The sequence below is a fragment of the Dyadobacter sp. HNCC25DJ185 genome, from assembly GCF_056895195.1.
In genome coordinates, this window is record NZ_JBXHAR010000008.1 from 346,028 (window position 1) to 403,698 (window position 57,671).

General features: G+C 45.4%; 51 protein-coding genes (1 of these 51 cut by a window edge). 27 read left to right on the top strand and 24 right to left on the bottom strand.

What is annotated here, in order from left to right; translation table 11 throughout:
• The first annotated feature begins 458 nt into the window (after positions 1 to 458).
• Positions 459 to 1,193 (top strand): LytR/AlgR family response regulator transcription factor, encoded by a 735-nt coding sequence (locus AC1XUF_RS23515; protein ID WP_483344296.1) that lies wholly within the window; start codon positions 459 to 461, stop codon positions 1,191 to 1,193.
• 413 nt (positions 1,194 to 1,606) lie between these two features.
• On the opposite strand, the gene AC1XUF_RS23520 is transcribed toward AC1XUF_RS23515, so the two are convergent.
• The 5 genes from AC1XUF_RS23520 to greA all read right to left on the bottom strand — a co-directional run bounded on the left by AC1XUF_RS23520 (position 1,607) and on the right by greA (position 6,154).
• Positions 1,607 to 2,860 carry an exo-beta-N-acetylmuramidase NamZ family protein gene (locus AC1XUF_RS23520; protein ID WP_483344297.1) on the bottom strand — a complete coding sequence of 418 codons (1,254 nt, stop codon included), beginning with the start codon at positions 2,858 to 2,860 and terminating at the stop codon, positions 1,607 to 1,609.
• 99 nt (positions 2,861 to 2,959) lie between these two features.
• Positions 2,960 to 4,012 carry a PA0069 family radical SAM protein gene (locus AC1XUF_RS23525; RefSeq protein ID WP_483344298.1) on the bottom strand — a complete coding sequence of 351 codons (1,053 nt, stop codon included), beginning with the start codon at positions 4,010 to 4,012 and terminating at the stop codon, positions 2,960 to 2,962.
• An 82-nt stretch (positions 4,013 to 4,094) separates the two neighbouring features.
• A complete protein-coding gene (locus AC1XUF_RS23530) occupies positions 4,095 to 5,165 on the bottom strand; it encodes a M42 family metallopeptidase (protein ID WP_483344299.1) in 1,071 nt (356 codons plus the stop codon).
• A 57-nt stretch (positions 5,166 to 5,222) separates the two neighbouring features.
• Positions 5,223 to 5,552, bottom strand: a complete 330-nt coding sequence (locus AC1XUF_RS23535; RefSeq protein WP_483344300.1) for a hypothetical protein — start codon at positions 5,550 to 5,552, stop codon at positions 5,223 to 5,225.
• A gap of 119 nt (positions 5,553 to 5,671) precedes the next feature.
• Positions 5,672 to 6,154 carry a transcription elongation factor GreA gene (gene greA / locus AC1XUF_RS23540; RefSeq protein ID WP_483344301.1) on the bottom strand — a complete coding sequence of 161 codons (483 nt, stop codon included), beginning with the start codon at positions 6,152 to 6,154 and terminating at the stop codon, positions 5,672 to 5,674.
• Between the two features lie 229 nt (positions 6,155 to 6,383).
• Here greA and fmt point away from each other — a divergent pair, with 229 nt between their 5' ends.
• Genes fmt through AC1XUF_RS23555 form a run of 3 tightly spaced genes read left to right on the top strand, consistent with a single transcriptional unit; the run spans position 6,384 to position 8,964 of the window.
• Positions 6,384 to 7,304 (top strand): methionyl-tRNA formyltransferase, encoded by a 921-nt coding sequence (fmt, locus tag AC1XUF_RS23545; RefSeq protein WP_483344302.1) that lies wholly within the window; start codon positions 6,384 to 6,386, stop codon positions 7,302 to 7,304.
• A gap of 24 nt (positions 7,305 to 7,328) precedes the next feature.
• The gene (locus AC1XUF_RS23550; protein ID WP_483344303.1) at positions 7,329 to 7,829 is read left to right on the top strand and encodes a dihydrofolate reductase; all 501 of its coding nucleotides are present in this window, start codon (positions 7,329 to 7,331) and stop codon (positions 7,827 to 7,829) included.
• 43 nt (positions 7,830 to 7,872) lie between these two features.
• Positions 7,873 to 8,964 carry an alpha/beta hydrolase gene (locus tag AC1XUF_RS23555; RefSeq protein WP_483344304.1) on the top strand — a complete coding sequence of 364 codons (1,092 nt, stop codon included), beginning with the start codon at positions 7,873 to 7,875 and terminating at the stop codon, positions 8,962 to 8,964.
• 353 nt (positions 8,965 to 9,317) lie between these two features.
• Here the strand turns inward: AC1XUF_RS23555 and hslU are convergent, their stop codons facing one another.
• Positions 9,318 to 10,709 carry an ATP-dependent protease ATPase subunit HslU gene (hslU, locus tag AC1XUF_RS23560; RefSeq protein ID WP_483344305.1) on the bottom strand — a complete coding sequence of 464 codons (1,392 nt, stop codon included), beginning with the start codon at positions 10,707 to 10,709 and terminating at the stop codon, positions 9,318 to 9,320.
• 220 nt (positions 10,710 to 10,929) lie between these two features.
• Between hslU and AC1XUF_RS23565 the strand changes: the two genes are divergently transcribed.
• From AC1XUF_RS23565 to AC1XUF_RS23585, 5 genes are all read left to right on the top strand, one after another.
• The gene (locus AC1XUF_RS23565) at positions 10,930 to 13,212 is read left to right on the top strand and encodes a GH92 family glycosyl hydrolase (RefSeq protein WP_483344306.1); all 2,283 of its coding nucleotides are present in this window, start codon (positions 10,930 to 10,932) and stop codon (positions 13,210 to 13,212) included.
• 100 nt (positions 13,213 to 13,312) lie between these two features.
• The gene (locus AC1XUF_RS23570; RefSeq protein ID WP_483344307.1) at positions 13,313 to 14,308 is read left to right on the top strand and encodes an aldo/keto reductase; all 996 of its coding nucleotides are present in this window, start codon (positions 13,313 to 13,315) and stop codon (positions 14,306 to 14,308) included.
• 43 nt (positions 14,309 to 14,351) lie between these two features.
• Positions 14,352 to 15,518, top strand: coding sequence for a PQQ-dependent sugar dehydrogenase (locus AC1XUF_RS23575; protein WP_483344308.1), 1,167 nt, complete (start codon positions 14,352 to 14,354; stop codon positions 15,516 to 15,518).
• Positions 15,519 to 15,593: 75 nt separating this feature from the next.
• Positions 15,594 to 16,001 (top strand): c-type cytochrome, encoded by a 408-nt coding sequence (locus AC1XUF_RS23580; RefSeq protein WP_483344309.1) that lies wholly within the window; start codon positions 15,594 to 15,596, stop codon positions 15,999 to 16,001.
• Positions 16,002 to 16,195: 194 nt separating this feature from the next.
• The gene (locus AC1XUF_RS23585) at positions 16,196 to 18,592 is read left to right on the top strand and encodes a TonB-dependent siderophore receptor (RefSeq protein ID WP_483344310.1); all 2,397 of its coding nucleotides are present in this window, start codon (positions 16,196 to 16,198) and stop codon (positions 18,590 to 18,592) included.
• A 48-nt stretch (positions 18,593 to 18,640) separates the two neighbouring features.
• On the opposite strand, the gene AC1XUF_RS23590 is transcribed toward AC1XUF_RS23585, so the two are convergent.
• The gene (locus tag AC1XUF_RS23590) at positions 18,641 to 20,101 is read right to left on the bottom strand and encodes a gluconokinase (RefSeq protein ID WP_483344311.1); all 1,461 of its coding nucleotides are present in this window, start codon (positions 20,099 to 20,101) and stop codon (positions 18,641 to 18,643) included.
• A 103-nt stretch (positions 20,102 to 20,204) separates the two neighbouring features.
• On the bottom strand, positions 20,205 to 20,573 hold the full coding sequence (locus tag AC1XUF_RS23595; protein WP_483344312.1) for a hypothetical protein: 369 nt from the start codon (positions 20,571 to 20,573) through the stop codon (positions 20,205 to 20,207).
• Positions 20,574 to 20,956: 383 nt separating this feature from the next.
• Here AC1XUF_RS23595 and AC1XUF_RS23600 point away from each other — a divergent pair, with 383 nt between their 5' ends.
• The gene (locus AC1XUF_RS23600) at positions 20,957 to 21,145 is read left to right on the top strand and encodes a hypothetical protein (protein ID WP_483344313.1); all 189 of its coding nucleotides are present in this window, start codon (positions 20,957 to 20,959) and stop codon (positions 21,143 to 21,145) included.
• Positions 21,146 to 21,184: 39 nt separating this feature from the next.
• Here the strand turns inward: AC1XUF_RS23600 and AC1XUF_RS23605 are convergent, their stop codons facing one another.
• Positions 21,185 to 22,414: a metallophosphoesterase family protein gene (locus AC1XUF_RS23605; protein ID WP_483344314.1), complete on the bottom strand. Its 1,230-nt coding sequence runs from the start codon at positions 22,412 to 22,414 to the stop codon at positions 21,185 to 21,187.
• A gap of 163 nt (positions 22,415 to 22,577) precedes the next feature.
• On the opposite strand from AC1XUF_RS23605, the gene AC1XUF_RS23610 reads away from it, so the two are divergent.
• Both AC1XUF_RS23610 and pgeF read left to right on the top strand, forming a co-directional pair.
• Positions 22,578 to 23,093, top strand: a complete 516-nt coding sequence (locus tag AC1XUF_RS23610) for a DinB family protein (protein ID WP_483344315.1) — start codon at positions 22,578 to 22,580, stop codon at positions 23,091 to 23,093.
• Positions 23,094 to 23,163: 70 nt separating this feature from the next.
• Positions 23,164 to 23,937: a peptidoglycan editing factor PgeF gene (pgeF, locus tag AC1XUF_RS23615; RefSeq protein WP_483344316.1), complete on the top strand. Its 774-nt coding sequence runs from the start codon at positions 23,164 to 23,166 to the stop codon at positions 23,935 to 23,937.
• Positions 23,938 to 23,993: 56 nt separating this feature from the next.
• On the opposite strand, the gene AC1XUF_RS23620 is transcribed toward pgeF, so the two are convergent.
• From AC1XUF_RS23620 to AC1XUF_RS23630, 3 genes are all read right to left on the bottom strand, one after another.
• A complete protein-coding gene (locus tag AC1XUF_RS23620) occupies positions 23,994 to 24,422 on the bottom strand; it encodes a histone H1/H5 family protein, HCT subfamily (protein ID WP_483344317.1) in 429 nt (142 codons plus the stop codon).
• A 135-nt stretch (positions 24,423 to 24,557) separates the two neighbouring features.
• Positions 24,558 to 25,094: an RNA methyltransferase gene (locus AC1XUF_RS23625; RefSeq protein ID WP_483344318.1), complete on the bottom strand. Its 537-nt coding sequence runs from the start codon at positions 25,092 to 25,094 to the stop codon at positions 24,558 to 24,560.
• Positions 25,095 to 25,162: 68 nt separating this feature from the next.
• Positions 25,163 to 25,783 carry a response regulator transcription factor gene (locus AC1XUF_RS23630; protein WP_483344319.1) on the bottom strand — a complete coding sequence of 207 codons (621 nt, stop codon included), beginning with the start codon at positions 25,781 to 25,783 and terminating at the stop codon, positions 25,163 to 25,165.
• A gap of 635 nt (positions 25,784 to 26,418) precedes the next feature.
• On the opposite strand from AC1XUF_RS23630, the gene AC1XUF_RS23635 reads away from it, so the two are divergent.
• A complete protein-coding gene (locus tag AC1XUF_RS23635) occupies positions 26,419 to 27,042 on the top strand; it encodes a GNAT family N-acetyltransferase (RefSeq protein WP_483344320.1) in 624 nt (207 codons plus the stop codon).
• 2 nt (positions 27,043 to 27,044) lie between these two features.
• Here AC1XUF_RS23635 and AC1XUF_RS23640 read toward each other — a convergent pair whose 3' ends face one another.
• On the bottom strand, positions 27,045 to 27,689 hold the full coding sequence (locus AC1XUF_RS23640; protein WP_483344321.1) for an FkbM family methyltransferase: 645 nt from the start codon (positions 27,687 to 27,689) through the stop codon (positions 27,045 to 27,047).
• A 20-nt stretch (positions 27,690 to 27,709) separates the two neighbouring features.
• On the bottom strand, positions 27,710 to 28,828 hold the full coding sequence (gene wecB / locus AC1XUF_RS23645; RefSeq protein WP_483344322.1) for a non-hydrolyzing UDP-N-acetylglucosamine 2-epimerase: 1,119 nt from the start codon (positions 28,826 to 28,828) through the stop codon (positions 27,710 to 27,712).
• 125 nt (positions 28,829 to 28,953) lie between these two features.
• On the opposite strand from wecB, the gene AC1XUF_RS23650 reads away from it, so the two are divergent.
• The 4 genes from AC1XUF_RS23650 (at position 28,954) to AC1XUF_RS23665 (ending at position 32,929) form a co-directional block, all read left to right on the top strand.
• Positions 28,954 to 30,477: a lipopolysaccharide biosynthesis protein gene (locus AC1XUF_RS23650; RefSeq protein WP_483344323.1), complete on the top strand. Its 1,524-nt coding sequence runs from the start codon at positions 28,954 to 28,956 to the stop codon at positions 30,475 to 30,477.
• A 111-nt stretch (positions 30,478 to 30,588) separates the two neighbouring features.
• Positions 30,589 to 31,203: a class I SAM-dependent methyltransferase gene (locus tag AC1XUF_RS23655; protein WP_483344324.1), complete on the top strand. Its 615-nt coding sequence runs from the start codon at positions 30,589 to 30,591 to the stop codon at positions 31,201 to 31,203.
• A 1-nt stretch (position 31,204) separates the two neighbouring features.
• Positions 31,205 to 32,107 carry a glycosyltransferase gene (locus AC1XUF_RS23660; RefSeq protein WP_483344325.1) on the top strand — a complete coding sequence of 301 codons (903 nt, stop codon included), beginning with the start codon at positions 31,205 to 31,207 and terminating at the stop codon, positions 32,105 to 32,107.
• Positions 32,108 to 32,122: 15 nt separating this feature from the next.
• Positions 32,123 to 32,929 carry an FkbM family methyltransferase gene (locus AC1XUF_RS23665; protein WP_483344399.1) on the top strand — a complete coding sequence of 269 codons (807 nt, stop codon included), beginning with the start codon at positions 32,123 to 32,125 and terminating at the stop codon, positions 32,927 to 32,929.
• 3 nt (positions 32,930 to 32,932) lie between these two features.
• Here the strand turns inward: AC1XUF_RS23665 and AC1XUF_RS23670 are convergent, their stop codons facing one another.
• Positions 32,933 to 34,198: a nucleotide sugar dehydrogenase gene (locus AC1XUF_RS23670; protein WP_483344326.1), complete on the bottom strand. Its 1,266-nt coding sequence runs from the start codon at positions 34,196 to 34,198 to the stop codon at positions 32,933 to 32,935.
• A gap of 133 nt (positions 34,199 to 34,331) precedes the next feature.
• Here AC1XUF_RS23670 and AC1XUF_RS23675 point away from each other — a divergent pair, with 133 nt between their 5' ends.
• On the top strand, positions 34,332 to 34,814 hold the full coding sequence (locus tag AC1XUF_RS23675) for an ORF6N domain-containing protein (protein WP_483344327.1): 483 nt from the start codon (positions 34,332 to 34,334) through the stop codon (positions 34,812 to 34,814).
• 18 nt (positions 34,815 to 34,832) lie between these two features.
• Here the strand turns inward: AC1XUF_RS23675 and AC1XUF_RS23680 are convergent, their stop codons facing one another.
• A complete protein-coding gene (locus AC1XUF_RS23680; RefSeq protein ID WP_483344328.1) occupies positions 34,833 to 35,741 on the bottom strand; it encodes a class I SAM-dependent methyltransferase in 909 nt (302 codons plus the stop codon).
• A gap of 130 nt (positions 35,742 to 35,871) precedes the next feature.
• Here AC1XUF_RS23680 and AC1XUF_RS23685 point away from each other — a divergent pair, with 130 nt between their 5' ends.
• The 4 genes from AC1XUF_RS23685 (at position 35,872) to AC1XUF_RS23700 (ending at position 42,602) form a co-directional block, all read left to right on the top strand.
• The gene (locus AC1XUF_RS23685) at positions 35,872 to 37,119 is read left to right on the top strand and encodes a glycosyltransferase family 4 protein (RefSeq protein WP_483344329.1); all 1,248 of its coding nucleotides are present in this window, start codon (positions 35,872 to 35,874) and stop codon (positions 37,117 to 37,119) included.
• Positions 37,112 to 37,891 carry a glycosyltransferase family 2 protein gene (locus tag AC1XUF_RS23690; protein ID WP_483344330.1) on the top strand — a complete coding sequence of 260 codons (780 nt, stop codon included), beginning with the start codon at positions 37,112 to 37,114 and terminating at the stop codon, positions 37,889 to 37,891. The genes AC1XUF_RS23685 and AC1XUF_RS23690 overlap by 8 nt, the downstream gene beginning before the upstream one ends.
• Before the next feature lie 214 nt (positions 37,892 to 38,105).
• Positions 38,106 to 41,207: a SusC/RagA family TonB-linked outer membrane protein gene (locus AC1XUF_RS23695; RefSeq protein ID WP_483344331.1), complete on the top strand. Its 3,102-nt coding sequence runs from the start codon at positions 38,106 to 38,108 to the stop codon at positions 41,205 to 41,207.
• 18 nt (positions 41,208 to 41,225) lie between these two features.
• A complete protein-coding gene (locus AC1XUF_RS23700; protein WP_483344332.1) occupies positions 41,226 to 42,602 on the top strand; it encodes a RagB/SusD family nutrient uptake outer membrane protein in 1,377 nt (458 codons plus the stop codon).
• Positions 42,603 to 42,696: 94 nt separating this feature from the next.
• On the opposite strand, the gene AC1XUF_RS23705 is transcribed toward AC1XUF_RS23700, so the two are convergent.
• From AC1XUF_RS23705 to AC1XUF_RS23725, 5 genes are all read right to left on the bottom strand, one after another.
• Positions 42,697 to 44,007 (bottom strand): DUF4302 domain-containing protein, encoded by a 1,311-nt coding sequence (locus AC1XUF_RS23705; RefSeq protein ID WP_483344333.1) that lies wholly within the window; start codon positions 44,005 to 44,007, stop codon positions 42,697 to 42,699.
• A gap of 9 nt (positions 44,008 to 44,016) precedes the next feature.
• Complete coding sequence (locus AC1XUF_RS23710) at positions 44,017 to 44,928, bottom strand: zinc-binding metallopeptidase (protein WP_483344334.1); 912 nt, start codon at positions 44,926 to 44,928, stop codon at positions 44,017 to 44,019.
• A 34-nt stretch (positions 44,929 to 44,962) separates the two neighbouring features.
• Positions 44,963 to 46,435: a RagB/SusD family nutrient uptake outer membrane protein gene (locus tag AC1XUF_RS23715; protein ID WP_483344335.1), complete on the bottom strand. Its 1,473-nt coding sequence runs from the start codon at positions 46,433 to 46,435 to the stop codon at positions 44,963 to 44,965.
• Between the two features lie 47 nt (positions 46,436 to 46,482).
• Positions 46,483 to 49,827: a SusC/RagA family TonB-linked outer membrane protein gene (locus AC1XUF_RS23720; protein WP_483344336.1), complete on the bottom strand. Its 3,345-nt coding sequence runs from the start codon at positions 49,825 to 49,827 to the stop codon at positions 46,483 to 46,485.
• A gap of 304 nt (positions 49,828 to 50,131) precedes the next feature.
• Positions 50,132 to 50,710 carry a precorrin-2 dehydrogenase/sirohydrochlorin ferrochelatase family protein gene (locus AC1XUF_RS23725; protein WP_483344337.1) on the bottom strand — a complete coding sequence of 193 codons (579 nt, stop codon included), beginning with the start codon at positions 50,708 to 50,710 and terminating at the stop codon, positions 50,132 to 50,134.
• Positions 50,711 to 50,822: 112 nt separating this feature from the next.
• Between AC1XUF_RS23725 and abc-f the strand changes: the two genes are divergently transcribed.
• On the top strand, positions 50,823 to 52,769 hold the full coding sequence (abc-f, locus tag AC1XUF_RS23730) for a ribosomal protection-like ABC-F family protein (protein ID WP_483344338.1): 1,947 nt from the start codon (positions 50,823 to 50,825) through the stop codon (positions 52,767 to 52,769).
• Between the two features lie 49 nt (positions 52,770 to 52,818).
• Here the strand turns inward: abc-f and AC1XUF_RS23735 are convergent, their stop codons facing one another.
• The gene (locus AC1XUF_RS23735) at positions 52,819 to 53,406 is read right to left on the bottom strand and encodes a Uma2 family endonuclease (protein WP_483344339.1); all 588 of its coding nucleotides are present in this window, start codon (positions 53,404 to 53,406) and stop codon (positions 52,819 to 52,821) included.
• Positions 53,407 to 53,503: 97 nt separating this feature from the next.
• Between AC1XUF_RS23735 and AC1XUF_RS23740 the strand changes: the two genes are divergently transcribed.
• Both AC1XUF_RS23740 and AC1XUF_RS23745 read left to right on the top strand, forming a co-directional pair.
• Positions 53,504 to 54,784 (top strand): type IX secretion system plug protein, encoded by a 1,281-nt coding sequence (locus AC1XUF_RS23740; RefSeq protein WP_483344400.1) that lies wholly within the window; start codon positions 53,504 to 53,506, stop codon positions 54,782 to 54,784.
• 10 nt (positions 54,785 to 54,794) lie between these two features.
• Positions 54,795 to 55,193, top strand: coding sequence for a hypothetical protein (locus tag AC1XUF_RS23745; protein ID WP_483344340.1), 399 nt, complete (start codon positions 54,795 to 54,797; stop codon positions 55,191 to 55,193).
• 63 nt (positions 55,194 to 55,256) lie between these two features.
• Here AC1XUF_RS23745 and ychF read toward each other — a convergent pair whose 3' ends face one another.
• Both ychF and AC1XUF_RS23755 read right to left on the bottom strand, forming a co-directional pair.
• Positions 55,257 to 56,357, bottom strand: coding sequence for a redox-regulated ATPase YchF (ychF, locus tag AC1XUF_RS23750; RefSeq protein ID WP_483344341.1), 1,101 nt, complete (start codon positions 56,355 to 56,357; stop codon positions 55,257 to 55,259).
• A 163-nt stretch (positions 56,358 to 56,520) separates the two neighbouring features.
• Positions 56,521 to 56,868 (bottom strand): DUF3276 family protein, encoded by a 348-nt coding sequence (locus tag AC1XUF_RS23755; protein ID WP_483344342.1) that lies wholly within the window; start codon positions 56,866 to 56,868, stop codon positions 56,521 to 56,523.
• A 238-nt stretch (positions 56,869 to 57,106) separates the two neighbouring features.
• On the opposite strand from AC1XUF_RS23755, the gene AC1XUF_RS23760 reads away from it, so the two are divergent.
• Both AC1XUF_RS23760 and AC1XUF_RS23765 read left to right on the top strand, forming a co-directional pair.
• The gene (locus tag AC1XUF_RS23760) at positions 57,107 to 57,556 is read left to right on the top strand and encodes a septal ring lytic transglycosylase RlpA family protein (protein WP_483344343.1); all 450 of its coding nucleotides are present in this window, start codon (positions 57,107 to 57,109) and stop codon (positions 57,554 to 57,556) included.
• A 15-nt stretch (positions 57,557 to 57,571) separates the two neighbouring features.
• A protein-coding gene (locus AC1XUF_RS23765) for a DUF58 domain-containing protein (RefSeq protein ID WP_483344344.1) crosses the window boundary here: on the top strand, positions 57,572 to 57,671 show its beginning. Its footprint extends 815 nt past the window's final position; only the first 100 of its 915 coding nucleotides appear in the window; its start codon is at positions 57,572 to 57,574; the stop codon falls past the right edge of the window.

Here is a 57,671-nt window from a genome sequence, read left to right on the forward strand (position 1 = left end):
ATTAATTTATTGCGACAGATATACGTCGGTAGGATGAAACCAGATCGTATCTCAGAAAATTAATTTTGATGTTGTTGAAGTTTAAAAATATATAATTTTTTAGAAAAATAATTATATTTAATTCAACCACTTAGCGACGGGCTATGAAACAAGACTGGCTCCGGGAACTGGCGCCGATAGAAAAGTGAAAGTCACCGTTAAAAAAGTGGCTTACCTACTCATTTTATAGAATAATCTCTATAAAAATCACAACTGGTTGTGTTAGAAGATATTTTCAGTTTATTTTTATGCCTTTCTTGTCACGAATGGTTACTAATAATCCGTCATGGGTATTTCGTTGATGTAATTAGTTCGTATATTATCATGCATTTACTTACATGAGCGCACACTGGCTTCAAATAGTCGTAAATCCTAACTCAGACCGTGCTCAACATCCAAGTTGTGCAATAATTTAAAAAATGAATATTCTAATAGTTGAGGACGATTTTATCATTGCAAAACACTTACAATTCCTGCTCAATGGCTTTGGCTACGAAGCCCACGATATTGCTACGGACTATCCTTCGGCCATAGAGCTGTTGGCCAATAAAGTTTTTCACCTTGCTGTACTGGACATTAACCTCAATGGTTACCAAACAGGGATAGACCTGGCGGACCATATCCGCGAAAATCTGGGTATCCCTTTTCTCTTTTTGTCGGCTCATGATGATATTGCCGTAGTTAATGCCGCTTTACAATCGGCTCCCCACGCATTTTTGCAAAAACCATTTCAGAAAATCACGGTGTATACGGCTGTTAAACTGGCCCTGAAAAATTATCGTCTCGCGGCGCTGGCGGGAGAAACTGATGCACCCGAGAAAGAAGACAGTACGGTGATCAAGGATGCGTTGTTTATTAAAGAGAAACATATGTTCACCAAGATCATGCTGGCGGATATTCTTTACATCCGAAGTGACGACAATTATCTTGAATTACATACCATCAAAAAGAAATACACAATCAGGGAGACGCTGAAAAACATGATCCAGCAACTACCCGTTAACTTCTTCTTCAGGGTACACAAATCCTTCATTATCAACCTGAATGCAATTACAGCGATTGACTATGTCCATGTGATGATCAATGACATAGAGATCCCAATTACCAATGACAACCGGAACGAGCTCCTCAGCCGTGTCAAAACTTTTTCCTGAGAAATTCTCTCCCTTCGCATTTTTGCTGTCACCCCGGTAGACCCCGATCTTCACCCCCGGAAAGTTGGATTTCACCCCATTCATTTGCATGGACCAGAGGGTCGAATTAATTTAACACCACGTTACACTCCTCCTCTATTATTGACAGCCAAACTCATGGCCTGGGTTTCATAAAAAAAATTTTGGGCTGAGGCATCCATTTGATATAAAAATTCGTACTTGGTATTGTATGGGCATTTGCAGAAAATTTGGCATTATGCACACATTATTAGAGTGTACAAACCTAAACTAAATCAGTTTTATCAGTATTAAATTAAATATCGTTGAGAATAATTAAACATCCCTGGGAAGTTATTCCAGGGATGTTTCGTTTTCGGTGGATTCGGTTCAGATAACCTGTCGACAAGGAAGTATCAGGGATAAAGCAAGTATTTCTTCCTGGACTTTTTAAAATCCGATAACCCCGGCTCCCAACTTTTTCTGATCTCCTCTTCCGAAGCACCTGCTATGATTTGATTCTTCAGGTTTTCGGTACCTACGAGCTTATCGAAGTTCCCCATTTGCTTACTTTGGGTCATGTCAAAAAAACGTTCCTTCTCAGGATATGCCTTGAACATCTCTATCAGCCATCCCAAATTAAGTTTTGCTGTTTTTCGGATGTGTCTGATGTCATATTTTCTCAAATCGAGCCCATAACATTCTGTATCCATGTGTAAAGGCGTTTCGCTCATCCCTTTTATACTTTTGGGGGTAAAAGAGAAATCGTATTTCCCTTGCAGCTTGGGCGCACCGAGCACAGTGAAAGGCATATAGGTACCTCGTCCCTGGCTAATGATGGTTCCCTCGAACATGCAGATATGCGGATAAAGCATCACCGCCTGCTGCGTGTTCAGATTGGGTGATGGCATAACGGGCAGGGTGTAGGAAAGGTCATGAGAGTAGTTGGCTATCTTAATGATTTTAAGCTTGCATTGCATTTTATTCGGCAGCCAGCCTTCACCATTGATCATCTGCGCAAATTCGGCGATTGTAAGCCCATGGGCAATGGGAATACGGTACATGCCTATCCCGGAATGCAGATGGTCTTCCAGTACAGGTCCGTCGACCAAAAAGCCATTGGGGTTAGGCCTGTCGAGAATGAGCATTTCCTTATCGCTTTCAGCGCACGACTCCATCACATGCCCAAGTGTATTGATGTAAGTATAAAACCTGGCGCCAACATCCTGAATGTCGAAAAGGATCAGGTCCAGACCAGCCATTTGTTCCTTGGTGGGGCGTTTCAATTTTCCGTAAAGTGAAATGGCCGGGATCCCGGTTTTGGGATCAACGCTGTCGCTTACTTTATCACCATTACTTGCAGTCCCACGGAAACCGTGCTCAGGTCCAAAGATCGTTACGATATTTACGCCAAGCGCTACCAGGCTGTCCACAATCGGGGTGGTGCCAATGATCGAGGTTTGGTTCACCACGATACCAATTTTCTTGCCTTTTAAATAATTGATATACTCCGAGACCTGGTCTGCTCCTGTGACGGGCTTGGGTACCGAAATCCTATTGATCGAATCATTTCCTGCTATTACCGGGCTTTTTTGGGAGGAAGATTTGACGCAGTTTGAAAGCAAACAAACAGCAATGATCAGGCAAACGGTGTTGCGGAGTAGTTTCATATGGTTTAGTATGTTTAGGCTAAAATAAGGGTTTAAAGCCACGGAAACACGAAAAAGCACTAATATTCGTGTCCATTGGTGTATTTGTGACACAAAAAATCAGAAAAGCTTCATCTGCCCCCCACGCATAAACTGCGAAGTATCCAACTGAGGCCATTCGAGGTCTTTGAAATATTTCCGGCAAGCCATATCGTGAAGCTGGCGAATGTGTTCTGCAAAATGACCCTCGCCTACCATTCTCAACCCAAAGCGCGAATCGTTAACCTGCCCGCCGTGGCATTCCTTGATCTGGTTCAAAACTTTCGCTGCACGGTCCGGGAAATGATGGCTGATCCATTCGTCGAAAAGAACGGATATTGCCCCGTTGAGCCTGACGACCGTATAATGGGCCCAAAGTGCCCCATGCTCGGCTGCGGCTTGTACAAGAGCAGGAATTTCATGATCATTCAATCCCGGGATGATCGGTGCCGTCATCACACCAGTAGGAACTCCGGCTTCAGTAAGTGCCTTCACGACCTGCAAGCGGCGCTTTCCGGTTACAGTCCTGGGCTCCAATGCAGCACGCAGGTCTTCGTTTAATGAGGTGATAGATACCGCCCCATGCACCAGGTTAAGTTTGGCCAGTTTTTCGAGTACGTCTAAATCACGAAGTACCAGGGCATTTTTAGTCAAAACACTAACCGGATTGCGGTATTTCAGACAGATCTCGAGGAGTTGGCGGGTTAATCTGTATTTCTTCTCGCCAGGCTGATAACAATCTGTATTTCCGGAGAAATGGATAACCGAAGGCTCCCACTTTTTGGAGTTGAATAGTTTTTCCAGCAACTGCGGTGCATTCTTTTTGACCATGATCTTCGTTTCAAAATCAAGGCCCGCTGAAAAACCCCAATACTCATGGGAGTTACGCGCGTAACAGTAAATGCAGCCATGCTCGCATCCGCGGTACGGATTGATTGAGTGAAAATTCGGCAGGTCAGGGCTGTCTGAAACGCTCAGGAGTGTTTTGGATTGCTCTTCAATAAATTGGGTCTTGGGATTAACCTCTGGCTCCTCCCATTGCTGCCAGTCTTCCGAAGTATACTCTAGTTCATGCTTCGTAAATTTGTTATGGGGATTGATGGCGGCGCCACGTCCCCTTGCCCTGTTGTCCATTGATTTTCCATTTTTCTGTTGATGAAGACTTATTTGCTTGTCACCGCCGAACGGAACATCCGCCCAGCGGTGACAAGGAGTTTTATTTGATATACCGGAAATCTTCGTTGCCTTTCAGGGAAAGCAACACGTCATACATAAGCTGGATGACATTCTTCACATCTTCCTTATGCACCATCTCGACGGTGGTATGCATATATTTAAGCGGCAGGGAAATCAATGCCGATGCAATACCTTCTGTTGAATAAGCAAACGAATCCGTGTCTGTACCGGTGGAACGACTTACTGCCTGCCGTTGGAAAGGAATTTTTTTCTCCTCCGCAACCCGGATCAGCATATCCCTCACATTGTTTTGTACTGCGGGCCCGTAGCAGATAACCGGCCCGTTACCGCTTCGCAGGTCGCCCTGTTCTTTCTTATTGTACATAGGAGATTGCGTATCGTGGGTAACGTCCGTACAGATCGCCAGATCTGGTTTCAACCGGCGCGAAATCATTTCGGCACCACGCAATCCTATTTCTTCCTGTACCGCATTTACGACATATAATGTGAATGGCAGACTCACATTGTTTTCGTGCAGCATACGAGCTACTTCCGCGATCATGTACCCGCCCATCCGGTTGTCCAGGGCGCGTCCGAGGTAATATTTTTCATTCAGCTCGTCCAGGCCGTCGGCGAATGTGGCTACAGTCCCAACGTGGATACCCATTTCGGAAACTTCCTCTTTCTTCGAAGCACCCACATCAATAAACAGCTCATGAACTTTGGGAACCTGGTCTTTGGCGACATCACGAACATGGATAGCGGGCCAGCCGAAGACGCCTTTGACAACTCCCTTTGCGGTATGCAGGTTTACCCGCATAGAAGGAGCAATAGCCGCATCCGAGCCTCCGTTCCTGCGAACGTGGATATAACCGTCATCCGAAATGTAGTTTACAAACCAGGATATCTCATCCGAATGCGCTTCGATCACTACCTTGTAATCCTGACCAGGCCCGATCACCCCTACTACGGTGCCATAAGTGTCGACAATATGCTCTTCGATATAAGGCTTGATGTAGTCCAGCCATATTTGCTGTCCGGCGGATTCAAATCCTGTCGGAGAAGCGTTGTTTAAGTACTTGTAAAGAAACTCTTTGCTCTGATCTGACATACTGATTGTTTAATTGACTCTAAAAAGTTGCACTGAAATAAATGCTCAAAAATGGAATTATCTTTTTAAATACTTCCAAAACGCCCAAAAGCCACGACGTCCAAGGTATTCCAGATTGTCTTGATTTTGATAGGCTTCCCTTTCAAAAGAAATATGAAGATATGCTAAATAATGTTTCCGGTATTGGACAAATCGGATTAAATATTCGATGAAATACCAGATATAAAAGACGACAATACCCATCTCTAACTGCTGCCTGAGATGGATTTGTTCATGGTTGATCACGAACGGGCCGGCCGATTTGCGCCTCAGAAAAATGAAAGGGAAAAGCGCGATACCTTCCACCCAAAGAAATGATATGCTGAATATGAATCCTTTGAATTTCATCTGGTCCTTCCCGATCGGTCGCTGGCTATGGAACTTTTAATTCTATGTTAAAATAAAAATGTTGGATTGCGAAATGAAAATCATCCCGCAATCCAACATGAATCTCTGGCAAGCAGAGCCTATTCCAGGAACCTGCTGATATCCAGCACTTCGAATTCCATCATTCCTGCTGGAACCTTGATCTCTGTTGTTTCTCCTACTTTTTTTCCCAATAAACCTTTACCGATCGGCGAGCCTACCGAGATTTTACCGGTTTTCAAATCCGCCTCTTCCTCCGACACCAATGTATAGGTGACTTCCATTCCATTTTTACGGTTTTTGATCTTTACTTTGGACAGAACTGAAACCTGGGAATTGTCGATCGAAGACTCGTCAATAACGCGGGCTGTAGAGAGTATCTCTTCGAGTTTAGCGATTTTCATTTCGTGCATTCCTTGTGCATCTTTCGCCGCATCATATTCTGCATTTTCACTCAAATCCCCTTTATCCCGCGCTTCGGCAATCTGACGTGCAATTTCCGTGCGGCCTTTGGTTTTCATATCATTCAGCTCATTCTTCAGCTTATTTAATCCTTCTTCCGTATAGTATGAAATCTTAGCCATAACCTCATTTAGTTTATAAATCCTTTAAATTTTGAAATTCCAGATAAAAAAAAAGAACGGCTCTAAGACCGCTCTACAAGAGTAAGACTACTCGTAGTAGAAGGCTAGAAGACCTTGTCTTTTCGGTTGCTATGTGACTTTATATGCACCATAATTTTCTTTTAAGAACGACAAAAATAACAATATTTGTGAATGGTTACACCATTTTTATCCAAAAGCGGCAGGTAGTATGTCAAAACCTTTGAGAATCATTTTTATGGGTACACCCGAATTTGCTGTCCCAAGTTTGCAAAGTCTGGTAGAAAACAATTCTAATGTAGTAGCCGTCATTACCGTACCTGACAAGCCCTCCGGGCGGGGGCAGAAACAGACAGCCTCTCCCGTCAAAATATATGCAGAATCAGTGGGAATCCCCGTTTTACAGCCCGAAAAGTTGAAAAATCCTTCGTTTCTGGAAGTGTTAAAATCATATGAAGCGGATTTACAGGTGGTGGTTGCTTTCAGGATGCTGCCAGAGGTGGTATGGAGTATGCCAGGGAAAGGTACATTCAATTTACACAGTTCATTACTACCCCAGTACCGCGGTGCCGCGCCTATTAACTGGGCAGTTATCAACGGGGAAACCGAAACCGGGGTAACCACCTTTTTTATTGAAAAAGATATTGATACCGGGAAAATCATTTTCCAGGAAAAAGAACCGATCTATCCCGACGATGATGCCGGCTCTTTATACGAAAGACTCATGCAGAGAGGCGCAGGGCTGGTTGTGAAAACCGTGAAAGCAATTGAGGAAGGGAACTACCCTCAAGAGCCGCAGCAGGAGCCGGATGAATTGAAGTCCGCGCCAAAGATTTTTCGGGAAACTTGCGAAATTGAATGGGATAAGCCTGCTGAACAGATCCATAACTTTGTCCGGGGGCTGTCCCCCTATCCGGCGGCCTGGACGACTTTAAACAAACTTTCCTGCAAAATTTTCAAAACAAGCCGGGTCGAATCTGATGCGACAGCCAGTCCGGGAGAATTCAAAACAGATGGCAGGAGCTATCTCCATTTTAAAACATCGGACGGCTGGCTTTCCATTGATGCGTTACAACTGGAAGGTAAAAAGCGAATGAATACAGGCGATTTTTTAAGAGGTTATAAATTGTAATCATATAGGGTTACCAGCATGGCAATGTTCATATCTATCATAGTAGCGGTGTCGCAAAATGGAGCCATTGGAAAGAACAATCAACTTTTATGGAGGTTGCCCGACGATCTGAAACGCTTTAAACAGCTAACCCTGAACCATTCTATGATCATGGGAAGGAAGACCTTCGAGTCGATCGGCAAGCCTCTTCCAGGCCGGACGTCCATTGTGATTACCCGAAATCCTGGATTCTCCGTGGAGGGTGTGATTGTTGCGCATTCTCTGGAAGAAGCGTTGCGTGCAGCCAGGGAAACGGGTACTGAAGAGGCGTTTGTCATTGGCGGGGGAGAAATTTACAAACAAGCACTGCCACTTTCAGACCGGCTTTATATCACGAAAGTGGAAACCGCCATCGACGGGGATACCTATTTTCAGATCGAAGATCCCGATTTGTGGATTGAAACGGAACGTTCTGTTCATGAAGCAGATGAGAAGCACAAGTTCAAATTTGAATTTGTAAATTACGCTAAAAAGAAAGATTTATGAGTACTTTTGTCACCCCGTAACCCTCAGTGACCTTAACATAAGAATGCAAGTATCAGTTGAAACCCTTACCATTGAATTAAGTACCCTTGCATTTGATAAACGCCCGGTATACATTACTGGCAATTTCTGCAAATGGCTGCCCGATTTGGAAGAATACCGGATGACAATGGTCAGCCCGGGGAATTATATATTCCAGTTTCCAGAGGATATGGCCTTGCCAGTGCCATTGGAATACAAATATACCCGCGGCGGCTGGGACCAGGTGGAGCTGGACCGTTTCGGCAAGCCTTACGGCAACCGGGTTGCCCTAAAATCAGAGGGTGTGATTAAAGATGTTGTCGCCCGCTGGCAAATTGACGCTTCTGCCAAAACGGACTTTTCGCCGATTGTCGAGCTCATTTCTGAGGCTTTCGAAATTCCGCAATTTCATAAAGTACGGCGTATCCAGGTGCTTTTGCCTCACGACTATTACGAAAGGCCGGATCTCAGTTTTCCTGTTCTGTACATGACCGACGCCCAGAATCTGTTTGGCGAGGGCTCGGAATACGGCAATTGGAATATAGATAAAAGCCTGACCAAATTGGGGAAAGACAACAAATCCGGAGTCATCGTAGTCGCAATTGACCATGGTGGTGAGGACCGTATCCTGGAATTTTCTCCTTACAACAACCCAAAGCTTGGAAAAGGACAGGGTGAGTTGTTCCTGAGGTTTATTACACAAACGCTGAAACCCCATATCGACGCCAAATACAGGACCAAGCCGGAAAGGCTAAATACAGGAATTGGCGGGAGCTCCGTAGGGGGACTGCTAAGCTTGTACGCCGCATTGATGTTCCCCCAGGTTTTTGGCAGGCTTATGATCTTCTCACCTTCGCTCTGGATTTCTCAACGTGTATATTTCGACGTTATCCATTTCTTCGAGCCCTTCGAAACACGGATTTACTTATACGCAGGAGGCAAAGAAGGCGCCAATATGCTCCCTAACTTTAAAAAACTCCAAGAAACCCTTGAAACACAAGCATTTGGATATAACCGGGTCCAAATCAAATCCTCGATCGACCCGAAAGGCCAGCACGAAGAAAAGCAATGGGCCAAAGAGTTCCCTATTGCGTTGAGGTGGCTGTTTTTTGAATAGCAGGGATTGAAAAAATGAAAATTTCTTGAAGCTGATAAAAGCAGAAACTTATGGAAAAAGTTTTTGCTGAATTCGATAACAACCTTGCCAATGCCTGAGAGGCGGCTGCAGAAAAAGAAACGAGCGCCAATACCTTCATAAGCGCCCGGCTTAGCAGAAATTCCGTGCGTTTGAAGGCTTTTGATAAGGCTGTTTCTTCGGTATCATTGCCCTGTCCGAATCGGTACGCAAAGAGTACACCGAAGTGTTGTACAGCAAAACCCGGACAGATATTTAAATGAAAAGTTGGCAGGTAGGGGCTAAGATCGTCCGTCTTTTTTCATGACAAACATGTTCCCTTACCCGCCGACCTTTTAAAGAATATACTGGCTCAAATCCCGATTTTTGACCAGATGCGCCAGTTTTTCAATCACCATTTCTGCTGTCACGACCAAGTGTGAATCCGGGCCGATTACGTCCGGAATATCGAACATGAAATCGTTCAATAACAAACTCATGACGGTCTGCAAGCGGCGGGCTCCTATGTTTTCGACCTCGCTATTTACTTCGAAAGCAATTTTTGCAATCTCCTTGATCGCTCCGTCTTCAAACTCAAGTTCAACCCCTTCCGCAGCCATCATGGCCTCGTACTGCTTGGTCAATGCATTTTTAGGCGCTTTCAGAATTTGATAAAAGTCGCTTTCCGTAAGACTGTTCAGTTCCACCCGGATTGGAAAACGCCCCTGTAATTCGGGGATAAGGTCCGACGGCTTCGAAACGTGGAACGCACCTGCGGCCACGAAAAGAATATGGTCGGTATTAATAACCCCGTGCTTGGTATTGACGGCACTGCCTTCTACGATCGGAAGTAAATCCCTCTGCACACCTTCACGGCTGACATCCGGTCCGCCGCCTCCGCCCGACCGGCTGGACGCAACTTTATCAATCTCGTCGATAAATATGATCCCCAGGTTTTCCGCTTTTTTGATTGCCTCCATTTTCACCTCATCCATATCAATCAGCTTGGAAGCTTCCTCGTCAAGCAGGATTCTCCGGGCTTCTTCCACGGTAACTTTTCTTTTCTTGCCACGTCTCGGCATCATATTCCCAATCATCTCCTGGATATTCATCATGGAAACGTCGTCCACCGACCCTCCGATCATACCCACGCTGGGCGCCTGATTTTGCTGGACTTCAATTTCGATTTTACGGTTATCCAGTTCACCATTTCTGATTTTTTCACGGAAACGTTCCCTGGTCCTCTGGTTCAGTTCGCCGTCGTCCTCGGGCATTGCGTCGGATCCATTGTCCGTTTTTACTTTTAATCCGCTGCCGTGTACAGGCGGAATCAATGCATCCAGGATAATGTCCTCAACAGCCTGCTCGGCTTTCAGCTTCACCTCTTCTTTTTTCTGTGTACGGACCAACCCTACCGCCTGTTCCACCAGGTCGCGTACCATGCTTTCGACGTCGCGTCCAACGTAACCGACTTCGGTAAACTTCGACGCTTCCACTTTCACAAAAGGCGCGTCGGCTATCTTAGCCAGACGTCTGGCGATCTCCGTTTTACCTACGCCGGTTGCGCCTATCATTAATATATTATTGGGAATAATTTCTTTTTGAATGTCAGCCGGACTATTCATTCGCCTCCACCTGTTCCTTAAGGCAATAGCAACATTACGTTTTGCGTCATTTTGTCCGATGATGTACTGATCAAGTTCGAAAACAATTTGGCGGGGGGTCAGGCGATCTAAGTGTTCGGTCATATGATTTATGTCAATAGGTAACTTACAGTAAAATTTATATGAGTGGGTAACTGGAAATTAAAATGCCATTTTAAGCCAGTAAAGAACTATGCCGGTACAAAATGTCAGGTTGGTAACGCCGTTGTAAAACTTTTAACGGTTTGGTTTTTGTTATCTGGCCTTGCATTACATTTGTTCTCTTGTCACAATGTATTATCCTATTTAAGATTTGTTCCTAACAATGAAAAAAAGCCTTTACTGCCTTTTAGTTCTGCTCATACAATCTCCGTTGCTTTTTGGACAGGCCCAGGGTCAGTCTAACCTGGTAGATCTCGTGAATCCTCTGATGGGAACACAATCTAAGTTCAGCCTTTCTGCCGGAAACACTTATCCCGCCATTGCCATGCCTTGGGGAATGAATTTCTGGATGCCTCAAACAGGCAAAATGGGTGACGGATGGAGTTATATGTACGACGCAGAAAAAATCCGGGGTTTTAAGCAGACACACCAGCCCAGTCCCTGGATCAACGATTACGGACAGTTCTCGATCCTGCCCATCACCGGTAAATTGAAGATAGACGAAGAAAGCAGGGCCAGTTGGTTCTCGCATAAAGCTGAAACCGCGAAACCACATTATTATAAGGTATACCTGGCCGACTATGACGTTACCACCGAAATTACCCCAACCGAACGTGCGGCTCAATTCCGCTTCACATTCCCGCAAGCCGACAGCTCATTTGTACTAGTCGATGCTTTCGACCGCGGGTCTTACGTAAAAGTCATTCCTTCCGAACGCAAGATTATTGGCTATACTACCAAAAACAGCGGCGGCGTTCCTTCTAATTTCAAAAACTACTTTGTCCTTGTTTTCGACAAAGCCTTTACCTTTTCTTCTGCTTTCCATGGTAAGACACTCGCCAAAGATACCCTGGAGCTGAAAGCTTCCCATGCAGGTGCAGTGGTTGGTTTCAAGACCAAAAAAGGCGAGCAGGTAGGGCTAAAAGTTGCTTCTTCATTCATCAGCCCCGAACAAGCTGAGCTGAACCTGCAACGTGAACTAGGTACGGACACGTTTGATGCTACCAAAGAAAAAGGTCAAAAGGCCTGGAACCATGAGCTTTCCCGGATTCAGATAGAAGGCGACAACATTGATCAGATCCGCACTTTCTATTCCTGCCTTTATCGCGTACTGCTTTTCCCAAGGAAGTTTTATGAAATGGATAAGGCCAATAAAATTGTTCATTACAGTCCTTACAATGGCGAAGTGAAGCCAGGGTATATGTTTACCGACAATGGGTTCTGGGACACTTTCCGTGCCGTTTTCCCATTCTTCACCCTGATGTACCCTACGCTCAATGCACATATCATGGAAGGTCTTGCCAATGCCTACGACGAAAGTGGATACCTGCCGGAATGGGCCAGCCCTGGCCACCGCGATTGTATGATTGGTTCGAACTCCGCTTCTCTGATTGCAGATTCATATGTAAAAGGAATCAGGGGCTATGATATCAACAAACTTTACGAAGCGGTGATCAAAAACACCGAAAATGCCGGACCGGTAAGTTCAGTAGGCCGTTTCGGGCATGAATATTATAATGACCTGGGTTATGTACCGTATGACGTGAAAGTCAATGAAAATGCGGCCCGGACCTTGGAGTACGCTTATGCCGATTTTTGCATTTCCCAGTTGGGTAAAGAGCTCAAAAAGCCGCAGAAAGAAATTGACCTGTATCTAAAAAGAAGCCAGAACTATAAGAATGTCTTTGACCCGGAAACCAAATGGATGCGCGGCAAAAATAAGGACGGGCAATTCCAGAAACCATTCAATCCGTTCAAATGGGGCGACGCGTTCACAGAAGGTAACAGCATCCACTATACCTGGTCGGTGTTCCAGGATGTAAAAGGACTGATTGGCCTGATGGGTGGCCGGGAAGCTTTTGTTCAGAAGCTGGATACCGTGTTCACATTACCCCCGATCTTTGACGACAGCTACTATGGTTTCCCGATTCACGAAATACGCGAGATGCAAATCATGAACATGGGCAACTACGCGCACGGGAACCAGCCCATTCAGCATATGATTTACCTCTACAATTACGCCGGTGCCCCTGATAAAGCACAATACTGGGCGAGACAGGTGATGCACAGACTCTATCAGCCAACTCCCGACGGCTATTGCGGCGATGAAGACAACGGACAGACTTCCGCCTGGTATGTATTTTCTTCGCTTGGGTTTTACCCTGTTACCCCCGGCACCACCCAATATGTAATCGGTTCTCCATTGTTCAAAAAAGCGACTTTAACGCTTGAAAATGGCAAGAAATTCACGATCCAGGCCCCAGGAAGCAGTGATGCCAATTTGTACATCCAGGGAGCAACGCTCAATGGAAAGGCATACTCGAAGACCTATTTGGAACATGGTGATATCCAGAAAGGTGGCTCCGTACAATTCACCCTGGGGAACAAACCTTCCAAAACCTGGGGTGTCAAGCCCGAAGAGGCTCCTTTTTCGTTGACTAAATAGCTGTTAGGAAATTGAGAAGTCGAAAACAAGATTAGATTGATTGGAAATTGATAAAAAAGGCCGGCAGCAAAAAGCCTAAAGCCATTAGCAAACACTGAAAATGAAATACCGCAAAATAGGAAACTCAGACCTTGAACTATCCGTCATCACTTTTGGCGCCTGGGCAGCAGGTGGCTGGATGTGGGGAGGTACCGAAAGAAGCGAAGCCGTTAAGGCGATCCGTGAATCGTTCCACGCAGGTGTTACTTCCATTGACACCGCACCCGTTTATGGACAAGGATTAAGTGAGGAAATCGTCGGGGAAGCGATCAAAGACCTGCCACGCGGCCAAGTGCAGATCCTGACCAAGTACGGAATGCGCTGGGACCTGGCCAAAGGTGATTTTGCAATGCACAGCAAAAACAACGACGGACAGGAAATCGACATTTACAAATACGCCGCCAAAGACTCCATTATCAAAGAATGCGAAGACAGTCTGGCCCGCCTTGGGACTGATTACATTGACCTTTATCAGATTCACTGGCACGACAAAACGACACCGATTGAAGAAACGATGGAGGCCGTAGCCATGCTGATCAAACAAGGGAAAGTACGTTATGCCGGAGTGTGTAATTACGACGCCGATTTAATGCGCGAGGCTGCTAAGTACATTGATCTGGTATCCGACCAGGTTCCTTACAGTATGGTAAAGCGCGATATCGAAGCCGAACTGGTTCCTTACTGCATCGAAAACAACAAATCAATCCTTGCATACAGCCCAATGGAACGCGGACTGCTGACTGGCAAAATGAAACCAGGTTATCAGTTCAGTGCCGACGATCACCGGACTTCATTGTATTTCTTCAAAGATGAAAACCTTGCCAGGGTAGATCATTTTCTAGACCAGATCAAACCGCTCGCCGACCAGAAAAACGCGACCATTGGCCAATTGGTTTTGAAATGGACGATAGAACAACCCGGAATAACGATTGCCCTCGCCGGTGCCAGGGATGCAGAACAAGCATTACAAAATGCCGCAGCCGCCAACCTGGAGCTAAGCCAGGCTGAAATCGATTCGGTCACAGAACACTTGGATCAATTGGAACTAGTGAAATAATTTAGCATTCTAACACTTTACAAATCAAGCTTTATTCACCTTTATGAATCAAAACATTCCTTTACTCAAAAAGTACCTCCCTGTTGCATTGGGAGGCTTGTTGCTGACTGCGTCGATCGGATTGATGAGCAACAGCAATATCAGGCCGGAAGCATTTTCCGAGGCCAACCTGAAAGTAGATACGGTTGCGACCGGGCTAACCATGCCCTGGGCATCGGCTCTGCTGCCCAATGGCGACATGCTGGTGACCGAACGCGGCGGAAAGCTTCGTTTGGTTAAGAACGGAAAATTGGATCCGCAGGAAATTTCGGGTATACCACCCGTGTATTACAAAGGACAAGGTGGCTTGCTGGATATTAACCTGCATCCTGACTATAAAAATAACGGCTGGATCTATATCAGTTACTCGTCACCGAAAGCACCGGGCGAAGAAGGCGATGATGACGGGGCGAACACAGGGTTGATGCGCGCCAAGCTGAAAGATCATGCTTTGGTTGAAATTCAACAGTTATTTAAAGCCCTTCCCAATGTAAAGGCCAATGTGCACTTTGGCGGACGCATTGTCTTTGATAAAAAAGGATATGTTTTCCTTTCTCTTGGAGAGCGGGGGCAAAAAGAAAATTCTCAAAATCTGGGCCGCGACCAGGGCAAAGTGGTGAGATTGCATGAAGACGGAAAAATCCCTACCGACAACCCATTTGTAAAAACAGAAGGCGCCCGACCCGAGATCTGGACTTACGGTCACCGCAATCCCCAGGGACTGGTGATCAACCCTGCCACAGGCGTAATCTGGGAACATGAGCACGGCCCGCAAGGAGGTGATGAGTTAAATATCATTGAAAAAGGAAAAAATTACGGCTGGCCCCTGATCACCTTTGGGATTGATTATGACAACAGTATTATTTCAAAAGACACTGCGCGTGCAGGAATGGAGCAGCCGGTGGTTTACTGGAAACCTTCCATTGCGCCATGCGGAATTACATTTCTTTCCAATGATAAATACAAGGATTGGAAAGGCGATCTTCTGGTAGGTTCATTGAAATTCATGTATATACAGCACCTGACCGTAAAAGGAAACAAAATAACCAAGCGTGAAATCATTTTCGACAAACTAGGGCGTGTCCGCGATGTGCGCATGGCCTGGGATGGAAATGTGTATGTTGTTCTGGAGAATTCAGGCAAAGTGGTCCGCATCAGCCCAAAGAGCTAAATGACAGGAAGCTCCCGTTCGCGTCGCCGTTTCGCAGGCCTCATGCGGTTTTTTGCAAACCAATAAATTAATAGAATGAAATCTCTAACAGCCCTAATTGCAGCACTCATCTTTTGCTCAGCCATTTTTCCAAAACAGGAGGACGATCTTGCCAAAAGCATTGAAAGGGGAAAAATGGTTTACTCCGAAAACTGCATTACCTGTCATATGGGTACCGGCGAAGGCGTAACCGCTACTTTTCCGCCTTTGGCAAAAGCCGATTATCTGAAAACCACGGAAAATGCGATCAAGGCCGTAAAATTTGGTTTAATTGGTAAGATCAAAGTGAATGGTGTTGATTACGATAATATGATGCCCAATCCCGGTTTAGGAAATGATGAAATTGCCGACGTGATCAATTATATCAGCAATTCGTGGGGTAACTCTTCTGAAAAGAAGATCGTCACGGCAAAAATGGTAGAAGAAGTTAAAGATAAAAAATAGCATCACCTCTCCTTTCAAAGCCGCCTGGTCAAAAGATCGGGCGGCTTTTTTGTTTCGTAGGGCTTATTCTGAGATATGGGCAGGCTCTTCGATATCATTATTATTTTAAATAAATCTAAATAAAAACTTGTATACAAAACACGGCGCGGCGATATTTGCTCGTCGAATAACTATTTAGACCAATTTCAAATAAAATGACAAAAATTTATATTTTCATCCTATTTCTGCTGTCGATAACGGTTGGCCTGGCACAAAACGGGAGGATCACAGGACAAATCTTAAGCTCGGACGGCCAGCCAGCAGAGCAGGTATCGATTGGTATCAAAGGAAGTTCCAAAGGGGCGGTGTCAGATACCCAGGGAAAGTTCGTCATTGAACGTGTAAAGGCAGGAACCCATACTCTCCTCGTAAGCTTTGTCGGCGCGGAGATACAAGAGAAAGCTGTAGATGTGATCGCAGGTGAAACCACAAACGTTTCGGTGACCTTGTCGGAGAGCACCAATCAGTTGCAGGAAGTGATTGTAAAAGGAGGAAACCTTTATAAGAGCGACCAGCTTTCTTCCAGCTTGAAACTGATGACCCCTATTCTGGAAACACCTCAAAATGTGCAGGTTGTGACATCAAAAGTGCTTAGCGATCAGCAGGTGATCAGCATGAGCGACGGGCTGATACGCAATGTAAGCGGTGCCACACGCCTCGAACACTGGGGTGATATGTATGCAAATATCAGCATGCGCGGTTCACAAATCCAGGCATTCAGGAACGGTTTCAATGTAGTAAACTCCTATTGGGGACCGTTGACAGAGGATATGAGTTTTGTAGACCATATCGAGTTTGTGAAAGGCCCCGCCGGTTTTATGCTCGCCAATGGTGATCCGAGCGGACTTTATAATGTAGTTACCAAAAAGCCGACCGGCGAAACAAAAGGCGAAGCTTCGTTCACAATGGGCAGCTTTGATTTTTACCGCACAGCCCTTGATCTCGACGGGAAACTGACCAAAGACGGCAAGTTCCTCTACCGCCTGAACCTGGCCGGACAGAACAAAGGATCTTTCCGCCCATTTGAATACAACAACCGGTACAGCGTGGCACCTGTGATCACTTATCAGATCGATGAAAAGACAAAACTAACAGCTGAATACACGCTGCAATACGCCAAAATGTCGGATGTGGGCTCATTTTATGTATTTTCACCAGACGGTTATGCCACATTGCCCAGGGACTTCACGTCCATGCCCCCGGGACTTTCTCCTACCAAGATCAAAGACAACAGTCTTTTCCTGAACTTGCAACACCAGCTTAATAAAGACTGGAAACTGACTGCACAGCTAGCCTATCTGAATTACAAGATGGCGGGAAGCAGCATGTGGCCCTGGTTAATTAATGCCGACGGGACCATGCAGCGTGGCGTGGGCTTATGGGACGCGAAGAGTGAGATGACGCTCGGTCAGGTATTTGTAAATGGCAAGGTCACTACCGGAGGCGTGGTTCACCGGCTGCTGGGAGGTATCGATGTAGGAACTAAGGAATACTACGCCGACTGGTCGCAGTCGCACGCGCTTGATACATTGGGTGGCCTTTTTAATCCCAAAAACCCTTTCTACGGAACGCCTAATAATGGCTACCCCGTTTTTGACCGCTCACTGAACCTCGAAGCCCGAGCTGTTGCAGCCGGAGGTTTGATGGACCAGAGATATACAGGTCTTTACCTGCAGGACGAACTCGGATTTTTGGATAACAAGATCAGGTTAACGATCGCCGGACGCTTCACGCATTTAAGTCAGGCACAATGGGGCGCAGCAGCCGACAAGGCAGACCATTTCACACCTCGTCTCGGGCTCAGCATTTCCATTGATAAAAACACATCCGTCTACGCTTTGTACGACCAGGCATTCCTGCCTCAATCGGGCCGCCTGAGCAGTGGCAAAAAAGTACAGCCTGTTACCGGTAACAATACCGAATTTGGGTTCAAAAGAGATTGGGCAGAGGGCCGGTGGAATACTACACTTGCATTTTACCGCATTCTTAAAAACAACGAGCTTACAGGTGACCCAAGCCGCCCCAACTCCGGCTTTAGTGTGGAATTAGGCCAGAAAAGGGCACAGGGAATCGAGTTCGATGTGCGCGGCACCATTTTGCCGGGGCTGAATCTGACGGCAAATTATGCTTATACGAAATCCGAAGTGACTAAAGTGACCGAGGGTGTGATTGTGGCGAAAGTAGGCGACCCGGTTCCTGGATTTGCGAAACATACTGCCAACGGATGGCTTAGCTATAAAATCCAGAATGGCGCGCTAAAAGGCGCAGGAATTTCAGGAGGATTTACCTATCTGGGCGACCGAGCGACCTCAACGTGGAGCGACACAGACGACACTTACAACCTGCCTGATTATTTCAAGCTGGACGGAGGTTTGTTCTGGGAAAAAGATAAAATCCGTCTGACGCTGAATGTGTTCAATGTTCTGGACAAATACCTGTATAGTGGTGGAACCTACGGTTTTAGTACCGCTGACAGAGATCCTATTACTTCCTATTACTGGCAGGCAGAAGCACCAAGAAATTACAGACTGAGCATTGCATATAAATTCTAGGAGGCGCATATCGCAGAGATCCCGGCTTAAAAAACCGGGATTTTTTGTTTACACAGCATGAGCCATCATAATTTTGGCGCCTTTGATAAATTTCTCAGAAAGGGCATTGTAAGTATCGTGTATAGAATCATGGGGATCAAATTCCTGACCAACCGTTGTAAATGATTCGAGCTCCGAGAAATGCTTGACCAATCCCAAAGCTTTCAAACCCATCATCGCCGCACCTACTGCACCCGTTTCAACAGTCTCGTTGAGCCTGACTTTCTTGCCAAAAATATCAGACAGCATTTGAACCCACACCGGACTTCTCGCAAATCCGCCATTTGCGTAAATCGTGTCAATATTCTGCATCTCCATCAGTATTTTTCCAATGCTATATAGGTTGAGCAAAATACCTTCCATGACTGACCGGGCAAAGTGCGGACGTGTGTGACGAATGTCAAGTCCTGAAAATCCTCCGCGCACCGTAGAGCTCCATAGAGGGGCACGCTCTCCGAGCAGGTAAGGATAAAACAACAGTCCATCTGATCCTGGCTCTATTTTAGAAGCCTGTTTGAAAACATCATCGTATGCTTCGTTTGGAAAAAAGGCATTGATAAGCCATTCAAAAATAACGGCCCCGTTATTGGATGGACCGCCCACAATGTATGTACTCTCGTCCAGCAAATAGCAGAATGTCTGCATGAACGGATCTGAATAAGCTTTGTCGGAACAAATCCGTACTGCTGCGCTGGTGCCTATTGTAACCGCCATGGAGCCTGTACGGATTGCACCGCTGCCGAGGTTAGCCAGACAACCGTCGCTGGCGCCCATAATCAGAGCAGTCCCTTCGCTCAACCCGGCAGGGTTTCCCGCTGGTAACTTTTCGATATGATAGGGAGATACCGCTTCGGATAACTTTCCGACTTTCAGGCCAAGCTTAGTGAGTGTGTAAGTATCCCATTTCAGCTCCCTGATATTGAACATGCCTGTTGCAGACGCAATGGAATAATCCACAAGGAATTTTCCCGTCAGGCGGTAGATCACATACTCTTTGATCCCGACGAAACGGTCGGCCTTCTGATAAATATCCTGCTGGTTTTCTTTAAGCCATAATAGCTTGCAAACCGGCGTCATAGCGTGAATAGGCGTACCGTTGTTGTTATAAATTTTCTTACCTACCCTGGAAGCGCGTAATTTAATAGCAATGTCAGAGCTCCTATTGTCGGCCCAGATGATGAGGCTTGTGAGATGTTTCCCGTTTTGATCCAGTGCCAGAACACCATGCATGGCAGCACTAAAACTGACTCCGAGCAGCTTGTCTTTATCTTTTACAAATTCGGCAACCTTGATCAGCGTCGTACAAGCTGCCTGAAATATTTCCTCAGGATCCTGTTCACTCCAATCAGGCTGAGGATGTTGCATTTCATAACCCTCACTATGCGATGTCAGGATTTCTCCTGAAACTGAATCGAAGGCAACGGACTTGACATTTGTTGTGCCGATATCACAGCCAATTATATAAGGCATTGGAAACAGTTTTAGTAGCAGCGAAATATACCGACCAGATCAGCCGGACCGCAGAATTTTACTAAAACAAATGTATGGATTTTGCCAGAACGAACAAGTGACGTTACAATGCAGTCGCCACTCTTGAAGTCTTGGTAGATATCACAAATGATTGGCTGAAAGTTTGATCGCCGTCTGTCAATTCAAACGTGTATCTGCCGTCCATCATAGGAGAAAGATCGAAGTACTTATGGTACTTTTTGTAAACCAGCTTTTTTTCCACAAAAATCGTATTCTGCTGCTCATCCCGTATCCTGACCAGCAGTCGGTCCGTTTTCGGGTATTTGTAGCTGATTTCAAATTGCATCGGCTTCACCTCCATGACATAAAAGTCCGCGAAATAATCACTATGATCAGGTTTCTCGACGGTTTGTGCATTTGCACCAGCGATGGAAATAAAAAGTAGAAAAAGAATAGTGGATAACATTTTCATGATGTTGAATTTAGGATATACAAATAGGAATGTTCGATACGCACCTCTAAAAAATTATATTCTGCATTTCGAGTAAATAAAAATAGATTAACTCGAAAGTAATGTCAATATCAAAATATAGTACTGACTAAAAGATATTTAAATAATAATTCCAAATCTTCGAATGGTGACACGATTATATTTAACACCATGCACATTGTTCCAAAAGTACAATTTGTGTTTTTCCAGGACAGAATTGGGAATAAAAGCACAGGTGACACCTGATGGTACGCACGTTCCCATTGAAGGCGAAAACAGGCTAAAAAAAGGAGGCTGATATCGAAAACTTAAATGGTAATGATTATTTTAGCAGAATAATCGATTATGATTTAATCATTTCAAAAATGTCTGAAACATCACATAGCGAGTCTGCCGGATTGTCAAGCGCGGTTTACATCGCAGCATTCCTGATCCTGTTTATTATTTTGGCCGTATTCGGGGATTTGTTCACACTTATCCTGGGAACGATTGGCCTTGTAGTGACCTTCGCAGCGTTTTATAAAGACGGTGGCCATAGCGGCGATCATCACTAAGTTTTTGCACAGCCGCAGGTGAAGTGGCAACGATATGATTTACCGAACGGCCAGCTCTGGAACAGCGTGAATGACTTTCCAATCGAGCTGGCCGTTCTCTTTATGCATTGTCCAGGTCTCTTCAAAAATTACTGAATCCTCGATATCACGATATTCGGCAGTAAGCACTTCATCGTTAATGATCAGACGGACAAAGCCATTATAGCCCAAAGGATGGTTTTTTAAAACATTCCGTATACGCCGATCGTAGTAACCGATTTTTTCAAGCTCCCATGGATCCGGCAGTTGAATTTCAACAGGCAGCCCGCCGTGCCCGATACATCGGCCAAATGCGACCGGCCCTTTTTTGTTCTTAACCTTATTATAGATCACAAGCCTGTGATCGTGCCCCCAGAACCAGACCACCGGCCTGCTGGCATCGCCCATTAACTCCTGGATTTGTTCCCCTGGCCTGACAAATTCCTCTCGGAAGGCCGACAGATACGGATGATGACTCAAAAACACCAGCCCGCGTTTGTCGTCCGGATCGCCCAGCTTTACCACATCCCTCAACCAGGCCACCTGCTCATCCCTGAGATGGCAATCGGGCGGAGAAAGTATCTCAAAAAATGGCTTCCCAACCGACGTATAACCCGTATCTAATCCAATGATCCGCCAGTAGCTATTTTCGAGGCAGAAAAAACCTGCTTGCTGGGTTTTCTTCACTTTCCCATCCAGCACATACATCGCAGGAAGCAGGTGCTGGAAAAATGCGGCCCCATTGGAATACATTTCGTGGTTACCCGAAAGCGCCAGGCTCCCGGAAGCGCCATAGTACCAGGAGGCATGTGGAGCCGTAAAGTTCGCTTCGACCTCCTGCGGAGTTCCAACAAAGTAGATATCTCCCAAATGGATCGTGTAATCAGGGGAATATTTCGATACCAGGTTAGCCACCGCATCCGACTCGGCGGTGTCGCTTGCCCAGTCCGACAGCAACGCAATACTGAGCTCAGTTCTGGAGGGGATCGAAGATTGCATTGGGTATACGCCATTATCACCGTTCCGGGGATAGGCCTGATATGGATGCTTGGCGCCAAACCGGCTTCTCAGATAATGTCGGGCAAAGCCAAGAAGATTGGTTTTAAAAAACTCGGAAATGACGTTAGTGACCGAAGAGGTCTGCTTTACTCTTTTTTCATAAAGCTCCAATTGCGTCTTGGCATGATTTTCTGCTTCGCTATGTCCCAGATTTAAATATTTCTCTGCCCTTTCCTTGGAATTCTCCGCCATAAAATTATCAACTGCCGATGAAAATGTAGTTTTTGGTAAATAAAACAATATCCATTCCAAGCACAATCATTCGTATAATTAATATTTGTTTAACGAGATTGATAATGGATTTCATTAGAATTACCTTTCTGTAAAATTTTCCAACCACCAAAAACAAAATCGAATGAAAAAAATTACAATGATCTGCCTGATGCTCTTTGCAGTTCAGTCGGCATTCGCACAAACACAACTTGCCAAGCTCACCGCAGATTGGGAAAGAGCCAAAGTATTTACAAAAGAATACCTGGACGCCATGCCGGATGACGGTTATTCCTTTAAGCCTACTCCCGAAATCCGCACATTTGCGCAGCAAATGGGCCATTTGGCCGATGCTAACTACGGTTTCATTTCGGCGGCAACGGGGAAAGCAAAAACGATGGAAGGATCAGTAGAGAAAATGGCTGATCAGTCAAAAGCAGCGATCTCCAAAGCCACAATGGACAGCTACGATTTCGTTATCAATGCATTGAAAGGCATGACTGAGGCGGATCTGGGCAAGGATGTGAAAGTCTTCGGCATGGATATGAAAATGAGCACTGCATTTGAAAAAGCCTTTGAACATCAGACTCATCATCGTGGTCAATCAACCGTTTACATCAGGCTGAAAGGAGCCACGCCTCCCAAGGAAAAACTTTTTTGATAAGGAAGGGACCTCAAATGGTCCCTTTTTTATTCCCTAATTTTGTAATGCATCAGTACGATTGTCGAGTATGGAGAAATTTGATATTGCAAACCAAAAACCATTATTCCGGACACCCACAATTTTCGCCGGATTTCCGGGATTAATCGCAGCGGAAAGCACACGGCACGGAGGCGTGAGTTCAAGCCCTTATGACTCGCTCAATCTGGGCGGTGCGACGAATGATGTGCCTGAGAACGTGCTCGAAAACAACAGACGTTTTTTTCAGTCACTCAAAGTTCCGTTAGATCAGGTCGCAAAATCCCATCAGGTGCATGGCGAAGAAATCCTCGTCGTGACGGCACCGGGGAGATTTGAAGGGTATGACGCATTGGTGACCAACTTTCCGAAAATTCAACTGGCCGTTACCGTAGCCGATTGTACACCGATATTGATATATGATCTCGGACAAGGCGCTATGGCAGCGATACATGCCGGCTGGCGCGGGACAGCAAACCGGATAGTCCACAAAACGGTCAGAAAAATGGAGGATACGTATGGAACCCGGGCCAGTGATTGCATAGCCTACATAGGAACCTGCATCGACGAATGTTCTTTTGAAGTGGATGAAGACGTAGCGAGGCATTTTAACGCCGGCTGTAAAAGATGGGACGAAGCAAAGTCCAAATTTTTTATCGACCTGAAAAAGGCGAACCGGGAACAACTTCTCGAAGCAGGCCTTCTGCAAGACCGTATTGAAGTTTCCGCATTCTCAACAGTGATCAATAACGAGGATTATTTTTCGTACAGGCACGAGAAAGGACTGACAGGAAGGATGCTTGCGACAATTGGCAGAGACTTCTAAAGCAAAATAGTTCAACTTCTTGCGAAGCTGAACTTTATTATTCGTTAGTTGGTCGATCAGGCCTCTTCGGAGGCAATTACTTCACTGGCAGGTTTTGTCGAAGACACCGATTTGGATGAAGCTGCTTTGGCAGTTGATTTCGCCATTGCTGGTTTGGCCGTTACAGGTTTAGCAGGAGGTGCCGCGGGTGCTTTTGATGAAGCCGCAGCAACCAGTGCAGCTATTTTTTCTGTCTTTGTAGCCTTATCTTTTTTGGATTCCTTTTTATCCTTTGATTTGGCTTTCAGCTTTTTCTCCGCATGTTTTTGTTCCTTCTCCTTCTTTTTAAGCGTCTCTTTCTCAAATTTGGCTACCTTCTTTGCCAGTTTCTCAGCAGCTTTTTCAATGGACTTCTTTATTTTTTTTGAACCTGCCGAAATTGCATCGATCTTTCCGGTGAGGGTTTCCGCAATTTCAGTCGATAATTTTTTTGTTGTGGATTTCATAGTCTTTTATTGAGAGTACATAAACAAATACCAAGGCTCTGGCAATTTGCCTGAACGTATCCAGGTTACGATTCACCACCTAAGCACTAACCTGCAAGTACCATTTATTAAATCATAAAGACCAAATTTTTTGTGTTATATTTTTGTTAAATTTTTCTTGACAAAGTCCCATAAAACGATTCCGGCAGATACCGATACATTGAAAGAATGCTTCGTTCCAAACTGCGGAATCTCAAGACAACCATCCGCCAGACCGATCACGGCATCCTGCACTCCCTCCACTTCATTGCCAAATATAAATGCATGAGGCACACTTGGTTCAGGTTCAAAGTTCTGCAGAAAGACGCTATCCTCGGCCTGTTCCACGCACCAAATCTGGTAGCCGTCAGCTTTCAATGCCCGAACTGCGTTGATAATGTCAGGATTACCTTCCCAGTCTACCGATAACTCGGCACCTAGTGCACTTCTGGTAATTTCCCGGTGGGGTGGTTGCGGGGTGTATCCGCATAAAATGATTTTCTTTGCCCTGAATGCATCGGCTGTCCGGAAAAATGAACCGACGTTATTGAGGCTTCGGATGTTATCCAATACAATTACAAATGGAAATTTCTCCGATTCCTTAAACTCTTCGACCGTCAGCCGGTTCATTTCCTCAATGCCTAATTTCCGCATGAATTTCCCTTTAATATAAAAAGGCTCCTACACATTGCGCAGGAGCCTTTTTGATGATTTCTAAACTCTTACTTGATCTTCGTGATCAGCTCAACAATATTTTTAACACCTAATTTTTCAAAAATCCGCGCTTTATAAGTACTGACGGTTGACAATTGCAAATTCAGTTTTTCAGCGATTTTAGCAGTCCCGAGACCCTCTTTCAGGAGGTTCATCACATCCGTTTCCCGAGGGGACAAACTCACGATCGGATCCGGAAGATATTCTTTCGGGTTGATCAGTCTGTTAATATTCATCTGCTGCATGTCCTCGCTCATGTATTTCTTATTGTTCAAAACGCTCATTACTGCAGTTTTGAACTCTTCTTCCGGCGCATCCTTGGATAAATATCCATCAGCTCCGGCCTGCAGATACATCAATCCATAAAGCTGTTCATCATAACTTGAAAACATTAGAATCCTGATACCTGGTGATTTCAGACGTATAGTCTCAACCATTTTGGTATTATTTCCCCCCGGGATATTGATATCCAGGATCAAAAGATCATAAGCCTTCGTTTCAAGTTCCTGAAGTATTTTATCAAAATCGTCTACGTCCGAAATTGTGGAATCGGGTATCAATGACTTGAGGAGGTGTTTGGTACCGATCCTAACCACTGCATGGTCTTCGGCAATAAGTATGTGTTTCATGTATGGGTTGGGGGCCAATTTAAAATTAAAAATTCTGGTTTAAGCTAAATGAAAGCAATTTTTGAGTGATACTCATTGCCTGTACTTCTGAAAATCTGACTACCAACCAGCTAATCCATTGCGTCCGTCTCAAATTCTCTGATTAATTAACAAAAATAGTAATCAGCATTGTATTAAACATAAAAAATATCAAATTAGTATATCATTAATTTGCCAAATCGAGTATCCTGGCAGCATTTTACGAGGGCTTTTAAAACTGACCGGACATCAATTACCATTTTAGACACACTGCTTTGTACAGCTGGCACCACAAAGGGTTTAACGTCGTTATGTCCACGCTGAGCAACTTGGGATCTCCGGAAAATAGTGCCTCAGATTGCCTCTACGGGAGGCCTGATCACCTCGGCACGCAAACGGAGAAGACAATATATGTTTTTATTCTTTCACGAGGAGACTCATTTAAAGAAATAGCAAAATTTCATTGTGCCGAAGGTGACGACCACTTCTGGTATTCACCCCCGAAAGCTCCGTTTGGCGGTATCTTGCTAGAAAAGGATTGTAAAGGAAGTGAACTTGAGTTTTTTCTGAATTGCATTAATGCATGGTTCCATACCATAGGCCCCACAAAACTAATCGTGAAAGCAGCTCCTGTGTGCTATAATGCAGATTGGCACGCATTGATCCATCGATGCTATGTTGATACTGGATTCAAGCCAATTCGTACTATTACCAATCACCATATTTCCATCAAGCCTCAGGAATTCAGGGATATCATCCATTATTCGGAACAAAGAAAACTAAAAAGATCGACTTGCGCCGGTTTCGAGACATACCATGATACAATCATTTCGCCGGAAGCTGTTGCCGCTTTCCTATACCGACGCCAGCAAGAGAACGGATATCAGCTTTCATTATCTCCCGCGCATCTGATGGCTCTGTTAAACCAGTTTCCTGATGATTTTTTCGTATTTACAGCATATGACCAGGGCCGTTTAATCGCATTGGCGGTAACGGTAAAGGTAACCGGCAAAATTCTCTACTATTTCCTTTCCGCGTTCGAACCCCGGTACCGAACATTCAGTCCGATGGTACTGTTGATGGAAACGATTTATAAATTTTGCCAGCAAAAGGGTTTTTCACTGCTCGATCTGGGCGCATCGCTTGATCACGAAGGTAAGGACAAACCTTCGCTTTCCGGGTTCAAGGAAAAGATTGGCGGCACTGCCAGCTACAAGGTAATTTACGAACGATCTTTTTAACCTCAGATTCCCAAACAGTTACCATCTCGATAGAAAACGCTCGTGCAGGTTTCAATGCCAACAATGGGTGCCATACCAATAAAGTCCAGCCTGCGAAAGCCTTTTGCCTGAAGCAAATCCTTTGCCCTTTGGTACCACTCCCTTTCGGAATTATCCAAAATGAGGACGCCATCATGAGCCAGGAAATCAACTGCATAAGTCGCACATTTAACCCTGTTCCGGCCGTCAACAACAATAATGCTATACAATTGGCCGGTTGTCTGGACCGATTTAATGTAAGATTCTCCCAAAGGCCGCTCCAAAACAGTGGCATTGGCGGGCAACTTAGGGCTTATCAGCTTAATCCATTCGCCATCATGCTCAACAGCGGTAATGTGTTTGACCCGGTCCGCATACCAGCAAGTGGAATTGCCGGAACCGTATTCAAAAACGATGAATTCAGGTTGGAGGCGAGGTTTAAGAAACAGGATAAAAGGATAAGTGTACCAGGGGAGCGGATCACCATTTGCATCTACCGACTGTTTGGAATGAAAGCTTCTAAACCAGCCATACTTTTTCAAAGCACCGTCCAGGGATAGCTGGACGCTTCCGCCCAGGCCGGTTAAATTCAGCAAACCCCAAACACCATTTTTTATCTTTTTCAGCATTTCAAAAATCCCCTTATGCCCTATTTGTCACAAACGTACGAATTAATGTACTTTTCTCTTAAGATTGCGACGATCCGTTCGGCGGTACTGCCGTCCCAATATTCAGGTATCCGGCTACTTTTCGGGGTTCCCCCAAGAATCCTGCCGGCCAGTTCCAAAACAGAAACCGCATTAAACTCTCGCAGAAGATAATTAGTGCCGATTTCCACAGTGACGGGCCGTTCCGTACTCTCTCTTAAAGTGATACATGGAACGCCCAGGTAAGTGGTTTCTTCCTGAATACCTCCTGAATCGGTGATCGTAAATGCAGCGTTTTTCATCAGCTGCAAGAATTCCATGTAACCTTGCGGCTGGATGATTACTAACCTCTTCACCGACTGAAATTGCGGCATTAAACCATTCGTTTCGATGCTAATCCTGGTTCGTGGGTGCATAGGCAAAATGATGGTTTTTAATCGCGATAATGCTTTTATAACTTCCAAAATATTAACCAAACCAGCTCTGCTATCTACATTAACGGGCCTATGCATGGTCATCAACACATAGGAATTCTTGGCAATTTGAAGCTGTCGCAATATCCCCGAACTTTCAACTTCGGGAAGCGAATGAATCAGGGAGTCAATCATCAGGTTCCCTACCCAATGGATTTTGTCTGAGTGGATATTCTCTTTTAGTAAATGATCTATCGCTGACTGCTCAGTTACAAACAACAGGTCAGAAATCGAATCGGTAACCATGCGATTGATCTCCTCCGGCATGCTTCGGTCCCCACTTCTCAATCCCGCTTCGATATGTGCGACAGGAATAAGTTCTTTGGCACAAACCAATGCACAGGCCAAAGTTGAGGTAACATCTCCTACCACAATCACGAGGTCCGGCTTTTCGCACCGTATCACTTTCTCAAATTCAAGCATAATCCTGGCAGTCTGCGTAGTGTGTGAGCCAGGTCCTACGCCCAGAAAGTGATCAGGCCGGGGCAGTCCGAGTTGCTGGAAGAAGATATCCGACATTTCGAAATCAAAATGCTGGCCGGTATGGACGATTTGCGCAACAATGTCGTGGCATTTCAAAAGTGCGCGTTGCAACGGCGCCACCTTAATAAAATTTGGCCTGGCACCTACAATGGTCAATACTTTCAAAGAGAAGGGATTTTATTTGTTTTGACAAATCTAGCAAAATCCGGGGTGCCAAGTAATAGTCCGATCTAGTAGGGTATCTAAACCTTTTTGTCTTATTTCGCCCTTTCTAATCAAGAATAACCTCCATGGGGATCATTGTTCGTCAGGGATTTAAAAGTTCTATTGTTTCTTACGTCGGGGTCGTCATAGGGATCTTCAATATTCTGATCCTGTACAATCAATTTATGACCCAGGAACAACTGGGGCTCTATGCTTCTACGTTGCTAACCTTTCCGGTCATCTATATGTCCTTCGCCCTTTTGGGTGTTCCGTCAGTAGCAGTCCGTTTCCACAGCAGGTTTCAGGATTATGATTCCAGAAGGCAGCTTTTCACTTTCATCATCGTCACCCCGCTGATCGGCCTGTCTGCCTTCGTGGCGCTCTATCTGCTATTTAAACCACTCTACTTAAAATTTTACCTAGACCATTCCCCTATGCTGGTCAGGTACTATTATGTCTTTATTCCTTTGACTGTCGGCATGGTTTACCTGCTGGCTCTGGAGTCCTATTCAAGGATTAACCTGCGCATTGCGGTTCCTTCGCTGATCCGGGAAGTCGGTTTACGTCTCGCCAACAGCCTGCTGGTAATTCTTTTTGGATTAAAAATCATTTCTTTTGATACCATGGTCAACCTCACCGTTGTCAGTTACGGTGTGGCTATTCTGGCCATGCTAGTGTATTTATACTTTCAAAAGCGGCTGTATACCTCTCTGGATTTTGGGTTTATCAGGCACCCGGCCTTCAAGGAAATGTACCGGTACGGCCTTTGGGTTTTACTGGGCGGGGCAAGTGCGGCCCTGCTGCCTCATATCGAAAAAGTCCTGCTGCCCGCATTCAAAGGAGGCTTGGGAAGCACCGCTATTTTCGACATCGCTTCGCGCATTGCATTGGTCATATCCATCCCTAGAAACAGCATAGTGATGATCAGTGCCCCCATTATTTCCGAAGCTTACGCCAAAAACGACATTGCGCACATTGACACGATCTACAAAAAATCCTCCCTTAACCTGTTCATCATAGGCACCTTTCTTTTCCTTGGTATCTGGTGTAACATTGACGCCATTTTCGGAATTATCCCTAAATCCGATATTTATTCACAAGGCAAATGGGTCGTGCTGATGGTTGGGGTTTCGCGGATTGCGGATATGATGACCGGACTGAATTCCGAGATCCTGACCAATTCGAAATTCTACCGGTACGACATCGTGTTTATGCTCTTTTTCACGGTCCTGATTTTAGTGGCTAGCCAGTTTCTGATCCCTCTTTACGGCTTCAACGGAGCTGCGGGGGCTGCACTTTTCGCAACGGTTACCTACAATTTTGTGAAGCTATTTTTTATCAAAAGCAGACTAGGCATCCAGCCATTTACTGTCGGAACACTCAAGGTGGCAGCCCTGGCGCTGATTGCCTACTCCGTGACCTACTTCATTCCCAAACCGGCATCAGGCGATCTGACACTGACAATACTCGATATGCTGATGCGGTCCATCATTGTGACGGTCATTTTTGGTGGCGGCATATTGCTATGGAAAATCTCGGAAGATATTTCGGCAGGGTTCAGTTCAGGTTGGTATTATTTCAAAACCACTATTTTGAGAATGAAGCATTAGCAGGGATATCCCGTTATAAGGACTCCCAAACGCGTCTTTTGTCATTTTAACTTTTGCTATCTTTGGCCAAATAGCCACCATTTCGAAGTCAGCAAAAAATTCGGATTATCCATGTCATTAAAGCAAAAAATAATTGCAGGACTACTGAAACAACCCTACAGCTTGTTTCAACTGACTACTTATGATCGCAGTAAGCCCGTTAATATGGTCGTCGGGTCCATGTATTCTGTTTATAAGGGCTGGATCCATTCGGATATTGAAACATTGAACCTTCTGAAAAAAACCGATTGGGAAAAGTATTTTGACGAGAACTCCATTGATAAGATACTTGCCGAGCATGTATGGGAACACCTGACTCCCGAAGAAGGGAAACGGGCATTCAGAAATTGCTATACGTATCTCAAGCCAGGCGGCCGGCTGCGGGTTGCGGTTCCCGACGGATACAATCCATTTGAAGAATATATCGACTACGTGAAGCCAGGCGGGACCGGCAACGGAGCCGACGACCACAAAATCCTTTATAACTACCAGATGATGTCCGGCTTCCTGCAGGACATTGGTTTTACAGTAACCCCACTGGAATATTATGACGAAAACGGTGTATTCCATAAACTTCCCTGGAAACCCGAAGACGGAATGATACGCCGATCGGCCGACCACGACGCCCGCAACAAGGACGGAAAACTGGTTTACACCTCGCTGATCATTGACGCATTCAAAAGTTAAGATGAATCCGTCCGGTTCACTCGCACCCATCGTATTGTTCTGCTACAACCGTCCCTGGCATTTGAAGCAGACCGTTGAAGCACTGCAATCCAACGCATTGGCTGCACAAAGCGAGATTTTTATATATTCTGATGGGCCGAAGAATGATACAGACAAAGCGCTGGTCAGCGAGGTAAGGAAATATTTGGCTTCGGTCAAAGGCTTCAAGAAGCTAACAATCCACTCTGCTGATGAAAACCAGGGTCTGGCGAAGTCGGTGATCCATGGAGTAACCGAGATTGTGCGCGTTTATCAGAAGATAATCGTTCTCGAAGACGATATGCTATGTACGCCGGACTTCCTTGACTTTATGAACGAGGCTCTGAAGGTTTATGAATTCCGTCCTGATATTTTCTCCGTTTCGGGTTACACGCCACCTTTGCGTATCCCGGAAAATTACAAAAACGATCTCTATCTAGCGCCCAGGGCCAGTTCCTGGGGTTGGGGAACCTGGGCCGATAAATGGGCGAAAGCGGATTGGGAGATCAAAGATTTCCTGCAAAAAAACCAAAATCCAGAGATCAAACGCCAGCTACGCAAAGGCGGCAGCGACCTGTGGCCCATGCTGCAAAAGCAGCAAAAGGGAATAATTGATTCGTGGGCGATACGATGGACTTTTACGCAGTTCAATCACCACGCTTACGGGCTTTATCCTGTTCGTTCCAAAATCAAAAATATAGGAACAGACGGAACAGGCACTAACTTTACATTTAAATCGGGGCAATACGGAAAGGAACTGGCAATAGGGAAAGTGGCCATGGACGCTGATCTCAAACCCGACCAGCAAATCATCGAAATATTTAGAAGTTATTACAATTTACCCATTCAGGTAAAGCTCAAAAACTGGGTGAAATATCGGATCTGATTGAATAGAAATACTATGTACTGGCTTCGCTACCTGCTCAAAGAACCCTTCCATTCCCTTAGCAATGCTGCAAACAGGGAATTTATGGGTTTGCTATTCAAGTATGGTGACAGCCCGAGGCATCGACTAAAAAAGGTCCGGTTTGGCCCATTCAAACTGCAGGTCCCGGATGTGATGTCATTTTTGTGGCAGCACAAGGAAATCTTTGCCGACGAATTTTACTTTTTCAAGTCCCCCACCACATCGCCGGTCATTTTTGATTGCGGGGCCAACGTAGGCATGAGTGTACTTTATTTCAAAAAGCTTTATCCCCATGCCCGGATCACGGCGTTCGAAGCGGAACAAAGTATCGCGTCCCTCCTGAAAGCCAATTTGAAAGAAAACGCAATAACAGGCGTTCAAATCGTCGATAAGGCAGTTTGGACTGACGATAACGGGATCTGGTTTGGGAGTGAGGCTGCCGATTCGTCTTCCATTTATTCCGCATCAGAGAAAAAGAAAATTCCTTCGGTCAGATTGAAGGATTACTTGCTGAAAGAAACACACATTGATTTCCTTAAAATTGATATTGAAGGCGCCGAACATGAAGTACTGAACGACTGCAAATTCGTTTTGGGACATGTGCAAAACCTTTTCGTCGAATTCCATTCCTATCTCGACCATCCGCAGGAACTGGCCAATGTGATCCGCATTTTCGAAGAGAGTGGCTTCCGCTATTTCATCGATACCAACCAGCACCGTCTCAAACCATTCGTTAACCATCGTTATCGGGGAAATGATGTGATGGATCTGCAGCTAAACATCTTTGGCTGGCGGGAATAAACTTCACAATCTGGAATCCACCATATCTTTCGGAAGTATGGATTTCAGGTCAAAGATCACGGAGTTATCGTTTGTAAAACCCTTGAAGTCGAGTGTCTGAAAAACATCGTGCGCAACCGTAATGAGCACTGCCTCATATTTGCCCGTGGGCCGCGCCACCATTGAAATCTTGTGTTCCTTAGCCACTTGCTCGTGCTGCGCCCAGGGGTCGTAAACTTCGACATTCATACCAAAATCTTTCAGCTCCCGGTACACATCGGTAACCCTTGTATTTCGGATATCCGGGCAATTTTCTTTGAACGTGATCCCCAGGATCAGCACCCTGCTGCCCTCAATTTTGTGTCCTTTTCTGATCAGTAATTTGACAAGCTTGTTGGCTACAAAAATCCCCATCGTATCATTAACCCTCCTGCCTGAGAGGATGACTTGCGGGTGATATCCTAGCGATTCGGCTTTATAAGCGAGGTAATAGGGATCGACCCCAATGCAATGACCACCTACAAGCCCAGGTTTGTATTTCAAAAAATTCCACTTCGTTCCGGCAGCTTCCAGTACCTCTGTCGTATCAATGTCCATTCTGTCGAATATCAAAGCAAGCTCATTGACAAAGGAAATATTGATGTCGCGCTGGGCATTTTCTATCGCTTTGGAAGCTTCCGCCACCTTAATACTTGGGGCAAGATATGTTCCAGCCTCTACAACGGAAGCATACAAACTGTCGATTACCAGGGCGGTCTCCAATGTCGACCCAGAAGTAACTTTTTTGATTTTTGTGAATGTGTTGAGCTTATCTCCCGGGTTGATCCTTTCAGGAGAATAGCCGCAAAAAAAATCAACATTGAATTTCAACCCGCTCTCTTTAACCAGCACCGGTACGCAATCATCCTCGGTGCAACCCGGGTATACCGTGGATTCGTAAATGACAATGTCGCCCTTTTTCAATATCCGCCCGATCATGCTGCTGGCCGTCAAAAGCGGGACAAGGTTAGGTTTTTTGTAATTGTCAACCGGAGTTGGAACGGTTACAATGTAAATGTTACACGAAACCAGGTCCCTCGCATCGTCAGAAAACCGCAGGTTAGCTACATCTTCAAGAACCTCACTCGATACTTCTCTTGTGGAATCAAAATTTCTTCTAAGCTCTGCAATCCGCTGGAGATTAATATCAAAGCCTAAAACATCGTATTTCTGACTAAATGCAACGGCCAGTGGCAGGCCTACATAGCCAAGACCAATCACTGCAATTTTCTTTTCGGATTCCGGTAGCATTGGGATCTACATATTTTACAAGACCTAAAACTATGCATATTTAAGCCTACCAAAAAATTACGCGAACGCTCGTTACCAATCACTGAATCCTCCGTACTGGAATAAACGGCTGGTAAACTTTAATCCTTTTAAGATGGAATTAGCATTAATTCAAAACAAGGTCTTTACGCTGCGGGGGTATAAAATAATACTCGATTTCGATCTGGCGGAAATGTACGATGTTGAAACAAAAGCCTTAAAACAGGCTGTCAGGCGAAATCTGGATAGGTTTCCAGATGATTTCATGTTCGAGTTAACGCCGAAAGAAGCCGAAATCTTGAGGTCACAAAATGTGACCTCAAGATGGGGAGGTTCGCGATACATGCCATTCGCTTTTACGGAACAAGGGGTGGCCATGCTGTCGAGCGTATTGAAAAGCAAGAAAGCGCTTGACGTGAACATTGCGATCATGCGTGCTTTCGTGATGATACGTCAGCATTACCTCGATTCGGCAGAATTGGTAGCCAGGGTAGAAAAGCTTGAAACGGATATGCAACTCAAATTCGACGACATCCATCAGGCATTAACCTACCTCTTGCATCCCCCGCAACCAGACCGGGATCCTATTGGCTTTTAAGAGGAAATTGAGCGACGCCTACCCGGCATAGGGGTTCGGCGGAAAAATATGTACCTGAAAACCTTCCTTTTTCATCTCCTCGATGACAGTGCCGGAAGGCATTTTTTTGAAGATAACCGCACATAAAACTTGCGCAGGCATCAATGAAAAACGTGTCAGAAAATTATGGAAAGCGAGCTTCCTGCTAATTTTCCGAAATGCTTCCGAAGAATTGTCTGCCTTTTCTCTGCTATAAGAGGGATGATAATAGTTGTTGTTAATCCCCTTGAATGCCACTGCAGGCAGCCCCATACCATTGGCGAGCTTGTCCATTTCCCGCTCAGAGAGCTTAAAAACATAATTGCCCACCTCTTCGAAAGAATATCTGTTTTTCCAGTATTTCTGTAAAAGGGACGTGTCCCAACGGTCAAAAATATTCCTTAAAGCCAGCAAAAAAGGCATTTTCGAGATGGGATCGTGTGGCTCTACCAGAATGACTGCTTCTTTTGCCACGCGAAGCATTTCATACACGCCCAGGTAAGGTCGTGGAAAATGGTGATAAGCTTCCTTGCAAAAAACGTAGTCAAAACTGTTGTCCGCAAAGCTCAGTTTTTCAACATTTTCGACCGAGTATTTTTCCAGGAAACCGCGTGACTTGGAAAGAGGAAGAAAGGTGCCGGAAATGTCAGTAGCTGTTACATCCAGGCCCTTTCTGAAAAAATAATTGGCATCGAACCCATAGCCATCGCCTACCGTAAGCCATGATTTTTGTTGGCTCACGAAAGGCTTTGTAAGATCCAGCTGGCGCTGATGAATCCAATTATTAATGGTCTTATGTTCCTGATCATACTCCCATAACTCAATCGCGTGGTCCTTCGCCTCTTTGGTTGCGTATTGCACTTCATACCATTCAGAATGTGCCTCGTGGCTCCGCTTTTCGTTAGACATCGTTCCTGGGTTGCTTATTTTTCGGATAAAGATAGTTTGAACGAATAAAAATTATTTAACCGCATAACTATTAATTTTACCCGGATAACCCGGTATCACCTTCGAAATACAGACATCAACAGGCAATTACATGGTACTTCATTTAAGTACATTTCATTTGGAAGGGGGCGCGGGCGTTGCGGCGACCAGGCTGCACCGGGCATTGTTGAAGGCTGGCATTGAGTCGCATATGCTGGTACCCGTAACTCAGGATAACGAAAAAAATGTAGCTGCCCTGGCGACCACAAAATGGGGTATCAGAAAAGCATGGGGCCGGTTTGTTGCAGAACGGTTATACTTCCTGCCGCAGGAAAAAGACAAGACAGTCAGGTTTGCTTTTTCGCCCGCCCAGGTTGGTGCGGATATCAGCATGCATCCGCTTGTTCAAAAAGCACAGGTTATTCATTTGCATTGGATCAATTTTGGCTTTTTGTCCCTATCCTCATTGCAGAAATTATTTTTGCTGGGAAAACCAATAGTCTGGACCCTCCATGATATGTGGACCATTACCGGTGGTTGCCATTACAGTCGCGGCTGCGATCGTTACCTTTCCCACTGTGCCTACTGCCCTTTTTTGGCTAGCCCTGATCGGTATGATATTTCATTTTCACAATTTGAGATCAAAAAGCAGCTATATGCCCTTCCCAGGCTCGCACTTATATCTCCCAGCCTATGGCTCGACAAAATTGTAAAGACTGCAGGCCTTGCGCATCAGCTAAACTCGCAGTGTATCCCTAACTGTATTGACACGTCCCTTTTCAAGCCTTTGAATCAAGCCGAAATCAGGGTTCGGCTCGGCTTACCCGCGGACAAAAAGCTAATCCTCTTCGCAGGCGCAAATACCCAGGATCCGCGGAAAGGCTTCATTTATTTCAGAGAAGCTATGAGGCTGCTACGAGATTCCGCCAGTGCGGAAGTGCTGATCATCGGGAAAGCGAATCCACAGGCATTTAAAAATTTTCCCGTACCTGTTCATTATCTAGGAAAAATTACGACGGCAGAAGAAATGGTAAACGCCTACAATGCTGCCGATATGATCCTGGTCCCATCTTTGGAGGATAATCTGCCCAATACCATCATGGAAGCAATGGCTTGCGGCATACCGGCGGCAGGCTTTGCAACCGGCGGCATTCCCGAAATGATTGATCATCAAATAAACGGATTTGTGGCAAAGACAAATTCCTCTGAATCCCTGGCAGAAGGTGTCAGGTGGATTTTAACAAATAACAATCACAAGTCCCTTTCTGCAAATGCAAGGGAAAAGGTGTTACGTTGTTACTCGGAAGATGTGATTACAAACCAATACGCCAAACTTTACCAGTCGTTGCTAAATGGATAGCCGCCCGCTTGTCACAATTATAACGGTTACCTATAATGCAGAACGCTTTCTGGAGCGGACCTTGCGGAGTGTCAGAATTGCAGTATGCAAACTACCCGATCCATCAGAAATAGAATATTTAATTGTTGACGGTAAATCCAGCGACGGCACACTTCGCCTGGCTGAGGGATATAAGAACATCATTACAAAAGTATTCTCAGAGAAGGATACCGGGCTTTATGATGCAATGAATAAAGGGATCAGGCTGTCCACCGGGAAATATGTGTGGTTTTTGAATGCCGGGGATGAACTGTACGACGAGAATGTGCTGCTTAACCTCCTGCCCGAATTGAAAAAAGGATCGGATGTCTACTACAGCGACGCCATGCTTGTTCGGGACGACGGTAGCGAAGTGGGACTGAGAAGCGCCTCAACGCCCCATCGGCTTCCTCATCATTTGAAATGGCAGGACTTCGCATTGGGCATGAAAGTCTGCCATCAGGCCTTTTTAGTGAAGCGGGAAATTGCCCCTGTCTATGACACAGGGAATCTGAGCGCCGATATCGATTGGGAGATAGTCAGTCTTAAATCCGCCAGTCAGGTGAGGTTTCTTTCTTTTATTCTATGTAAATATTTGATGGGCGGCTTATCAGTCCAAAACCATCGCAAATCCCTACTTGACCGCTTTTCGGTTCTCAGGAAACATTTTGGTCTTCCGGCTACAATTCTGAATCATTTTCGGATCGTTCTCCGGAGTGTTGTGTTCAGGCTTCGAAAAGGCCGATATTGGTAGAAAAATCCAATTTACAGTTTATTTTATTTCCTCCTATAGCCCTCAAAAAAGACGGCATTCTACGAAGCTATATCAGGAAAATTAATAATTTTCTGAAAATAGTATCAAAATTCTATCACAGGCATAGTGAAATAATTCGTAATATAATTTGGCTGTCATAGCAATAAGCATATATTTGTTTTAGAAAACTTCGAATTAACCAAACTAGCAGTTTATGAACAAATCTTTGCTTTTAGCATTCTTCTTCTGCATGGTGACCTGGTTGTCAGCAAACGGACAAGACATGCGAATCACCGGAAAAGTAACAACGGACGATGGCTCATCCCTGCCGGGCGCATCTGTCCAGTTGAAAGGGTCAACGACCGGAACACAAACTGACGCAGACGGCAACTTTGCCATCAGCGTCCCTTCATCAACATCCGTATTGGTATTTAGCTTTGTGGGAATGGTGGCGCAGGAAATCACTGTGGGAAATCAGACGGTCCTCAGTGTGAAACTCTCGAGCGACACGCGCAGTCTGAACGAAATCGTAGTTACCGGGTATGGATCACAGATCAAACGCGACCTGACGGGCAATATCGCCCAGGTAAAAGGCAGTGAGATCCAGAATATGCCATTGGCGAGTGTCGATGCTGCCTTGCAGGGCAGGGCGGCAGGTGTGTATGTAAACGGTGGATCGGGGAAATTGGGACAGGCCATTAACGTCCGGATCAGGGGAAATTCCTCTATCAGCGCCAGCAGCCAGCCATTGTATGTGGTAGACGGTATGCCGATTACCACAGCCGACCTGAGTAATAACGGTGGTGCCACAAACCCGCTCGCAGATATCAATTCCAATGACATTGAGTCCATCGAGATCCTGAAGGATGCCTCCGCAGGCGCTATTTACGGTTCCCGCGCCGCAAATGGCGTTGTACTGATCACCACCAAGCGAGGTAAGGCAGGAAAAACCAATGTGAGCGTTAACTATCAGATTGGCTCGTCCGAGGCCACGAGAAGAGTTGACTTCCTGAATGCCGAGCAGTATGTCAAGTTTTATACAATGGCCGCCAATAACCGCGACAGAATCGACGGTACCGATCCTTCCGACCCGGATTCTTACACGCAATATATGCTGGGAGCAGGTGGTTTCCTGGATTATTATAGCTTAGGAACTTACAACACGCCAAACCAGAAAGAATATTTGTGGCAGGATCAGGCGTTCCAGAAAGGCCCGATGCAGCAGTTGGATTTCCAGCTAAACGGAGGAAATGAAAAGACGAAATTTTTCCTTTCGGGACAGTATCTGGACCAGACAGGAACATTGGTCGGAAACAAGCTGAACCGCGTTTCGACGCGTATGAACCTGGATCACCAGGCTTACAAATGGTTGCAGATCGGCCTGTCGATGGGATTGGCAAGAACAATTAACCATCGTTTGCCGGGCGACAATGCCTTCTCAAACCCGGTTCAGATGGCCGCCTTGACACCGCTGACCCCATTTACAGATCCTAGTACCGGCTTGCCGACAGGAACACCTCCCGGGGATGTAAACGTACCGCTGTACTTCAACCCGCTGATCTCCATCAACTATGCGAGCTTTGTGGCAACTTCTTTCCGTAACCTGACGAATGCATTTGCACAGATCAATTTTACGCCGGAGCTTAAATTCCGAAGCGAACTGGGTGTAGACCTTCTGAACCAGAATGAAGAAGGTTATTATCAAAGCCAGAATGTAAGAAATGTGAGTACGGCCAGCAGCGGTTTGGGCAACAACTATAGTACATTCGTGACCAACTACAATACCAACAACTTCTTCTCTTACGACAAGGCGTTTGGCCCGCATACGATCAGCGGAACATTGGGTATGTCGTATCAGCAATCACAAAGCAAGTTCAGTTTTATAGAAGGAACCCAGTTTCCATCCGATTCCTACAAGAAAATTGCCAGCGCTGCGACTAAATCAGGCGGTAGTTCAAGCGAGACCAACTTCCGGTTCCTCTCCTATTTCCTGCGTTTGAACTATAAGTTTTCTGACAAATACCTGCTTTCGGCCAGCGCAAGGATCGACGGTTCCTCCCGTTTCGGTGTTAATTCCCGCTACGGTTTCTTCCCATCTGTTTCCGCAGGCTGGGTACTGACAGAAGAGAATTTTCTTAAAAATAACAGCACTCTGAGTTTCCTGAAACTACGTGGAAGCATTGGTTCTACGGGTAACTCCGAAATCGGGGATTTCCCTCAACTGGGACTGTTCTCGGGCGACGCAGGCTATGCCGGCCAGGCAGGGCAGCGTCCTTCACAGCTTGGTAACCCTAACCTGAAATGGGAAACAACCAAGCAAACGGACTTTGGTGTTGATTTTGGCTTGTTCAGCAACCGGATCAATGGAGAGATCGATTACTATGTAAAGAAAACCAATGGTCTGCTCCTTGAAGTGAACGTTCCGTCCACTACTGGCTTCGCATCACAGTTCGCGAACGTTGGTAAGCTGGAAAACAAAGGGTGGGAATTTGTCATCAATACACAAAACCTGGTAGGTGCATTAAAATGGAACACTTCCTTCAACATTGCGACCAATAAAAACAAAGTGGTCGATATCCAGGGACAGATCATTGAAGGCGGTATCCGCAGCATGAGCCGCGTAATGGAAGGCCAGCCTGTGGGCGTGTTTTACACGGTTGAATATGCGGGCGTAGATCCTGCAAACGGGGATGCGCTGTTTTACAAAAACACAAAAGGTACCGACGGTTCACTGGACCGCAGCACAGTGACCAACAGCGGATACAACAGCGCACAGAGAGTAGTGGCCGGAAATCCGAACCCGAAATTTGTAGGTGGTATTACAAACACGTTCTCTTTCAAAGGCATTGATCTAAATGTGTTCTTCAATGGCGTAAGCGGAAACAAGATCAATTTTTACGGTGTTGGCCAGTATTCTTCCGCCAACGGTATTTACGAGGATAACCAGACTGCCGACCAGATGAATGCATGGACACCTGAAAATCCGAACACAGATGTTCCTGAGGCTCGTTTTTACCGCGGAAATGGCAACCAGGCTTCTTCACGGTATATTTTGAACGGCTCTTATCTCCGTCTGCGCAGTTTGACATTAGGCTATACATTACCGTCAAGCCTTCTGAAAAAGATCAAAATGGACCGTATCAGGGTTTATGCCTCCGCTTTGAACCTGGCGACATTTACCAATTATAAAGGTTGGGACCCGGAAGTAAACACGGATGACCTGAGTGCGAAGGATTTAAAATTTGCTTTGGGAAATGACTTCTATACCGCTCCTCAGCCCCGCACTTTGCTTGTTGGTATCAATATCGGTTTCTAAGCCAATCTAATCAGAACTATGAAAAAGAACTTATCTATATATGCCCTGGCGCTTTCCGCCGGACTATTTTTAATGAGCGGTTGCGATAGCAAGCTTGATGTTGCACCAACGCAGAGTATTGACGAAAACGCTGCCCTGGCTACTTCGCGTGACGTGGAAGTAACATTAATCGGCTGCTACGACGGCTTGCAGGATCCCGATGTTTACGGAGGCGGATTCCAGTATTCTTCCGAATTATTGGGTAACAGCGACGAGCTCGGCTTTGGGGGTACTTTCCAGAACCTCCTGGAAATGTACAACAAGCAAATGACAACGGCCAATGCTACTGCCCTCGCCACCTGGCAAGGCTCCTATGTGGCTATCAACCGTTGTAACAATGTGCTTTCTGCACTCGATATCGTAGACGCAGATAAAAAAGAACGCATAGAAGGAGAGGCTCGGTTCATCCGCGGCTCGCTCTATTTTGACCTTGTGCGCATGTACGCCAAGACCTGGGGCGATGGCGACAATGCCACAAATCCTGGCGTTCCGATTGTGTTGAAACCCACCCGTAGCGTAACTGACGAGGACGATGTGCCCCGTAATTCTGTGGCGGAAGTTTATGCACAGGCGATTGAAGACCTGACTGCCGCAAAATCCTTGCTTCCGGAGGAAAACACGATTTATGCAAACAAATACGCAGCGTCTGCCCAGCTTTCGAGGATCTATCTGATGCAATCCAATTTTGCAGCGGCCAGGGACGAAGCCAACAGCATTATCGAGTCAGGTGCTTTTACTTTGAACCCGACATTCGAATCTTTGTTCTATACATTCCTGGACAATGCAGGCGCCAATCCTGAGGAATATATCTTCTCGATGATCGTGACCCAGCAGGACGGAACGAATGATATGAACACATTCTTCGGTACCACAGTGAGCTCAATCCCGGGTACAGCCGGTCGAGGGGATATCCGGATTTTGCCAAAACACAGAGCATTGTATGAGGCTGGCGACGCTAGAGGTGCATTTTTTGTGACGCCAACCAACAATACATTTACGCAGAAACACCTGGATCAATTCGGCAATGTGCTGCAATTCAGGCTTGCTGAGATGTACCTGACCCGCGCAGAAGCCAATTTCAGGTTGGGCACCAGTGTGGGAGCGACGCCGCTGGCGGATATCAATGCCATCAGGACCAGATCAAAGCTGCCGGCCGCCACATCCGTTACCCTTGCATCGATCCTTAAGGAGCGTCACCTGGAGCTTGCATTCGAAGGCCACATGCTTCATGACTTGAAACGCACCAAATCCAATGTGGGCACGCTGGTCTATAATTCACCGAAGCTCATCATGCCGATACCGCAAAGGGAAACAGACGTGAATAAGGCATTGGTGCAAAATGAAGGATATAACTAGATTACAAATATCATTGCATAAAAAAACACTTCCGGACGCCGGAAGTGTTTTTTTGTCTTAGCCAATCACGACTGCCCTAATTTTAGTTTACCGTTTATTGCCAGCTGATCCAGGCTTTTGCATCTTTCGCGCTTACCATATCATAGGTGGACTCTGAGGTCTGGATCAAATAAAAACCGCTGGTATCGAAAAGAAGATTAGCTGAATTAACAGCCGGACCGGTAGCCGGGACCGGCCCAAGGGTTCCGTATGGCGAAAATATCACCCTTCCATCCGAAACAAAAGTCGGAACAGCCGGAGCATGTGCATAGTCGATGCTCAGCGCATTGTCCGTCACTGAATAAAAAACAGGTGCAAACAAGTCGTACCTTGCATTAGCTCCCGGCTGATAAACATAAAACGCATATTCGTCCTCTCCAAATTTCAGGTCTTTAACTCCGAACGCGTCGTCCACCCCATTGACATGGAAAGCATCCAATGTCCTCCATTCCCCACCTGAATCAATTGGCTTCTGCCACCATCTTTTGGATGCCGCGAGATCAACCACCAATGGCTTGATTGCCGTTTGCACGATACCACTGCTGCCCCCACCCGAGAAACCCAGCTGCACCGTATTTTCATTCCACGAAAAGTTGCTGAAACCGGTAAGGGTTTGGGATCCGTTCACCAATGGCGTGACAAACGTAAGACCAGCCGGGCCAAAGTAATATTCTGTTGTAAAAGTTTTAGGCGTCGACCCCGACAGCCAGGCTAGTTTGATCGTCCTGGATTCTTTGCTTACTGTGATTTCGTAAGTAGCATTACCCAGCGTAATCCGTTTGAAATAGGTCTGAATTTTCGAGATGTTATTGAAAAGCAGCCCTTTGGCAACATTCCCGCTCGAATAAGCTGTTGCCTGTGCCTCCGTCGCCTTTGTCAATACCAGCTTACTCTGATTTTTTGTCCCGACCAAAGTAATCGTTTCCGCTTTAACAGAATCGGGAAAAATGCTGAATTCGAAATCAGACTTTAATCCTTCGCCCCGCACACCGCCATTTACCTCTTCATCCGGATCTGACAAAACGTGCAGGTAAGAATAGGTATCGAAGATCAAAACAGGAGTCTGGACTGCTTTCAGGCGATAGCTGCTTTCCTTTGCGGTCGCCGCCGAAGCGTCGGCAAAGTCGGAGTACATCACGACCCTGTTTTGGTCATTAAATTTGAAATGAAACCCGTAGCTCCCCCCACCATTGGGATAGATAACCGCATTCCAGCCGTATGGCGACTCCACCAATTGTTTCTCGTACGAAGCCAGCGCTGCATTGAGCCGGGCGTCGGCGCTTTCTTCAAAAACAGTGTCATCTTTATTTTCACAGGAAAAAAAAGCGCCAGCCAGCAGGAAAAGATATAAAATGGAATTCTTCATCTAATATTTTCAAAAAAGTTTGTTCATCGATGCCCTGACCCGATTTTGCAGGCTGTAAAAATCTATTTTCCAGGTGTTCTTATAATATGCCACAACGATTGCCTCTTTTTGTCTCAGTGAAGCCTGTGCCTGCGCTTTGGTAATGCCTCTCGGGCTTGTGCCTTCGGGAATCGAATTAACGATTTTGTCGAAGCCGACTTTGCCCTCTGTAAGCATCATGGCAATCATTTCAACAAAATCCTCATCAAAGTTCAGCGAACTATATGCCGTTACAAAGCCGTCCCTCCGTGCGTCTTCATCCGACCAGTTGATCCAGTTTCCACCTTGGTAAAGCGACTTGGTTACATTTTTGAATTCTACCGGATAAAGAACAGTCTGGTGCAGGATGTGCCCAAACTCATGGTGAATGGTGTGTAAAAACCAAAGCTTGACAAATGACGAATCTTCGGCCGCATTATACCCGGCCATACCCTTTATTTTGAACAGATTCACACCGTACAATACCACCTTCCGGCCCCCTTCTGCTGTTCCCAATGTAACAGACCCCTCTGCATTATATTCATTGCTTCCAGACAGGATAAAAAATTTCGGAGAATAACGGTTATAAAAAACGGCACCAGCTTCCTGCACATATGGAACAGTCCATGCCTTTTTGATGGTACTCAATAACGGTATCACCTGTGCTTCATCTGGCGGGACAAGCGTTTTGGTGATATTGGAAAATTCAAACTGGTCCCATTTATATTTTGCCGAAATGTTATACGGCGTCGTAAGACTGTCCAGGATCCATTTGTCTACGGGACCGGGTGTCCAGGTATCGCCACCTAAGCCAGGAATATCTTCTATTTCCCCTATCTTTTCTTCTTTGCACGAGCTGAGTACTACGCCCAGGAGAAGTACTGCGATTAATATTTTATTCATAGATCCTGTCATTATCTTCATCGAAAAAAGATCACTACCTGCTATTTTGTTCAATACCGGAAATCGTTGCCGATTGTGGGATCTGTAAAATTCTCCGGGGATCGGCGGCCGGAACCGTGATGACCACCCCTGCACTGGTTGTATGCTGGACCGTAAGCCCATACCTTTGAATATCAAACCACCTCATCCCCTCCTGCACAAATTCCACGCGTTTGAAAGCCAAAACTGTGTTGATAATGTTATTCCTCAGATTTGATGTTCCAAAATACCGGCTCATGCTGTTGGCTGTAACTACGTCCGTTGTAGCGTCATAGTTGCTCACTCTCTTGCTTACAAACAAGTTAAGATCGCTCAGCGAGGCTGCAGTATTATTCAGGTACGCATTCGCCTCTGCGCGGTTGAAAAGCACTTCCTCAGCCGTAAATATCGGAAGCATTACATACGGATAACCGATTTCCGCATTGACAGACTCTCTCACAAAATACTCGCTCAATTTAGGGATCAAATAGTTATTGTCTCCTTGGGTGTACAATGGAAATGCCCAACTGGCCGATCCGCCGATGATTCCGTCTCCTGCGGAAACCTCCTGCCATTTTCTGTAATTCATCCCATAGCGGTAACTCGCCACATACCGGCCGTAGGTTGAAGATGTCTCTACTAGCATCAGGTTTGCATTTTGGCTTGCCCTGGCATAGGTATTATAAAGCTCCTGCGGAGACAGCCCTGCATACACTGTATTCCAAGGCCTCAGATTTTCACCCATATTCCCGCCCGGAAAAACTGCATTGGCGTATTGCAAAACTTTTGCATAATCTTTCTTGACCAGATAAAACCGGCTGGCAAATGCATTCGCGGCCGCGCGGTTGAAATGATATTTAGGCACTGTATACGACCCGTCGCTGATCAAAGGCAGGCCCTCCAGCAGATCCTTTTCGATCATTTCATATACGTAGGCCACTGTTTTTCTTTCGTATTTTTTGATTACGACATCCTCCGGTTCAGTAACGTAGGGGATACCGGGCTCTGTATTGGGCTGTGCGGGATCGTAAAATTTGCAGAAAAAATTAACCAGCATAAAATGTGCGTAAGCTCTTGCCAGCAGAGCCTCCCCTTTCTGGGCGCTATATTGAGACGGGTCAGTCGTTTTGCTGATGATGCTCAATGCCTCGTTGGCGACGGATACTGCACGATAACATTCAGCCCAATAGGAATCCGGTGAATCCTGCTGGTCTACCGTGGCTTCAACCACTTCAAAAAGGAAAGAAAAGCGATTAGTTTTATCATCCGTCCCAATGCCCTTGTCAGCCACGTTATCGCTCATAGCCTCCGAGAAAACTACATAGCCTGCCTGCGGATATGCGGTAGTAAGCAATTGGGAAACCTGTTTGGGTGTGTTGATCGACGCCCTGGTACTATCTGGTTCGGTGGAAAGGAAATCCTCACAACCCGCCAATGTCAGCACAGGCAGGATCAGGAGAATGCGTTGAATGATATTTAACTTACTCATACGAAAGCGCTGTAATATATTCATGCTAAAAATGACCGTTCCCCTCATTATAATGTCAGTTTAATGGCAACAGTAAACTGCTTCTGTATAGGCTGTGCTACCCCACCCGAATTAAAGAATTCGGGATCCTGCCCTTTCAATTTTGCATCGGAATAGATGAGCCAGGGGTTGATGGAAGATAACTGAATGCTCGCCCCTTTAAATCCATATTTAGAAGCAATAACAAACGGAACTTTATAGGCAAGGGAAATCGACTTCAGCCTTATAAAATCACCTTTGGCCACACGCTCGGTCGAATAATTGTAAATGTTATAAGGATAAGTACCCACCAGGTATTGCTGCTCAAGCTTATCTGCAATGGAAGGTACTGCCGTTGTTTTCTCGTCTCCGGGAAGTACCCAGCGATCCAGAAATTCCTTAGGCATTGCATCCAAATCACTGAAAGTTCCTTTGTAAAGCGGATTAAGCCGGATTTTGTTCCCTGCCTGATAGGTGAAGAAAATGTTCAGGGAAACATCCTTGTAGGTAAGAGTATTGTTAAAACCGCCTGTGAACGGCGGATCAACTGGCCCCTCATATTTGAGGTAACTTACATTTTGATCCTGCAGATACACATCGGAACTTACCTCACCATTTTCATTCACGAAAATAGGCACACCCGTTTTGGGGTTCAGCGAATTGTAGTCGATTGAGAAAAGGCTTCTTACCGGCTTGCCTTTCACATTTGCGCCCTCAGCCTTAACGAGGTCAAAAATCCCCGGATTATTATCGACATTGGTGATCATCGTCCTGGCATAACCGACCGTGATTCTTGACCGGAAGTCCCAGTCCCTGTTTTTGTAAAGCACACCATCGATGGAAAAATCAATACCATAGGATTGCATATCGGCGTAATTAGCCACTTTATAAATCTGCCCGCCAATACCTGACGTCTTGATCTGGTCGATCAGATCAAAGCTGTTCCTGATGTAGCCGTCGGTCGTAATGTTGATCCGGTTTGCAAAAAGCCCAAGATCGAGACCCACATTTCCGCTGTATAGTTTTTCCCAGGTCAGTTCCGTATTCTGAAGGGAGGCGAGCTGAATGGCGGATTCCTTTTCGTCGGCGATCGGTCTGCGAGTGATAATACTTTGGAACAAAACCGCCGAGTTCGTAGCGGGGCCGGTATCGGCAGAAAGTCCGTAGCTGGCACGCAAGCGGCCCATACTCAGCCATTTAAAACCCTTCATGAAATCTTCCCGATCAAAATTCCACGACCCTGCTACTGTATACGTTGGTAACCATCTGGCAATGGCAGACTTACCAAAGCTGTTGGAACCATCATATCTGATGTAACCCGTAAAATTGTATTTATCGTCGAGCGTATATCCGGCACTTCCATAAAATGCCGCAAAACGCTCATAGTCCATACGCATTCCATAGTACTGAAAGTTACTTTCAATCGTCTGCTTTAAAATCCGGTAATCTACGAATGGCGTGCCACCCTGGTCGTACTGAAAGCCGTAACCTGTATTATTGGAATTCTGGCGATTGGTATATTTAATTTCCTGGCCCACCAAAAGATCTACGACATGCCGGTTTGCAAATTTCTGGTTGTAGCGCAGGTTATTCCGAACATTGTAGAACATCATCTGATCTTCATTTCGGTTATAAAAACCACCGCTTGGGAGCACTACTACCGGGTAGGCATTGGGGACGTCGGGATCGGTATAGAGGTATTTATTAGCCAATGCGATGGTCGAATTATCGGCGGCCCGATATGCATTGGCCATGTTGCTATTTTCCGTAATCTGATGTTCCCGACCGGTCTGAATGTACCGGAGAGCACCAATAAAATCATAAGTAAGATGGTCGGCGAATTTATAGGAAAGATTACCCTGCAATTTAATGTCGGCGAGGGTAAGGTTGATTTTGTTGTTCGCCAGCTCCGAGACAATGTTGAAAGGGGCAAAATTTCTTCTGAAATATTCGAGGTTCCCGTTCTCGTCGTAAGCTGTTAACGTCCGGCTGGTGTTCAGCGCATAGCTGAATGGATTGATATCAAAATCCCGGTCATATTTTCCTTCGACAGGGTTGCTTCTCCTGCTCAGCGAACCAGGCGCCTGCTGCCTTCTCACGGATGCCAGCGTTGAGATGCCGATGCTCACTTTGTTCGACACCTGGTAAGTATTCTTGAAATTGAATGTGTAACGTTTGACTTTGTCCGCAATAGTCCAACCATTATCATTAAGATAACTCACTGATGCATAGGAATTTGATTTATCAGTCCCGAAAGAAATGCTCAGTGAATGTTCCTGAATAAAATTCTGCTTAAAAAGAACGTCGAACCAGTCGGTATTGGCCTTCGCATAACGCATCAAAAAATTCTTTTTGGCTTCCTGCGTATTGGCAAGAGGAAAATTGCCTTCGCTATCCCCATTTAATGAATTGTAATATTTTCCGTAAACCCCGAAATCCGGCTTCGAGAGGATATCAGAAGTGAGATAACCCTTACGTTCCAGCTCACCCAGGACTGACATCTGCTGGGCGGAATTCATGATGTTGAAATTGTTATAGGAAGGGGTGAGCTGGGTACTGAAATTTCCTGAATAAGCAATAGTGGGCTTGCCGCTTTTTCCCTTCTTGGTCGTGATAACGATTACACCGTTCATAGCCCTTGCACCGTACAAAGCCGCAGCAGCGGCGTCCTTCAGAATGTCGAAGGTCTCGATGTCGTTCGGGTTAAGTCCTGCAACCGCCGAGCCAAGTAAAGTAGTAGGGTCTCCGCTGGAAAGCTGGTCATTGGAAATATTCACGATATCTTCCTGGACAACCCCGTCAATGACCCACAACGGTTTGTTATCTCCGTTCAAAGAAGTGGCACCCCGGATCCGGATCTTAGGTGCAGCCCCAAATGTTCCCGAAACGTTTTGGATGGAAACCCCAGCAGCCCGGCCTTCCAACATACGACTTACATCTGGCAAACCGTCGATTTTCACATCGTCAGTCTTTAATGTAACTGCCGAGCCTGTAAACTTATCTTTGTCAATCTGCTGAAACCCTGTTACAACCACATCCTGCAATCCAACCGCATCCTCGATCAATTCGATACTAAGGCTCCGGGCAGCTTTGACCTCCTTAGGAAGAAATCCGATCATAGTGACCACCAATGTTGCACCTTCACTAACACCTGTCAGCACAAACTCGCCTTTCTCGTTGGTTACGGTCCCCTTTTGAATGCCTTTGACCCGTATGGTGGAACCGATAAGCATTTCACCGGTACTGCTTTTCACAACGCCCCTGACGTCAATATCAGCAATTGCAGCAAATGAGGAGGGCACAGATAAGAATAGGATAGCAAGAAGCAATACAAAGCGCCAACTCTGGCCACTGATCCGGTAGAAAAGATTCATATATCTGAGTATAAGTCTAAATCAAAATGAAAGGGACCCGCAGAGCGGTTTTAAAAATTAATGATTTCAATAATACGCATTATAGAAGCAAAAAACGAAAACATTTTATTACTGACAACGCCTGTCAAAAATTTTAAATGAATTCAGAAAATCAGGAAATCAGCAATTCAAATACGCACGAATAATGACTGATGTGGAGGGGTGTGGATAATTTTAAGCAATTATTTCTACTAAAACATGTTAGGGCACTTTTTATTGTGATCCGAATACCGGTGTTTGACCATTTTCTGGCGTTTTATTCAATTTAACGCTTCTTTTCTGTCAGCACAGCAGTGATGCGGTTGAGCTCGTCAACTTTACTGGAGAAATCGCCCTTTAACATATCCCTTACCGCCTTTAGCTGTTCCATGGCAGTTTCCAGGTTATCCGGAAGTGCTTCGCCAAGCACCTCTTTCAATCTTTTGGCCAAAGTCGGGGACATTCCATTGGTCGAGATAGCTACCTTCAGATTGCCTTTTCTAACTACCGAAGAAAGATAAAAGTCGCAAATGGCGGGCGTATCGGCGACGTTGGTCAGCAAATGCTGTTCCCTGGCAAGTGCAGAGATCCTTTTGTTTTCTTCTTGATCATTTGTAGCAACCAGGATCAGGTCCTTTTTAATTAAATCCTCATCCAGAAATTTTCGCTCAATTAGATTAATTCGTGAATTGCTTTGAGCAATGTCCCTAATTTCCGAACGGATTTCAGGAGAAACAAGCGTCACGTTAGCTGCAGGTGAATTTTCCAAAACCGCCGTCATTTTTTCCAATCCCACGTAACCACCTCCAACGATTAAAGTTTGGAGGTTTTCCAATTTAATAAAGATGGGGAACAGCTCGTTCATATCTCAAATTTACGTCAAATCTCGGAACATCCTCGGGTAATGCAAGGCATTTTATAACTATTCCAACAATTGCACTTTTACTATCTCCTTCTTTCCCTGTACCTTTGTGTTTATGATCGCGATTACGAACCTCAGTTATTTTTTAGGCGACCGCGCACTTTACGACAGTGCATCGCTGCATATAAAGCCGAAACAAAAAATTGGCCTGATTGGCCTGAACGGCACCGGAAAATCTACATTGCTCAGGATGATCAATGGCGAGTTCCAACCCGACGGCGGCCACATCTCCAAGTCAGGAGATTGCACAATTGGCTTCCTTAACCAGGATTTACTTTCTTACCAGAGCGACGATTCCATACTTTCCGTCGCCATGCAGGCTTTTGAAAGACAAAATATTCTTCAGGTGCAAATTGACAAGATCCTGCACGACATGGAGCATAACTACACCGACGCACTTGTAGATAAGCTTGCGAAGGTACAGGACGAGTTCGAAGCATTGGACGGCTATTCTGTACAATCCAAGGCAGAAGCTATTCTTGAAGGATTGGGCTTTTCGACAGCCGATCTGCATCAGCCTCTTCGATTGTTTTCGGGGGGGTGGAGAATGAGGGTCATGCTTGCAAAACTGCTTTTGCAAAAACCTGCTTTACTTATGCTCGATGAGCCCACCAACCACCTCGACTTACCCTCGATCCAGTGGGTGGAGAAATATGTGCAGAATTACGAAGGTGCAGTGATTGTAGTTTCCCACGACCGGCAGTTTCTTGATAATACAATTGATACAACGGTTGAAGTTTCGGGCGGAAAACTGAATTACTATGCTGGAAATTATTCTTATTATATTGAAGAAAAAGCGCTGCGTAATGATATCCAACGTGGCGCTTATGAGAACCAGCAGGCCAAAATCCGCCAGACCGAGAGGTTTATTGAGCGCTTTAAGGCCAAAGCGACCAAATCCCGGCAGGTCCAGAGCCGTGTAAAAGCGCTGGATAAGATGGATGTTGTGGATGAAGTGATCGATGAAAATGCCAAAGTGCATTTCCGCTTTCAATTCACGACCCAGCCCGGAAGGCATGTTTTCCAACTGGAAGATGCTTCTAAAGCGTATGGTGATAAGGTTATCCTGGATTCGACCAATATCAGTATGGAGAGGGGGGATAAAATTGCACTGATTGGTGCCAATGGCCGGGGAAAGTCTACCGTACTGCGTGTGGTGGCGGGAACCGAGCCGATAGAGGGAAAAAGAAGACTGGGACATAATGTTTCGTTCACATTCTACGCGCAGCACCAGCTCGAATCCCTGAATGTATTGCATAACCTGATCGAGGAACTTAAATATGCCAATCCGAATAAAACCGAAACGGAGCTGAGAACAGTCTTGGGCTGTTTCCTTTTCACGGGAGACGATGTATTTAAGAAGATTAAAGTACTTTCGGGAGGTGAAAAATCGCGGGTGGCGTTGGCAAAGGTGTTGCTTTCCCAAGCTAATTTCCTGCTGCTCGATGAGCCGACTAACCACTTGGATATGCAATCAGTAAACATCCTGATCCAGGCATTGCAGCAATATGAAGGAAGTTATATTGTAGTTTCCCACGACCGGTATTTTGTTGAAAATATTGCAAATAAAATCTGGTACATTGAAGACCACGAGATTAAGGAATATCCCGGGACTTATCAGGAATATGAGGTTTGGGTGGAAGAACGAGGACTGCAATCGGCTGTGAGTGAAAAAGTGGTCGTAAGCAGCGCGCCTCCGCAGAAAGGCAGCGGCCAGACAAATAACGTACCCAAAAGCAATGGAAAAGTGCCTTCCAATGAAGATGCTCAGAAGTTGAAAAAGGTGCAAAAGCAGATCGAGGAACTGGAATCTACCATCAATAACCTGGAAATCAGGAAAACAGAAACCGAGACACAACTGGCTGATCCTAAGATTTATAATGATTCCGCTGCGCTTTCAGAGGTCAAGCGTTTTTACAACGACATCAAGCAAAAACTGGAACAGAGCACAGAGGATTGGGAGAATCTGATGATGGAAGTGGAGGAGTTAGCGGGTAAATAATCTGAACATAAAAGAGGAGATCAGGCGATTTCCTCTTTTATGTTTCAGATTATCCTGAGAATTTTAAGCTATTCGTCTGACCGTAAATATCGTTCATCGCCAGTGACAAGCCTATACCGGGCATTTCTATCGTGCTTGCAAGATCGTAGGCCTCTGATACCAACTGCCAGATTCCATCCTCATTTTTTCCCCAGACCTCAGCTGCCAGCGACATTGAATCTATTAATACATATTCCTTTAATGTGCCAATACAACGGTATAAATGAAATTTCTCCCCCCTGTCATAGCCAGCAGTATTTGGTGATAATACTTCGAATATACTTGTGGGGTTGAGAATGTTATCCTCCTTTTCGTCCAGAAATTGAATCGGTCCACAGAGTGCCAAAAGATCCGGATAGGTGTACGAACCATTTGCCGGAATGTAAAGGCGCATATCGCTGGAAAATGTTTGGCAGGATTTGCCTTTGAAGGCTATGTAACATTCTCCTGATAAATTCTCCACAATCCGGTTATGATTGAACCCGGCACCCGCCATAGCGACGATTTCTCCCCTGGAAAACTCGCTTTTGAACTCGGCTTTCCTTTCCTGTTCCAGATACTCTTGCTCTGAATACATACTGATCGCTTGTGCTGTCATTAATATGGTAAGTTAGAAATAAGTAACGATGATCAAAAAACCTCTTCCTAACAATACGTACCTTACCATGAAAAGTAACGTTACATTTTTTACAGTTATGCGTGCTTATCCGACGGTTTGCCTTCTTGTCTGTTCTTTCCTCTGCCATGCCCAGCCACAAAATCTGCGGTTGGAAGATTATATTTATAATGAAAAGATCAGAACAGTACTGCTTTATCCCGCATTGGAAGATCCCGAAACCCCAACCCGCTTACTCAGTCCATCAATCAATCCGCTCCAGAGTACATCACCCCTTGTCCTGGAATTCGATGATCTTTCGGGCCAGTTCGACGGATACCGTGCCAAAATTATTCATTGCAATGCCGATTGGACAAAATCAAACCTCAATGACATTGAATTCACATTCGAATTCAATGAGTACCCGATCAGCAGGTACGATCAATCCTTCAGTACCAAGGTTCCCTACTTTCATTATCGTTTCGAATTGCCCAAACTGAAACTTTCGGGCAACTACATCATCTATGTTTTTTCGGACAGAGACCGGAAACCAATCCTTAGCAGGAGATTTATGCTTTATGAATCACGGGTTAGCATTACCGCACAAGCGCGCTTTTCCCAGGGGATCCAGCAACAGTTTTCGGATCAGCAGATCGATTTTTCCCTGAGCTACCAGGGGTATCCGCTCAACGCGCCCCAAACCGATTTGAAAGTGGTCATACGCAAAAACTTTCGGTGGGATCAAGCTAAATCCGGGTTCAGGCCGACCAATGTCAAGCCTTTTGACCAAGTCCTGGAATACATTTTTTTCAATCTTGAAAATACTTTTCCGGGTGGAAATGAATTTCGCTATTTCGACAGCAGGACGCTTTCCGGCCGCGGGTATGGGATCAATGCAATGGAAAGGTCAGATGAATTTACCCGTATTGCGCTCTTTCCTGGGAAGACCAGGGCGAACGGATCATACATCCAAATAGACGATTTTAATGGACAATACATCGTGGATCAGCGCGAATCGGGACGCGGCAGTGTTGAAGCAGATTACACGCCGGTTCTTTTTACATTAAAAACAGAAGAAGACCCCGATGCGACTTTCTATGTCAACGGTGCATTCAACCTTTGGCAGCTTAATGACAGGAACCGCATGACATACAATGCAGCCACTGGGTTGTATGAAGTCGAAATTCTGATCAAACAGGGCGTCATTAATTATGATTATGTTGTAGTCAGGGGAGATAAAAAAGCGGACGAAGCTTTTATTGAGGGAAACTACGCTGCAACTGAGAATGATTACGACATATTGGTTTACTATCGCCCGCCTGCGAGCAGGGCAGATCTTTTAATCGGATACAGGACCGTAGAATGGAATAGAAGACGTTAACTTTGGCTTTATGAAACCAACCCCTTACGCAGTTACCTACCTCACTCCAAATCTTTACATTACTGACTACGACGTCCATATCATTGATTGTCTGGCTGATAACAAGGAAATGCCTGCCAATTTTGATGTGAGTCAGGTTATCAGTTTTTATGTTGAAACTGACTTTCACCTCGTGATCTACCTTTGCAGTAAAGACGATAAGGGTTTCCAAATGTACGTGATCGAAGATTTTTCCAGGAATATCAAGGATCTGGCCCTTTTGAAAGACATGTTCTTCCGAATGACCCAGGAACCAGGTTCAAACGAATTATTCAAAAAGGCGCACCATCGTCTGGACAGCCTTTTTCATATGGCAAAAACCTTACGGGCGACCATTCATAAGGATGCGGCAGATTTCGAGGAAGATTGACTTCACTATAAAAGACAACGAGCAGCTTAGAGGCTGCTCGTTGTCTTTTATAGTGATACTGAATTACACATTAAACCTGAAATGCATAATGTCTCCATCCGCCACCGTATATTCTTTTCCTTCCACCGCCATCTTACCCACTTCTTTCACGCCAGCTTCGGTTTTATATTGCTCATAATCGGCAATCTTGATAACTTCTGCACGGATGAAACCTTTCTCAAAATCACTGTGGATTACACCGGCAGCCTGAGGCGCTTTCCAGCCTTTAACAATGGTCCATGCCCGCACTTCTTTAACACCGGCAGTGAAGTAAGTAATGAGGTTTAACAGGGAATAGGATGCTTTGATGAGCTTGCTTAACCCCGATTCTTTGAGACCATATTCGCTCAGGAACATTTCGTGTTCTTCGGGATCTTCTATTTCTGAGATCTGGGATTCAATCGCCGCGCAGAGAACAATCACTTCTGCTCCTTCCAGCTTGACGGTTTCTCTTAGTTTTTCAGAATATTCATTTCCTGTCAGCATAGCGCCCTCGTCCACATTCGCAACATACAAAACGGGCTTGGCCGTAAGCAACTGTAAATCTCCGATCACAGCTTCTTTCGTCTCGTCATCAATTTCCACGCTTCTTGCATTTTTCCCTGCTTCCAGTGTGGACTTATATTTTTTCAACCATTCCAATTCTGATTTGGCTTTCGCATCACCAGCACGGGCGCCCTTTTCGGTTTTCTGGATCTTTTTTTCAATAGATTCAAGATCCTTTAATTGTAACTCAGCGTCAATAATTTCCTTATCAAATACAGGATCCACCCTGCCTTCGACATGGACCACGTTATCATCCTGAAAACAACGAACAACGTGGACGATCGCATCTACTTCACGAATGTTGGCAAGAAACTTGTTTCCAAGCCCCGCACCCTGGCTTGCGCCTTTCACAAGCCCGGCAATGTCTACAAACTCAATAATCGTTGGAATAACCTTTTGCGGCTTTACCAGACTGGTGAGAACATCCAAGCGTTCGTCAGGAACGGTTACGACGCCTACATTGGGTTCAATAGTACAAAAAGGATAATTGGCAGCTTCGGCTTTGCCGGTAGAAATGGCATTAAAGAGAGTGGATTTACCTACATTTGGCAATCCGACGATCCCACATTGAAGACTCATATATTAGAAGTATGCAGTGAATAGCAGAGCATTCTTCTTTCGAAAACAAAGAGCTACTTTCTGCTAAGTGATAATTTTTCTGCAAAATTACCATTTAGGGAATACAAAAACCAAAAGCCTTCGTAATAGATTGCGAAGGCTTCGTTATTTTAAGATTGTTTTTTTAATCCCACTTAAGATCCGACTCTCCAACCACGTCCACCTCATCAACCTTGGTTTCAAACTGAGAGAAGTCGACTTCTGGCATTAACTCCGTTTTCACGTGATCTACTGCCTCCTTCAAAGCGTCCACGAACTTATCAAAGTCTTCTTTGTACAAAAACATTTTGTGTTTTTCGTACGTGAAACCGTCTCCCTGAGGGTGGCGACGGCTTTCGGTAATGGTGAGATAATAGTCGTTGGATCGCGTAGAGCGAACATCGAAGAAGTAAGTCCTTTTTCCCGCCCTGACCCTTTTGGAGTAGATTTGCTCTCTGTCTTCCACTATGTTTAGTTTTAAATAGGTTTTCAAACGCTAAAATATAAAGTTTATTGCTGCTAACAAAAAAACCATAACATATTAGCAATTTGTTAGCATTGACTACTGTTTTTTCTTTCTCTCTTTAAGTGAAAAACCAATTTTTGTTCGTTTTTAAGTTTTTTCTATTACTTTTGAAATCCGCGGGTATTCAATTTCCTACGAGTTCCGCATAATAGAATATAAATAGGGGTCTTTTTAGCCCTGTTATGTTTCACCTAAATCCTGAGATATGACTTATCGTCGGATTCTGATTCTCATCATATTAGCTTGCGCCACAGGGCCGGTAGCATTTGCACAGGTCAAGTTGGGCAAAACGGAAACTGGTAGTGCTTCCTACTACGCATCACGGTTCAATGGCAAAAAAACTTCGTTTGGCGAGGTCCACAAAAGTGCCGAATTGCTGGCAGCCCACAGAAGTTATCCGCTCAATACGATGCTGGAAGTAACGAATCTTGACAATGATGAAAAGGTAATCGTTCGTGTAAATGACCGTGGCCCTTTTTCAAAAAACAGAATAGTTGATCTGAGCAAAGAGGCCGCCCGTTTACTGGGAATTATGGCCAAGGGCGTTGCCAATGTGACAATCAGGGTGGTAGGAATGGAAGGAATGGTACTGCTTGACCCAAGTGAAGAAATTGACCCCAAATCCGGCAAAGTAATATCGATGCGGAACAAGTAATATTTTTATCGTTCAATGAGTAACCGACAACTTGATTTAGCGAAGGTTAGGGAGTTTGGGAATCTTGAATTTCTTGCTAAGCAACTTGTCGAAGGATTTATTACCGGCCTGCATA

What these genes read in the sequence shown, in the direction of transcription:
- AC1XUF_RS23515 (WP_483344296.1), top strand. Translation starts at nt 459, where the DNA reads ATGAATATTCTAATAGTTGAGGACGATTTTATCATTGCAAAACACTTA.
- AC1XUF_RS23520 (WP_483344297.1), bottom strand. Translation starts at nt 2,860, where the DNA reads ATGAAACTACTCCGCAACACCGTTTGCCTGATCATTGCTGTTTGTTTG.
- AC1XUF_RS23525 (WP_483344298.1), bottom strand. Translation starts at nt 4,012, where the DNA reads ATGGACAACAGGGCAAGGGGACGTGGCGCCGCCATCAATCCCCATAAC.
- AC1XUF_RS23530 (WP_483344299.1), bottom strand. Translation starts at nt 5,165, where the DNA reads ATGTCAGATCAGAGCAAAGAGTTTCTTTACAAGTACTTAAACAACGCT.
- AC1XUF_RS23535 (WP_483344300.1), bottom strand. Translation starts at nt 5,552, where the DNA reads ATGAAATTCAAAGGATTCATATTCAGCATATCATTTCTTTGGGTGGAA.
- greA (WP_483344301.1), bottom strand. Translation starts at nt 6,154, where the DNA reads ATGGCTAAGATTTCATACTATACGGAAGAAGGATTAAATAAGCTGAAG.
- fmt (WP_483344302.1), top strand. Translation starts at nt 6,384, where the DNA reads ATGTCAAAACCTTTGAGAATCATTTTTATGGGTACACCCGAATTTGCT.
- AC1XUF_RS23550 (WP_483344303.1), top strand. Translation starts at nt 7,329, where the DNA reads ATGTTCATATCTATCATAGTAGCGGTGTCGCAAAATGGAGCCATTGGA.
- AC1XUF_RS23555 (WP_483344304.1), top strand. Translation starts at nt 7,873, where the DNA reads ATGCAAGTATCAGTTGAAACCCTTACCATTGAATTAAGTACCCTTGCA.
- hslU (WP_483344305.1), bottom strand. Translation starts at nt 10,709, where the DNA reads ATGACCGAACACTTAGATCGCCTGACCCCCCGCCAAATTGTTTTCGAA.
- AC1XUF_RS23565 (WP_483344306.1), top strand. Translation starts at nt 10,930, where the DNA reads ATGAAAAAAAGCCTTTACTGCCTTTTAGTTCTGCTCATACAATCTCCG.
- AC1XUF_RS23570 (WP_483344307.1), top strand. Translation starts at nt 13,313, where the DNA reads ATGAAATACCGCAAAATAGGAAACTCAGACCTTGAACTATCCGTCATC.
- AC1XUF_RS23575 (WP_483344308.1), top strand. Translation starts at nt 14,352, where the DNA reads ATGAATCAAAACATTCCTTTACTCAAAAAGTACCTCCCTGTTGCATTG.
- AC1XUF_RS23580 (WP_483344309.1), top strand. Translation starts at nt 15,594, where the DNA reads ATGAAATCTCTAACAGCCCTAATTGCAGCACTCATCTTTTGCTCAGCC.
- AC1XUF_RS23585 (WP_483344310.1), top strand. Translation starts at nt 16,196, where the DNA reads ATGACAAAAATTTATATTTTCATCCTATTTCTGCTGTCGATAACGGTT.
- AC1XUF_RS23590 (WP_483344311.1), bottom strand. Translation starts at nt 20,101, where the DNA reads ATGCCTTATATAATTGGCTGTGATATCGGCACAACAAATGTCAAGTCC.
- AC1XUF_RS23595 (WP_483344312.1), bottom strand. Translation starts at nt 20,573, where the DNA reads ATGAAAATGTTATCCACTATTCTTTTTCTACTTTTTATTTCCATCGCT.
- AC1XUF_RS23600 (WP_483344313.1), top strand. Translation starts at nt 20,957, where the DNA reads ATGTCTGAAACATCACATAGCGAGTCTGCCGGATTGTCAAGCGCGGTT.
- AC1XUF_RS23605 (WP_483344314.1), bottom strand. Translation starts at nt 22,414, where the DNA reads ATGGCGGAGAATTCCAAGGAAAGGGCAGAGAAATATTTAAATCTGGGA.
- AC1XUF_RS23610 (WP_483344315.1), top strand. Translation starts at nt 22,578, where the DNA reads ATGAAAAAAATTACAATGATCTGCCTGATGCTCTTTGCAGTTCAGTCG.
- pgeF (WP_483344316.1), top strand. Translation starts at nt 23,164, where the DNA reads ATGGAGAAATTTGATATTGCAAACCAAAAACCATTATTCCGGACACCC.
- AC1XUF_RS23620 (WP_483344317.1), bottom strand. Translation starts at nt 24,422, where the DNA reads ATGAAATCCACAACAAAAAAATTATCGACTGAAATTGCGGAAACCCTC.
- AC1XUF_RS23625 (WP_483344318.1), bottom strand. Translation starts at nt 25,094, where the DNA reads ATGCGGAAATTAGGCATTGAGGAAATGAACCGGCTGACGGTCGAAGAG.
- AC1XUF_RS23630 (WP_483344319.1), bottom strand. Translation starts at nt 25,783, where the DNA reads ATGAAACACATACTTATTGCCGAAGACCATGCAGTGGTTAGGATCGGT.
- AC1XUF_RS23640 (WP_483344321.1), bottom strand. Translation starts at nt 27,689, where the DNA reads ATGCTGAAAAAGATAAAAAATGGTGTTTGGGGTTTGCTGAATTTAACC.
- AC1XUF_RS23650 (WP_483344323.1), top strand. Translation starts at nt 28,954, where the DNA reads ATGGGGATCATTGTTCGTCAGGGATTTAAAAGTTCTATTGTTTCTTAC.
- AC1XUF_RS23655 (WP_483344324.1), top strand. Translation starts at nt 30,589, where the DNA reads ATGTCATTAAAGCAAAAAATAATTGCAGGACTACTGAAACAACCCTAC.
- AC1XUF_RS23660 (WP_483344325.1), top strand. Translation starts at nt 31,205, where the DNA reads ATGAATCCGTCCGGTTCACTCGCACCCATCGTATTGTTCTGCTACAAC.
- AC1XUF_RS23665 (WP_483344399.1), top strand. Translation starts at nt 32,123, where the DNA reads ATGTACTGGCTTCGCTACCTGCTCAAAGAACCCTTCCATTCCCTTAGC.
- AC1XUF_RS23670 (WP_483344326.1), bottom strand. Translation starts at nt 34,198, where the DNA reads ATGCTACCGGAATCCGAAAAGAAAATTGCAGTGATTGGTCTTGGCTAT.
- AC1XUF_RS23675 (WP_483344327.1), top strand. Translation starts at nt 34,332, where the DNA reads ATGGAATTAGCATTAATTCAAAACAAGGTCTTTACGCTGCGGGGGTAT.
- AC1XUF_RS23680 (WP_483344328.1), bottom strand. Translation starts at nt 35,741, where the DNA reads ATGTCTAACGAAAAGCGGAGCCACGAGGCACATTCTGAATGGTATGAA.
- AC1XUF_RS23685 (WP_483344329.1), top strand. Translation starts at nt 35,872, where the DNA reads ATGGTACTTCATTTAAGTACATTTCATTTGGAAGGGGGCGCGGGCGTT.
- AC1XUF_RS23690 (WP_483344330.1), top strand. Translation starts at nt 37,112, where the DNA reads ATGGATAGCCGCCCGCTTGTCACAATTATAACGGTTACCTATAATGCA.
- AC1XUF_RS23695 (WP_483344331.1), top strand. Translation starts at nt 38,106, where the DNA reads ATGAACAAATCTTTGCTTTTAGCATTCTTCTTCTGCATGGTGACCTGG.
- AC1XUF_RS23700 (WP_483344332.1), top strand. Translation starts at nt 41,226, where the DNA reads ATGAAAAAGAACTTATCTATATATGCCCTGGCGCTTTCCGCCGGACTA.
- AC1XUF_RS23705 (WP_483344333.1), bottom strand. Translation starts at nt 44,007, where the DNA reads ATGAAGAATTCCATTTTATATCTTTTCCTGCTGGCTGGCGCTTTTTTT.
- AC1XUF_RS23710 (WP_483344334.1), bottom strand. Translation starts at nt 44,928, where the DNA reads ATGAATAAAATATTAATCGCAGTACTTCTCCTGGGCGTAGTACTCAGC.
- AC1XUF_RS23715 (WP_483344335.1), bottom strand. Translation starts at nt 46,435, where the DNA reads ATGAGTAAGTTAAATATCATTCAACGCATTCTCCTGATCCTGCCTGTG.
- AC1XUF_RS23720 (WP_483344336.1), bottom strand. Translation starts at nt 49,827, where the DNA reads ATGAATCTTTTCTACCGGATCAGTGGCCAGAGTTGGCGCTTTGTATTG.
- AC1XUF_RS23725 (WP_483344337.1), bottom strand. Translation starts at nt 50,710, where the DNA reads ATGAACGAGCTGTTCCCCATCTTTATTAAATTGGAAAACCTCCAAACT.
- abc-f (WP_483344338.1), top strand. Translation starts at nt 50,823, where the DNA reads ATGATCGCGATTACGAACCTCAGTTATTTTTTAGGCGACCGCGCACTT.
- AC1XUF_RS23735 (WP_483344339.1), bottom strand. Translation starts at nt 53,406, where the DNA reads ATGACAGCACAAGCGATCAGTATGTATTCAGAGCAAGAGTATCTGGAA.
- AC1XUF_RS23740 (WP_483344400.1), top strand. Translation starts at nt 53,504, where the DNA reads ATGCGTGCTTATCCGACGGTTTGCCTTCTTGTCTGTTCTTTCCTCTGC.
- AC1XUF_RS23745 (WP_483344340.1), top strand. Translation starts at nt 54,795, where the DNA reads ATGAAACCAACCCCTTACGCAGTTACCTACCTCACTCCAAATCTTTAC.
- ychF (WP_483344341.1), bottom strand. Translation starts at nt 56,357, where the DNA reads ATGAGTCTTCAATGTGGGATCGTCGGATTGCCAAATGTAGGTAAATCC.
- AC1XUF_RS23760 (WP_483344343.1), top strand. Translation starts at nt 57,107, where the DNA reads ATGACTTATCGTCGGATTCTGATTCTCATCATATTAGCTTGCGCCACA.